Origin of the sequence: Variovorax sp. IB41, assembly GCF_016405905.1 — a bacterium.
Classification (GTDB): domain Bacteria; phylum Pseudomonadota; class Gammaproteobacteria; order Burkholderiales; family Burkholderiaceae_C; genus Variovorax.
On sequence record NZ_JAEFCB010000015.1, the window covers coordinates 55,929 to 111,706 of the forward strand.

Consider the following 55,778-nt stretch of genomic DNA (forward strand, 5'->3'; position numbering starts at 1 on the left):
TTGTCGGGTCGGAAAGGTCGCGCATCTGCAGGATCTGGTGCGACAGCTCGTAGAGCGCGTTCACGCCCAGCTCCGGCGCGGAGCCCGCGTGCGAGGCCTTGCCGGTGACGTGCAGCGTGACCGAGGCGATGCCCGCGGTGGCCAGCGAGAGCTTGTCGTCCTTGATGGAGGCGCCCTCGAACGACATCACCGCATCGTGCTCGCCGCCCATGCGCGTGATGAGCGCACGTGCGCCGGGCGAGCTGATTTCCTCGTCGCCGTTGATGAGCACGGTGAGCGTGCCGTACTCCTTGAACTTGAGCGCCTGCAGCATCGCGACGGTGTGCGTGATGACCGCCACGCCCTGCTTGTCGTCGGCGATGCCCAGGCCGTAGGCCTTGTCGCCCTCGACGCGGAATGGCTGCTTGTTGAGCATGCCCACGGTGTAGACCGTGTCCATGTGCGCGATGAGCAAAATTTTCTTCTTGCCCGTGCCCTTGAAGGTGGCGCGCACCACGCGGCCGATTTTCTCGGGCGTGTCTTCCATGCGGTAGGCCTCGGCGCTCGGATCGATCAGTTCGACCTCGCCGCCCAGGGCCTTGAACTTCGCGGCAATGAGGTCGGAGATCTTCTCCAGGCCTTCGAGGTCGCGGCTGCCCGATTCGATGGAGACCAGCTCTTTCAACGTATCGAGCAGCGCGGGCTTTTCTTTGGCGGCGAGCGCGGCGACGCGGGCATCGGGGGCGGCGAAGGCGGTGCCGAGAAAGGCGGCGCAAACGGCGGCGAGCAGGAATTGGCGGGGCTGGATTTTCATGGGCGTGATTTTTCTTTCGTTCGTTGTCTCTTGTCGATGACGCGGGGGATCAATGGGCGCTCGGTGCGCCCTCAATGCGCTTTGTCCCAATTGGGACCGATGCCGATCTCGGCGAGCAGCGGCACCTTCAGCGCCGCCACGCCGGCCATCAGGCGCGGGATTTCGGTGCGCACCCATTCGACCTCGGCCTCGGGCACTTCGAACACCAGTTCGTCGTGCACCTGCATGATCATCTTGGTGGCGCGCTTCTCTTCGTCAAGCACGTTCTGTACCTTGACCATGCTCAGCTTGATGAGGTCGGCCGCCGTACCCTGCATCGGCGCGTTGATGGCTTGTCGTTCCGCTGCCTTCTTGCGAGGGCCATTCCCACCATTGATTTCACTGAGATAGAGGCGCCGGCCGAACACGGTTTCAACGTAGCCATGCTCACGCGCAAACTCCACCGTCTCATCCATGTACACCTTCACGCCTGGATAGCGCGCGAAGTAGCGTTCGATGTAAGCGGCCGCGGCCTTGGTCTCGATGCCCAGGTTCTTCGCGAGGCCGAAGCTGCTCATGCCGTAGATGAGGCCGAAGTTGATGACCTTCGCATAGCGGCGCTGCTCGCTGGAGACCTGGTCGGGCGTGGACCCGAACACCTCGGCGGCGGTCGCGCGGTGCACGTCGATGCCTTCGGTGAAGGCGCGCAGCAGCGTCTCGTCGCCGCTGATGTGGGCCATGATGCGCAGCTCGATCTGCGAGTAGTCGGCGCTCGCGATCACGCTGCCCGCCGGTGCCACGAATGCCTCGCGAACGCGGCGGCCTTCGGGCGTTCGGATCGGGATGTTCTGCAGGTTCGGGTCGTTGCTGCTCAGGCGCCCCGTGACGGCCACGGCCTGCGCGTAGTGCGTGTGGACGCGGCCGGTGCGCGGGTTGGCCAGCTGGCCGAGCTTGTCGGTGTAGGTGCCCTTGAGTTTGGAGAGGCCGCGGTGCTCCAGGATCTTGGCGGGGAGCGGATAGTCCTCCGCCAGTTTCTCCAGCACTTCTTCGTCGGTGCTGGGCGCGCCGCTCGGCGTTTTCTTGACCACCGGCAGGCCCAGCTTGGTGAAGAAGATCTCGCCGATCTGCTTGGGCGAACCGAGGTTGAACGGCTGCCCCGCGATCTCGTAGGCCTCCTGCTCCAGCGCCATGATGCGCGTGCCCAGTTCGTGGCTCTGCGCGGCGAGCGTGGCGCTGTCGATCATCACGCCGTTGCGCTCCACGCGGTAGAGCGCCTCGCTCGAATCCATCTCGAGCTGGTAGACGTAGCGCAGCTTCTCGTTGGCTTCGAGCTGGGGCCACAGGGTGCGATGCACGTCCAGGGTCTGGTCGCTGTCCTCGCACGAGTATTCGGCGGCCTTGGCGATATCGACCTGGCTGAAGGAAATCTGGTGCGCGCCCTTGCCGCAGAGGTCTTCATACGAGATGCCGCTGCGCCCCAGGTGGCGCTCGGCCAGGCTCGCGAGGCCGTGCGGCTTGTGCACCTCGAGCACGTAGCTCTGCAGCATGGTGTCGTGCGCGTAGCCCTCAACCTCGATGCCGTGGTTGGCGAACACATGGCGGTCGTACTTGATGTGCTGGCCGAGCTTTTTCTTCTCGGCGTTCTCGAGCCAGGGCTTGAGCTTGGCGAGCACCTCGTCAATGGGCAACTGCGCGGGCGCGTCGGGGTAGTTGTGCGTGAGCGGGATGTAGGCGGCCTCGCCCGGCTCGACGCTGAAGCTCACGCCGACGATCTGCGCGACCATTTCGTCGAGCGAGGTGGTCTCGGTGTCGATGGCCGCGAGCTCGGCGGCTTCGAGCCGCGCGAGCCAGCCGTCGAACTGTTCCCAGGTGGTGATCGTGTCGTACTTGAGGTTGCTCGCGGGCGCGGCGGCATCGAGCGCGCTCAGGTCCGAAGGCTCGTCGAACAGGCCGCCTTGATCGGTGTTGGCCTTGGCGGCCTTCTTCTTGATGTTTTCCTCGATCAGCTCGGGCGGCACTTCCTGCGCTTCGAGCGACTTGACGAGGCTCTTGAAGCCGAACTTCTCGTAGAAGGGCTTGAGCTCGCCGGTCTGCGGCGCGCCGACGGGCAGGCCTTCGAGGGATGGCAGCCCCACGACATGGCCGTCGAGGTCGCAGTCGGTGCGGATGGTGACGAGCCTGCGGCTCAGCGGCAGCTTGTCCAGCGCCTTGCGCAGGTTCTCGCCGGCGGCGCCCTTCACTTCGGCGGCGCGTTCGACCAGCGCATCGAGCGAGCCGTATTCGAGCAGCCATTTGGCGGCGGTCTTCGGGCCGACCTTCTCGACGCCGGGCACGTTGTCGACCGTATCGCCGACCAGCGTCTGGTAGTCGACCATGAGGTTCGGCGGCACGCCGAACTCGGCCGTCACGCCGGCCACGTCGCGCTTCTTGCCGTTCATCGTGTCGATGATGGTGATGTGCTCGTCCACCAGCTGGCTCAGGTCCTTGTCGCCGCTGGAGACGATCACCTCGACGCCCTGGGCGGCGGCGATCTTGGCGAGCGTGCCGATCACGTCGTCGGCCTCCACGTCGGGCACGCTGAGCACCGGCCAGCCCAGGAGCTTCACCACTTCGTGGATGGGGTCGATCTGGCTGCGGAGGTCGTCCGGCATCGGCGAGCGGTTGGCCTTGTACTCGGGGTACCAGTCGTCGCGAAAGGTCTTGCCGGGCGCATCGAAGATGCAGGCCGCGTAGTCGGCGCGCACCTCGCGGCGCAGCGCCGTCATCATGTTGATCATTCCCCGGATGGCGCCGGTGGCGGGGCTCTTCGAATCGCCGGGCACGGCGCGCAGGTCAGGCATGGCGTGGAAGGCCCGGTACAGGTAGCTCGAGCCATCGACGAGCAGCAGCGTTTTCTTGTCGGTCATCGGGCCATTTTGCCGTGCCCGGACCGGCGCGCAGAACCACGACGCCATGCGCTGCGCGCCGACACCCCTGGCGCGAGGGCGCGCCTACAATCAAGGCATGCCTAGCTCCACACTCCTGATCGCCCGCCGCATCCTGCTGGCGCTGGCCTTTGCAGCCCCCTTCGCCGCCGTGCACGCGCAAACCGCGCCCGCTGCCACCCCGGCCCCGGCGGAGCCGCTACAAAATCAGGAGCAGGCCGACGGCCGGCGCAACCAGAAGGTCGAGCACATCCACACCGAAGACAGCGGCGCCTCGGTCGACGAGGTGCGCTATGGCGGCCGCACGCAGAGCATCAACGTCAAGCCCAAGTCGAACATGCCGGGCTACGAAGTGCTGCCCAACGACGCCGGCACCGCCCGCGGGAACGACACGAACTCCACCGGCACCGGCGCCCGCGTGTGGAACGTGATGAAGTTCTGACCGTGCCGCAGCCGCTCCCGTCCACCGCATTCCCGGCTCGTCGCTGAGCACCCCCTCATGGCAGTTTTTACCGAAGTGCAATTCGGCGAGGCAGACGCGCTCGTCCAGCGCCTTGGCATGGGCGCGCTGCGCGACCTGCGCGGCATCGAGGGCGGCATCGAGAACACCAACTACTTCGCGACCACCGAGTCCGGCGAGTTCGTGCTCACGCTGTTCGAGCGTCTGAACGCCGAGCAGCTGCCTTACTACCTTTGCCTCATGAAGCACCTGGCCGCCCGCGGCCTGCCGGTGCCCGAGCCCGTGGCCGACCCGGCCGTGCAAGCCCCCAAGGGCCATGCGCTGACGGTTCCCGCCAATGCGCCCTGCGAGCTGCTGCACATCGTGGCGGGCAAGCCGGCGGCGCTGGTGCAGCGCCTGTCGGGCCACAGCGAGCTCGCACCGACCGCGGCGCACTGCGCCGAACTGGGCGAGATGCTGGCGCGCATGCACATCGCCGCGCGCGACTTCCCGCGCATCCAGCCGAACCTGCGCGGCCTCGCATGGTGGAACGAGACCGTGCCGGTGGTGCTGCCCTACATCGACGAGCCGCAGGCCGCGCTCTTGCGCGCCGAGCTCGCCTACCAGAACCACATCGCCGAATCGTCGGCCTACGCGGCGCTGCCGCGCGGGCCGGTGCATGCCGACATGTTCCGCGACAACGTGATGTTCGCGACCGGCGACGAAGCGGGTTCCGCACCGCGCCTGACCGGCGTGTTCGACTTCTACTTCGCCGGCACCGACACCTGGCTCTTCGACCTCTCGGTGTGCCTGAACGACTGGGCCATCGACCTGGCCACCGGCGTGCACCACGCCGAACGTGCCGATGCCCTGCTCTCGGCCTACGAAACCGTGCGCCCGCTGAACGCCTCCGAGCGCGCCCTGCTGCCCGCGATGCTGCGCGCCGCGGCGCTGCGCTTCTGGATCTCGCGCCTGTGGGACTTCCACCTGCCGCGCGAGGCCAGCATGCTCAAGCCCCACGACCCCACGCACTTCGAGCGCGTGCTGCGCGAGCGCGCCACCCATCCGCATGCCATGGCGCAGGCCCTCGAGCCGCTCATGGCCGCATGATCCGCAACCCATGAAACTCAACCTCGTGCCGGCGCGAACCGGCGCCGCCTGGGTCCGCTCCGGACTCAAGACCTTCTGGCGGCAGCCGCTCGCCTTCATCTCGCTGTTCTTCCTGCTGATGGCGGTGATCTCGACGGTGTCGGTGCTGCCGCTCATCGGCAGCATCGTCGCGCCGGTGTTCCTGCCCTTCATGACGCTGGGCCTGATGGTGGCGACCTCGGTGGCCTACGACGACAACGCCGACGGCGTCGGCAATGCCGGCACCCTGGGCGATGCGCAGCGGCCCACGGGCTCCGCGATGTTCGTGGCCGTGTTCGGCGCCATGCGCGCGGAGTGGCGCTCGCTGGTGGTGCTGGGCGTGATCTCGGCCATCTATTTCGTGTTCGCGGTGATGGTCACCGCGCTGGTCGACGGCGGGCAGCTCATGCGCGCCTACCTGCTGGACGACGCGATCACACCCGAGGTGATGGCCAGCAGCGATTTCCAGCTCGCCCGCGTGCTCCTGATGTGCCTGAACCTGCCGCTGTCGCTGGCCATGTGGCATGCGCCGGCACTGGTGCACTGGCACCGCGTGGAGCCGGTCAAGAGCATCTTCTTCAGCATCGTCGCGCTGTTCCGCAACTTCGGCGCCTACGCGCTCTTCGTGCTCTCGTGGTTCGGTGTGTTCCTCTTGGCCGGCATCGCGATGGGCCTGGTCGCCACCGTGCTGGTGGGCGTCGGCGCGCTGGGCGCGGGCGGCGCGGCCGTGGCGGTCGGCAACATCCTGATGATCGGCACGGCGCTGGTGCTGGCAGCCATGTCGCTGAGCTCGACCTGGTTCACCTTCCGCGACAGCTTCGATCCGAACTGACCGCGGTCAGCCGGCCCGGTCCGTTGCAGCGCTGTCCTTGCGCAGGCTTGCGAACAGCGACCACGCCATGCCTGCGAGCAGCAGCAGGCCGACACCCAAAGCCCCCCAGAGCCACCACTTGCGCGACGGATCGTGCGGCGCCGTTTCGGGAACGGGCGCGAGCGCGGCGGCTGCGACAGCGGCATCGACCGCAGCCACCGGCAGCGTGACCGAGGCGCCGTCCGCCGCGACGGGCTTGTCCGCGGCGTAACCCGGAATCAGCGTCGACAGCGCGAGCGGCGCACCCGGCACCGCCCCCTGCACAGCGCCCGTGTCGGGTGCCGCGCGCCACGCGAGCGAGAACGGCGCGCTGCCCTGCGCCAGAAACACCAGCGTGCGCGGCGTGGCCCCCACGGCGATCGTCGGCGGTGTCGCGCCGAGCACGCTCACCGGGCCAGCGGTGCGCAGCCGCAGGCGCGAATACACCGCGCCGTCGAGCGCCAGCACCGGCGAGCGCGCCTCGCCGCCGGCTTGCGCGAGGCGGTACACCACCGCATCGAGCAGCGGCGCCTCGCCCGGGCCCGTGGGCAGCGCGGTCGCTCGGCGCTGCTGGTGCCGCAACGCGTAGAGCGGATTGCGCGGCACGAACTGCGGCGGCGTCGCCGAAGCCGGCGCGGCGTCGACGAGGCCCGACACGCCGACCTGAGCCAGCGTGTTGATGTCCGCGAGGTCGATGCGCAGGCTCTGCACCGGCAGGCCGTGCGGCAGCAGGTAGTCGCAGTGGTCCTCGGCGCAGCGCTCGGGCTTGAGCGCGCCGGACCATTCGATCGGCGCCACCGGCTCGACCTCCTGCACGCTGTCGATCTCCACCTTGGCGAGCGGCGCGCCGTGCTGCGGATCGCTCCAGCGCAGGCGCAGGAAGCGCGTGCGCAGGTTGCCCAGCTCGACCGCCATGCGCTCGATGGTCTGGCCGCCGTGGGCCAGGCGCACCAGTTGCTCATCGCCGCCGACCGGGCGCCATTGCCGCAAGTCCTCGCTGGCCTCCAACCGGAAAGTGAACAGGCCGCGTGCATCGGGCGCGACCTCGAAGCGCGCCTGCAGCAGGCTGCCCTTGACCTGGCTCACGTCGATGAGCCATTGGGTCGCGTCGTTCGCCTTGGCGGCGGTCTTGCTGTCGAGCGCCAGGGAGCCGTCGGCACGCACGGTGAAAGCGAGCGCGGTGTCTGCCGATGCGGTGTTGCCGGGCAACGCGAAGATCGGCACCGCTTGAGAGGCCGTGCGCGGCGCCGCCGCCTCGTTGCGGAGCCACGCGTAGGGCACGGCATGGCCAGCAGCGTTGTGAACCCGCAGATCGCTTAGGTCACCGTAGGCAGCGCGACCGTAGATGGCGAGCGGCAGCGTGAGCCGGTGGTATGGCCCAGCGCCCTGCAGCGCGATGGGTGCCGAGGTGACCGGCTGCGCCTGAGCGGCGCCCGCCACCGCCATCAGCGCGGCGGCGACAACATGAATCGAACGGCCGCTCATACCGCACCTCCTTCGGCCGGCGCCATCTTCGGCTCCGCCTCTTCCTTCTTCGGCGGCACCGGCGCGAAGTACCCCACCAGCAGCAGCAAGGCGCCGACGGCAATGAACGACACGATGCGGAACAGCCCGCCGCGGTCCGCCAGCTCGACGAAGAAGAGCTTGAGCACCACCACGCCGAGCAGCGCGGCGCCCGCGATCCACAGCGTGCGCACCCGGCGCCCATGGCCCAGCACCATCGCGACCACGCCGCAGATCGCCCAGGTGATCGACAGCGCCGCCTGCGTGAGCCACGAGGCGTAGAGCGCATCGAAGCGCCACTCCACGCCCGCGTAGTGATGGCAGGCGCGCAGCACCATGCCGGTCAGCAGCGCGAGGCCGGTGAAGCCGACCGCGCCCTTGGCGACCATCGGCTGCACGCGCGCGAAGGAGCCTTCTGGCAGCGCGCGCCACCAGAGCACCATCGCGAACAGCACGAGCCATTGCGCGAGTTCCAGTGGATTGAGCAGCGGCACATAAGGCAGCGGCGCCGCATCGCCGGGGCTCACGGCGTTGGTCACCCACACCCATGCCAGCAGGTACACCGCCACCGGCGTCGCGGCGAACTCCAGGTAGGCGCTGCGGTATTCATTGAGCGGCCAGCGCTGCAGCAGCACGCGCGAGCGCAGCGCCCACAGCACGAGCGCCGGCACGATGGCCCAGCCCAGCAGTTGCCAGCTCGACCATTCGGCGCCGATGCGGCCGAGCTGCCACTGGCATTCGCGCGCCGCGAGCAGCAGGAAGAGCCAGAAGCCCGCGACGTGGAACGGCGTCAGCACCGAGGCGTCGAGCCAGCGCTTCTGCGCACGCAGCAGGCGCAGATGCCACACGAGCGCCAGCGGCCACGCGATCCAGCCGAGCGCGCTCGACGGCACGTAGAACGGCGTCGGGCCGCCCGCGATGCCGTAGGCGGCGATCAGCCCGAAGCCGGGCAGCGTGGCCAGCGTCGCCCGGCCGAGCTGTGGCCAGTCGCGCCGGTGCGCCACGAGCGCGGACAGCACGGAGGTCACGAGCACCACCGCCATGGCGGCTGCGGGCACGTGGCTCGCCAACGCGTGGAGATTCAGCGTCCGGACGCTTTCGTCCAGCATGCCGAAGAGCCACCAGCCCAGGCCCCAGACCACCGGCGTCCACAGCACCGCAGGCAGGGCGCACCACGCATTGACCCAGCGCTTGCGCGCCGTGCCGACGGCCCCGGTTTCGCGCGGCCGCGCCTCGTCGCGCAGCCAGTCGCCGGCCAGCAGTGCCGTGAGGCCCAGCACCACCGGCGTCCAGAAGCCCAGATGCCCGAACGCGGGGCGCAGCACGCGCATGTCGCCGCCCATCTCCGCGAGCACGATGAAGAGGACCGCCGAGACCGCGTGCAGCACGCCCGCGAACACCGCGAGCGGCAGGTGCGCCATGCGCAGCGCCACCCACAGCACGACGGTGGCGGTCAGCGGCCACAGCAGCGCGGCCTGGGTGAGGCTGATCTGGAACAGCATCGCCAGGTGCAGCAGGCCCACGCCCGCGATCACGCCCACCACATTGCCGACCGACCACACGGGCTGCACGCCGCGCGCCAGTGCCGCGCGGTGCGCCTGCCGCATCGACCAGGCGGCGCTGCCGAGCACGCTGAGCGCGATCAGGCACGCGGCCGCGGCGCCCTGCCAGCCGCTTTCGAGCGCCTGCGTGGCATCGAGCCCATCGCCCGCGCGATGCAGCGTGGCGACGAAACCCGCCACCGCCAGCGCCTGCATGCCGAAGCTCACGGAGGTGAGCGGCAGCAGCGCAAAGCGCACGGCGACCGCGAAGGTGACCGATGCGAGCACGGCCGTCGCCGCCGCGGCCCAGGGCGGCGTGAACCATTGCCACAGCAGCAGCGTGAGCGCGGCCATGCCGAGCCACGGCAAGGCGCTGCCGACGATGGCTTCGAGGCTGTCGCCCTCGTCGAGCTTCGCGCGGCGGTGCATGGCCCACATCGCGAAGGCGCTCGCCGCGACCAGCAGCGGGCCGATCACCGAGCCCTGCAGCAGCGGGTGCCCCGCGGCCCCATCGACCTGCGTGGCTTCGAGCAGCTTCCACACGGCGCCCGCGAACACCAGGAACGAGAAGGCGCGCGCATAGACGCGCCCTTGTCGCGCGCCCAGCCAGTACATGCCGGCGGCCTCGACCGCCCACGCCGCACCGGTCCACTGCCCTTCGAGGCCGAGCGGAATGGCGAGCGTGCCGAAGATCACGCCGACGATGGCGTAGGCCTCCGCCAGCAGCGCGAGGCCCTTGGGCTGCGTGGCGAACACCAGCCGGCCCATCACGAGATAGAACGCCGCGAGCGCCATCGCCGAGAACGCGGCGCCGTATTCCCACGGATGCATCAGCAGGTACTGCATGCCGAAGGCGACCATCGGCGTGCCGAAGACGAGCGAGCTGTCGACCCGGCCGGCGCGTCGCAGCGTGTCGAGCGCGCGCGTGGCGAGCGGCTGCGCGGGCTGCACCGGCGCGTCGAACAGCGTGCGACGCGCGAAGAACAGGCCGATCGCGGTGAAGAGCAGGAAGAACACGACGAGGAACGGCTGCACGATGCCGTACTGGTCGTCGGTGTAGTACTTGTGCGCCCAGCCGGCCGCAAGCGTGAAGGTGCCCACGAAGCCGATCAGGTTGAGCACGCGCCAGGCCTTGAACCACGCGATCAGCACGATGCCCACGTCGAGCACCAGCAGGTAGGTGAAGAGGCCCACCGGCTGGTTGGAGCCGGTCGATGCCAGCACCGGTGCGGCAAAGCCTTCGAGTGCGGCGACGATGGCGAGCAAGGGTGCGTTTTGTAGCACCGCGAGCGCGGCGCTGAGCACCGCCACGCCGAACAGGAACGCGAAGCCCACGCTGGCCGGCAGCAGGCCGCTGAGCTTCATGGCTGCGAGCGTCGTGAGATAGAAGACGCCGATGCCCGCGCCCTGCAATATCAGCGCATAGCCCGCGCGCTTGTGGCGCAGCAGCCAGCCCAGCACCAGGAGACCCGCGCCGACCAGCGCGACCGCGGCGTAGCGCAGCTCGATCGGCACCGTGACGCGTTCCGCCGTGTAGCGCAACAGGAAGGCCAAGCCGAGGAACAGGATCAGCACGCCGAGTTTCACCAGCATGTTGCCGCCGAAGATCAGGTTGGCGATCGGTGCGGGCAGGCGGTCGCGCAGCGGGACCGGTGGTGGCGCAGGCGGCGGTGGCGGGCGGCGCACCAGCGGCGGCACCGCGACCGGCGCGGGTGCGGGGACGGTTTCAGGCGGGCGCGGTGCGACAGGTTTGTCGATGACGGGAGTAGCAGGTGCCGCGGCCAGCGACTCTGGAATGGCCTCCTTGGCGACGGCAGCAGGCGGCGGAACCTGCATGGTCACGATGCGCCGCCGCGTCATCTCGGCGGCGCGTGCAGTCGCTGGTTCGCCCAACGGCAGCGAAGGCGCCTCTGCGACGGGCTTGCCGCCCATGGACGTGGCGAGATCGGCGGCCGGCGCGATGACCGGTACGGGTGCGGGTGCGGCGATCGCCTCGCCCGCGCCCTGCGCGAGCCGGCGTTCCAGCTGGTTCACCCGCTCTTCGAGCTCGGTGACCCGCTGCTGCAGCTTCAGCACGCCACCCGCGGGCGCCCCTGCGGCCGGCGTGCCGACGGCGCGCCCTTCCGGCAGGCCGCCTTCAGCTTCGGTGCGCTGCGGCGCGTCTTTTTTCTTCTTGCCGAACAGCTTCGAAAACGCGAACGCGCCGACGAGTGCGAGAACCAGCGCCACGGGCACCGATTCGAAGATCGCCCCAATGAACAGGCCGGCAATCATGCCTATGAACCACATCCCTGACTCCCCATGTTTTGGCGAGTCCGGAGTGTACGGCTGATCCCGGCGAAAACCGCCGTGATGCCCGTCCTGCCTATGCCGTCAGCTATAGCTTTGGTAGCAGCTTCAGACGGGTGCGAGTCTGACCGGTGCGAGTCAGACCGGCGTGAGCTTGGCCACCGAGAGCGCCAGCCACTTCACGCCATGGCGCGTGAACTTGACCTGCGCGCGCGCGTCGTCGCCCGTGCCTTCGAGCGCCACCACCGTGCCCTCGCCGAACTTGTTGTGGAACACCTGCATGCCAGAGCGCAGGCCGTGCGACGGCGCGGTCTTCTGCGGGGGCACCGGCGGGCTGGCGAAGGTGTCCTTGCTGCCGCCGTAGCTGCTGCTTGCGCCGCTGTAGCCGCCACTGCCGCCGCGCGTGCTCCCGTAGCCGCCGCCGTAGCCAAAGGCCGACGGCGTGAAGCCCTGGTTCTTGGGCGTGAGCCACTTGAGCGCGCCCTCGGGCAGCTCGTCGAAGAAGCGGCTCTTGACGTTGTAGCGCGTCTGGCCGTGCAGCATGCGCGTCTGCGAATGGCTCAGGTACAGGCGCTTGCGCGCGCGGGTGATCGCCACGTACATCAGGCGGCGCTCTTCTTCGAGGCTCTCGAAGTCGCTCATCGAGTTCTCGTGCGGAAAGAGCCCCTCCTCCATGCCGGTGATGAACACGCAGTCGAACTCCAGGCCCTTGGCGGCATGCACCGTCATGAGCTGCACCGCGTCCTGCCCGGCCTGCGCCTGGTTGTCGCCCGATTCGAGCGCGGCATGCGTGAGGAACGCGGCCAGCGGGCTCAGCGTTTCGCCGGTTTCGGCGTCGGGGGCGAGCGGCTCGTCGAGCACCGGGCGGGTCGGGTCGATGCCCTGGCTCGCGGGCGACTGGCGCAGTTCGTCGACCGGCAGCGCCACCGCGTCGCGGCCGAAGCCTTCCTGCGTGACGAAGCTCTCGGCCGCATTCACCAGTTCGTCCAGATTCTCCAGGCGGTCGGCGCCTTCGCGGTCGGCCTTGTAGTGCTCGACGAGGCCGCTGTGGTCGAGCACCAGCTCGATGATCTCGCGCAGGCTCACGCCCTGGGTTTGCTCCCGCAGCACGTCGATCTTGGCGACGAAGCCCGTGAGGTTCGCGCCCGCCTTGCCGCCCACGACGCTGACCGCGTCGTGCAGCGAACGACCGGCCGCGCGCGCCGCGTCCTGCAGGGTTTCGAGCGTGCGCGCGCCGATGCCGCGCGGCGGGAAGTTGACGACGCGCAGGAAGCTCGTGTCGTCGTCCTTGTTTTCCAAGAGGCGCAGGTAGGCCAGCGCATGCTTGATTTCGGCGCGCTCGAAGAAGCGCAGGCCCCCGTACACGCGGTACGGCACCGAGGCATTGAAGAGCGCCGTCTCGATCACCCGGCTCTGCGCATTGCTGCGGTAGAGCACGGCCATCTCCTTGCGGTCGAAGCCGTCGCGCACGAGCTGGCGCATTTCCTCGACCATCCACTGCGCCTCGGCAAGATCGGTGGGCGACTCGTACACGCGCACCGGCTCGCCCGGGCCTTGGTCGGTGCGCAGGTTCTTGCCCAGGCGCTTCTTGTTGTGGCTGATGAGCTCGTTGGCCGAGTCGAGGATGTTGCTGTAGCTGCGGTAGTTCTGCTCCAGCTTGATCTGGTGCTGCACGTCGAACTCGCGCACGAAGTCGGCCATGTTGCCCACGCGCGCGCCGCGGAAGGCGTAGATGCTCTGGTCGTCGTCGCCCACGGCGATCACGCTGTTGTTGGGGTTCGGCGTGAACTGTCCGCCGGCGGTGTTGCCCGAGAGCATCTTGATCCACGCGTACTGCAGGCGGTTGGTGTCCTGGAACTCGTCGATCAGGATGTGGCGAAAGCGCCGCTGGTAGTGCTCGCGCACCGGGTCGTTGTCGCGCAGCAGTTCGTAGCTGCGCAGCATGAGCTCGCCGAAGTCGACCACGCCTTCGCGCTGGCACTGCTCTTCGTAGAGCTGGTAGAGCTCGACCTTCTTGCGGTCGTCGTCGCTGCGGATCTCCACGTCCTTCGGGCGCAGGCCGTCTTCCTTGGCGCCGGCGATGAACCACTGGGTCTGCTTGGCGGGAAAGCGCTCGTCGTCGACGTTGAACTGCTTCATCAGGCGCTTGATGGCCGAGAGCTGGTCTTGCGTATCGAGGATCTGGAAGGTCGAAGGCAGGTTGGCCAGCTTCCAGTGCGCGCGCAGGAGGCGGTTGCACAGGCCGTGGAAGGTGCCGATCCACATGCCGCGCACGTTGACCGGAAGGATCGCGGTCAGCCGCGTCATCATTTCCTTGGCGGCCTTGTTGGTGAAGGTCACGGCCAGGATGCCGCCGGGGGAGACCTGGCCGGTCTGCAGCAGCCAGGCGATGCGGGTGGTGAGCACCCGCGTCTTGCCGGAGCCGGCGCCCGCCAGGATCAGCGCATTACCCTGCGGCAAGGTGACCGCAGCGCGCTGCTCCGGGTTCAGGTTCTGCAACAGCGGCAGTTCCGGGGGGTTGGCATCAGCCGCGAGATCGTTAAACAACATCCACCGATTGTAGAAACCACCGCGTATGCGGGTTATACGAAGAACTGGAAGACCCGCCCTTGCGACACCGCGTAAAATCAATCACCGGGCCCAAGATTCTTGCGCCCGGTTTTTTGTGGGCGTTTCCTTTATGGAATGCCCCATGAAGACCGGCCGGACCAAGCGCTCATTCGTTTTTTTCAACGATTCCTTTCAGGAGCCTTGGTCATGCAGATTTTCGATTACGACAACATCCTTTTGCTCCCGCGCAAGTGCCGCGTGGAGAGCCGCTCGGAGTGCGATGCCAGCGTCACGCTGGGCGAGCGCACGTTCCGCCTGCCGGTGGTGCCGGCCAACATGAAGACGGTGGTCGACGAGTCGATCTGCCTGTGGCTTGCGCAGAACGGCTACTTCTACGTGATGCACCGCTTCGACCTGGACAACGTGAAGTTCGTCAAGGACATGCAGGGCAAGGGCGTGTTCGCCTCCATCTCGCTGGGCGTGAAGAAGCCCGACTACGAGACCGTCGACCAGTTGGTGGCAGAGGGCCTCGTGCCCGAATACATCACGATCGACATCGCGCACGGCCATGCCGACAGCGTGAAGAACATGATCGGCTACCTGAAGGAAAAGCTGCCTAAGGCCTTCGTGATCGCCGGCAACGTCGGCACGCCCGAAGCGGTGATCGACCTGGAGAACTGGGGCGCGGACGCGACCAAGGTGGGCATCGGCCCGGGCAAGGTCTGCATCACCAAGCTCAAGACCGGCTTCGGCACGGGCGGCTGGCAGCTGTCGGCGCTCAAGTGGTGCGCGCGCGTGGCGACCAAGCCGATCATTGCGGACGGCGGCATCCGCGACCATGGCGACATCGCCAAGAGCGTGCGCTTCGGCGCCTCGATGGTGATGATCGGCTCGCTGTTCGCGGGCCATGAAGAATCGCCGGGCAAGACGGTGGACGTGGATGGCACGCTCTTCAAGGAGTACTACGGCTCGGCCAGCGACTTCAACAAGGGCGAATACAAGCACGTCGAGGGCAAGCGCATCCTGGAGCCGATCAAGGGCAAACTGGCGAACACGCTGGTGGAGATGGAGCAGGACGTGCAGAGCTCGATCAGCTACGCGGGCGGCCGCACGCTGATGGACATCCGCAAGGTCAACTACGTCACGCTGGGCGGCGACAACGCGGGCGAACACCTGCTGATGTAAGCGCCCTGCCCCGGGCTGTGCCGGTCAGGCTTCTAGCAATTGCACCGCGTGGCGGTGCAGCGCGTGGGCCGGATCGGCAAATGCGTCGACCACGCCGAAGTGGTCCAGGCCCGGCAGCACCTCGCACACCGGCACGGCGTTGCGGCCCCAGGCGTCGCGGATCATCGTGTTGTGGCGGAGGAATTCGGGGCTCTCATTCCCACCGGCGGCTGCATAGAGCTGGCCGCGCGGCGGCGCGGGCCAGAGCGCGGGGCTCGCACGGTGCGCGTCCGCATCGGTCAGCCTCAGCGTGTGCTCCAGGAACGGCGTGCGCTGCAGCGGCCGCAGGTCGTAGAGGCCCGAGATCGAGAGTGCGTTGCGCACCAGCCGTGCGGGCAGATCGGGCGCGACCGCTTTCCAATCGCAAGACAGCAAGGCCGCCGCCATGTGGCCACCGGCCGAGTGACCCGCGACGGTGATGCGCGACGGATCGCCGCCATAGGTCGCGACGTGGCGCCAGGTCCATTCGAGCGCACGCACCATCTGCATGAGGATGCCCGGCACGGTGACAGGCGCCTCGACCGTCCCCGGACACAGCGCGTAGTTGGGCACGACGACGCAGATGCCGCGGTCGTTGAACGTCGGCGCGATGAAGGAATGCTGGCTCTTGTCCATCGCACGCCAGTAGCCGCCGTGGATGAAGACCAGCACCGGCGCGTCGGGGATCGGCGCGGGGAAGATGTCGAGCGTCTCGTTCGGGCCGTCGCCATAGCGCAGGTCGATCCGGCCGGGCAAGGCATCGCGCACCGCGGCCGATTCGCGCGTCCAGCGCTCGAAGTACGCCGGGTGATCTTTCACCCGCGCGAGGTTGTTGTACATGCCTTCCAGCCAGGCGGGGTCGTACGAGGCCATGCGGTTGCTGCTCTTGGTTTTTAGGAGGCGCGAATCTTGGCACGACAACGTGCGCGGGGACGGGAGTCTGGTTAGAATTTGCGCTGTGTTGGGGGGGTAGCTCAGCTGGGAGAGCGCCGCGTTCGCAATGCGGAGGTCGTGAGTTCGATCCTCATCCTCTCCACCAACCGATTTGAAAAAGGCCTTGGCAACCCGCCAAGGCCTTTTCTTTTGGGTGGCTCAGGTATCGAGCGACAGATGCTGGCCATGCAACGCCGCCGCCGCGGGCGATGCGAGGAAGCCGATGGTCTGCGCCGCGACCGACGTCGACACCCACTCGGCCGGATTGGCATCGGGCATGGCCTGGCGATTCGCCGGTGTGTCCAGCACGCTCGGCGCCACGCTGTTCACGCTGACGCCGTGCGGCGCGGCCTCGGCGGCCATCGCTTCCACCAGGCGCTGCAATGCGCTCTTCGATGCGATGTACGCGGCCATCGCCGGCACGCCGCGCGCCGCGACCTTCGCCGTCACGGCGACGATGCGGCCGGCCTTGCGTTCGATCATCGAAGGCAGCACGGCCTGCGTCACCGCGACGAACGACCATGCGTTGAGATTCATCATCCGGTCCCAGCTCGCGCGCGAGAGCGCATGCGTGGCCTCGCCCATTTCGAAACCGCCTGCGATGTGCACGAGCGCGTCGACGCGGCCAAAGGCCTTGAGCGCCTGCCCGGTCAGCTCGGCCATCTCGGGCGCCGAGGTCACGTCGCCTGCGAGCAGCAGGTGCTGCGAGTTGTCGAGCCCCGGAAAGACTTCGGCCAGGCGGCCCGCATGATGGTCGACCAGCGCAAGGCGCGCGCCCTGGTCGAGGAAGTGCTGCGCCACCGCGCGACCCAGTGCGCCCGCGGCACCGGTGATCACGACGTGGGGCGTGGTGTTTGCATCGCTCATGAAAATGCTCCTGTTTGAGGAGGGGCGAGGCCCCGTCGGTGGCGCATCCTAACGCCGCGGTTCACAATTTTTTTGGACACCGGAAAATTCTGGGATATACTCGTGGTCTTGCCTGAAAACGCTAGTCGTTTACAGCGCTGGGGCTCTTAGCTCAGTTGGTAGAGCAGCGGACTCTTAATCCGTAGGTCGAGTGTTCGAGTCACTCAGGGCCCACCACCAACATGGCGGAAACGCTGAAAAAGCCTGCTACCTCACCGGTAGCAGGCTTTTTTATTTGCTCGCCGACATCACGGCGAACTCGCCCCGTCCTGCCGCGTGGCCCAGTCGTCCACGAATCTCGCGAGCACCTCGCGCTTCTCGCCGATCTCGGCCATCAGATATTGGCGCGCATGCTCCTGGGCCAATTCGTTCGACAGGAACCACTGCTCCCGCGCGGGGCCGCCTTGCGGCGGCGGCGTGCCCCAGGTGGCAACGCTCTTTCCAAGAAATGCTTCGGTGACTGGCAACCGCCCATCAGTCTTGCCGATGTCCGACAGCGCATTGCGCGGACCGCCGAGCGCGACGCGCACCTGGACGACGTCGCTCTCCGCATGAACAGATGCGCCCAGCCCACCCGCCTGGTGCACCTGCCAGAGCTGCGCCGCGGACGCATTGCGAACCCAGCTTTCGAGTGCGCGCGTCAAACTCTCGAGGATGATTTCTTTGTTCATATATGCACTATTTCACATTTAGGACTGCCAATCCCGGTCTTCGATCACGCAAATCTACAAAGTCCAACGCATGACATGGCATCTTGTACCTGCTGTCACGCATCACAACAATCAGGATTCCAGGGACATCCCACTTCGAAGCAAACAGCTCGTTCGACCCGCTTCGGCGGGTTATTTTTTGCCCTCCCGCATCCAGGCCGAACGGCGACGTTCGGCGACAACACAATCCATGGTTCCGGCGAAGTGATTGCTGGCCTGCGCTATATTTCTCCCATGGAAAAGGCGTCCGACATAGGCAAACCCACCGTCCCCATCGACCTGATCGGGCCGGAACACTGGGGCCGCTCCAGGCGCGGCAATGGTCGGGTCACCAAAGTGCTCTGCATCATCGTGGGCGGCCTCGCGGCTGCGGGGGTGATCGCCTACCGCGTGTTCGGCGTCGGGCGCTGAGCGTTCCGTCCGCACAAGAAAAGGCCCGCTGTCCGACGACAGCGGGCCTTTTGCATGAGGGTCGAGCCGATGCACAGCAGCACCCTCTCACTGAAGCCGAGAGCCCTTGGGCAGCCGCCTGGCCAGCCACTCGTGCACGTCCGCGCGAATGTTGCGGCCTTCGAGCAGGAAGTTCTCGAAGCGGCTCGGCACATACGGCAGGTAGACCAGCGGCATGCCGGCTTCCTCCGGCGTGCGCGCGGCCTTCCTGTTGTTGCAGACTGCGCACGCACTCACCAGGTTGGTCCAGGTCCACGGACCGCCGCGCGACTCGGGCAACACGTGCTCGCATTGAAGATCGCGTTCGGCGAACACACCCGCGCAGTACGCGCAGGTGTGGCGGTCGCGGCGCACCAGCTTGCTCTTGGTGACGCCGGGCACCACGTCGAACAAGTTGATCTTCGACGCGCCGCGCAGCGCGATGATGGGCGCCACCTCGATGCGCGACTGCACACCGCGCGCGACGTTGAAACCGCCACGCAACGTGGCCAGCGGCAGGTCGCCGTCTTCCCAAGCGACCGATCCGGTGGCGTAGTGCAGCACCGCCTGCTCCAGCGAAATCCAGGCTTGCGGCGTGCCCTGAATATCGAGTTGCAGGACGTGAGGTTGCATGATGGCTCGCCTCCTTTTGCGGCGATGGTCGAATGAGTGAAGAAAAAAAGAGATGGGGTACACGAACGGAATCGAACCGTCGTCAGCGGGACCACAACCCGCGGCTCTGCCATTGAGCTACGCGCACCATGAAGAGAAGAATGCCGATCGGCCCGCTACCACTCGCCCACTTCGCGCACGCGCTGGTCGAGATCGAGGCACTCGCGCAGTCGCGAATGGCCCAGTGAAGCGGACGAATTCCCCGCTGCACGCCGCGCACCAGTACCGATGCCGAAGCGGCGAAGAAAGGCGAGCACCATGCGGCTGCGCGGCTGGGCCGGGCGCACGGTGATCATCCGGATCGGGGTGTTGCGCTTGCGCATGGTGACTCCTTGGTTGTGACAGCAAACAAAAAAACTGGCCCCACGTGCACGACTCGAACGTGCAACCCCTTGCTTCGTAGGCAAGTGCTCTGATCCATTGAGCTAACGCGGGATGAAAAACAAAAAGTGTCCGGTTACGAGTTCCGGCGCCGCCCCATCTTTGCGGCCGGTTTCCGCGGAAGGACCATCTGCAATGGCCCGGTCCCGCTCGGGTTCGGTGCGAAAAAACGAATGACCGCTTTTCCATTTCGGTTGTGCCCTCACGCGACGGACAGCGCGCTGGGCGCTGTCCCGTACGACGTCGCTGCACAGGAGGGATCAGTTCCTGCACATCCCGCCAGACCGTCGACGCGGTGGGTCCTGGCGGTGTGGTGAAGGCACACCCGAAATGACAAAGCACGACAAACAAAGCAAAAACAAAACAAAAAGGCCCGGAAACCTTTCGGTGTCCGGGCCTCTGCTGGAGAGAGCTTGGAAGGTCTGCGCCTATGCGCAACCTCCGCCCGGTAGCACCTGATCCTCGAACTTGCCAACGCGCAGGCGCGCTGCGGTTTGCGTGGCATGCACGTAGCTCTGGTGCAGATTCGATTTCGACGACGGCATGCCGAACCCACCGCCACACGACCACACGCGCACGAACGCCCGGCCCGATGCGGGTCGAATGTTGGTGAGGGTCAGTGCGGTGTTCACGATGGGTCCTGGTCAAAAATTGCCGCTGTCGGCTGTTGAGGGTTGGAAAAAGGGGACGGCTTGCGCCGCGAATGAGGGCAACTGTAAATAGTGTTTACTGCAACGTCAACAACCGGGACAATCTTTTCTTGTCTTGTTGTTGTTTTTGAACAGAGTGCCCAATACCACCGTCGCGCGCCGTCGCAATGTCCTTGCGCTGCATCGCCGCTTTCTCGAGGGCGCCATTGCCGCCGGCCTGCCAGCCAAGGGGCTGGACCAGTCCTTCGCGAAGAAGATCGAAATCTCCCCCAGCATGTGGAGCCAGATCAAGAGCGCCCGGCCCATCGGCGACAACCTCGCGCGCCAGATCGAGCGGCATTGCGAGGTGGAGGCCGGCTGGCTCGACAAGGAGGACCGGCCCTCCGAGGTGCCGGACGCGGCGGAAGAGCGCTTCGTCGCGGCCGCACGCGAGGCGTGGCGCGCGGCCAATGCCAAAGGGAAAAGAGAGCTCAGCGGTTGGCTGAAGAAACACGCGCAAGACGCCGAGCCGGCGCCCTGAAGCTCAAGCCAGACCAGGCGCCTCGCGAAGGATCGCCGCGCGCATGTCGTCCGGAATCGCGACCGCGCGATGCGTCTCGAGCGATGTCGTCACGATCACCTGCGCCATCTGCATCCGCACTTCGCCACTTTCGGCACCGAAGCAGCGCACCGCCAGCGTCATCGAGCGCGAGCCCAGCCGCTCCACGACGAGCCCGAGCGTCACTCGATCGCCCATCCGGCTCACCGCACGAAAGTCCACCTCGAGCTTCACGGTCGGCAGCCCGATGCGGCGCTCGGCCACGAGCCCGTGATAGCTGAGCCCCAAGCCTTCGTTCACCCAGTCTTCGACGAGCCCGTTGAGCATCACGAAGTACTGCGGATAGAACACGATGCCCGCCGGATCGCAGTCCGAAAACCGGATCAGCCGCGGCCGCCGGAACTCCGCACTCGCCGCCGCGAGGTCGACATGCGTAGCCTCGCTCATGCTCAACCCTCCTCGCCCCCGGCCTCGCCGCGCATCACGTGCACGCGCAGCAGCCCGAGCTGGCTGTGCATCTGCTTGACCGTCTTCATGTCCAGGCCCGAGAACATCTCGAGGATCCATTGCTCGTGCTCGCTCGCCATCGTCTCGAAGGTGCGCCGCCCGGCGGGCGTGAGGCTCACGATCCATGCGCGGCGATCGTCGGGGCTGGGCGCGCGCGCCACCATGCCTTCGCGTTCGAGTTCGTCGGTCAGGCCGGTCACATTGCCGCCGGTCACCATCAGGTAGCGCGAGAGCACGCGCATCTTGAGCCCGTCCTTGTAGCGGTGCAGCTGCGCCATGTAGTCGAAGCGCGCCAGCGAGATGCCGAAGCGCTCGCGCAGCCGGCGGCGGATCTCGGCCTCGATCTGCGTGGTGCTCGCGAGCATGCGCAGCCACAGCTTGAGCATCGCGTGGTCCTCGTGGCCGGCGCGGCCCTCGTGGCCGAGTTCTTCGGCGTCGCTGAGCGCGGCGTGCGAGGCATCGTTGCGTGTCATGTCACTTCTCCTCCCGAAACCGAAATCGACTGGCCGGTGACCGACGCAGCGCCCTCCCCGCACAGCCATCGCACGGCATCGGCCACCTCGGCCGGCTGCACGATGCGTTTCTGCGGGTTCACACTGGAGAACTCCGCGAGCGCATCGGCCTCGCTGCGCCCGGTCTTGCCGACCACATTCGCGACGCTGTTGCGCAGGATGTCGGTGTCGGTATAGCCAGGGCACACGGCATTCACCGTGATGCCCTTGCGCGCCACTTCGAGCGCGAGCGATCGCGTGAGGCCGATCACGCCGTGCTTGGCCGCGGTGTAGGCCGAGACGTAGGCATAGCCCTTCTGCCCCGCCGTGCTCGCGATGTTGACGATGCGGCCCCAGCCCGCTTCGAGCATGTCGGGCAACGCGGCCTGCGCGCACAGGAAGCTGCCGGTGAGGTTCACCGACAGCATCCGCTGCCACAGCTCGACCGAGGTCTTGAGGAACGGCGCACTCTCTGCAGCGCCGGCGTTGTTGACGAGGATGACGATCGGGCCCCGCGCCGCACGGGCCTGCGCGAAGGCCGCCTGCACGCCCTCCGGATCGGCCACATCGGCCGTCGCCACGCCATGCCCGCTACCGGCAAGCGTATCGGCCACGCGCTGAAGCGCTTCGCGGTCACGCCCCAGCAAGGTCAGCACAGCGCCTTCGGACGCCAGGGTGCGGGCGATCTCGGCGCCGATGCCGCGCGCCGCGCCGGTGACGAGAGCGTGACGGCCAGTGAGTAAATTTGATTGCATACCTGAATGGTTTAGTTCTGAATCATTTTAGCGATGTCCGATGGACCGGACTGTCACCGCATGAAACGCCCTACGACCGCGCGGGCCGGCCGTCCCAGGTCTGCGGCCCCACCCCGCGCTCGCGCAGCTTGAACTTCTGCACCTTGCCGTTCTCGGTGCGCGGCAGGTCGGCCAGCACGTCGATGTAGCGCGGCACCGCGAAGTAAGGCAGGCGGCCCTCGCAGAAGCGCGCAAGTTCGACCGGGTCGATGTGGGCACCTTCGCGGGCCACCAGCGCGGCCATCACCTCGTCCTCGGCGAGCTCGGAGCGCACCGGGTACACCGCGCACGAAGCCACGGCCGCATGGCTCAGCAGCACCTGCTCGACCTCGAACGAAGAGATGTTTTCGCCACGCCGGCGGATCGCATCCTTGATGCGGTCCACGAAGCGGAACGCGCCGTCCGCATCGCGCACCACGCGGTCGCCCGTGTGGAACCACAGGTTGCGCCATGCCTCGACCGTCTTCTCCGGCATGTTGAAGTAGCCGCTCGCAAAAGCGTAGGGCTCGTCCGCACGCAGCAGCAGTTCGCCGGCTTCGCCGGACGGCAGCGCCACGTCGTCCTCATCGGCCACGCAGGCCTGGAAGCCCGGCCGCAGCCAACCCATGACGCCGCCGCGTGGCGAATCGGGTGCGGTGGCGATCGCGAAGTTCGTTTCCGTCGAGCCGTAGCCCTCGAGCAGCGACACGCCTGTGCGCGTCTTGAACGCCTGCCCCGCCGCCGCTGGCACGCCCGGCCCGAGTCCGATGCGCACGCGGTGATCGCGCTCGCCTTCGCCCTCGGGCTGCGCGAGCAGGATCGGCACCATCGCGCCGAGCAGGTAGACCACGGTCGCGCCGCTCGCGCGCATCGAAGGCCAGAAGCCGGACGCCGAGAAGCGCGATTCGAAAACCACCTCGGCCCCGGTCAGCGCGGCCTGCGCGAAGGTGTTGAGCGCGTTGATGTGAAAGAGCGGCAGCGTCGTGCACAGCACGTCGTCGCGCCCGACACCGAGCACTTCGGCGCTGTTCACGCCCCACCAGAAATACTGCGCATGCGGGCAGATCACGCCCTTGGCCGGGCCGGTCGTGCCCGAGGTGTAGAGGATGGCGAGCGGATCGCCCGGCTGCACCGCGGCAGGCGCGATGGCCTCCGAGCCTTCCGGATAGTGCGAGACGCGCACGCCTGCGGGCGGCTCCCACGATGCAGCGTCCTCACCCACCACCCACACTTCGCGCAACGCGGTGCGCCCGAGATCGGCCGTCTTCAACCGCTCGAGAAAACCCGCTTCGATCACCAGCAATTTCGCCGCGCTGTTGGCCAGGAAGTATTCGATCTGCGGCCCCATCGACGCCGTGTTGACCGGCACCACCGACGCGCCCATCCATCCCGCGCCGAGAAAGGTCTCCAGAAACTCGATGCGGTTGCCGCACATCACCGCGATGCGATCGCCGCGCGCCACACCGGCCTGCGCCAGCGCACCGGCACGCACGGCTGCCGCCTCCGCTGCATCGCCGTGCGTCCACTGCCGCCCCGCGATGCGCAGCAGCGGGCGCGCGCCGAACTGCGCCGCCTGCCGCTGCAGCATCGCGGGCAGCGTGCGCTGCGCGGGCGGCAGTGCGCGCACCTCACTCGTCATCGTGCGTGCCTCCGCCGAGATAGGTCGCCTGCACGCGCGGATCGCTCGCCAGTTCGGCCGAGGCGCCCGAAAGCGCGATCTCGCCCGTCTCCAGCACATAGCCCTCGTCCGAGCTCTCAAGCGCAGCACGAGCGTTCTGCTCCACCAGCAGGATCGACACGCCGTCTTCGCGGAGCTTGCGCACGATGGTCAGGATGTCCCGCACGATCAGCGGCGCGAGGCCCAGGCTCGGCTCGTCGAGCATCAGGAGGCGCGGCGCCGACATCAGCGCGCGCCCCACCGCCAGCATCTGCCGCTCGCCGCCCGAGAGCGTATCGGCGCGCTGCGCACGGCGCTCGGCCAGCCGCGGGAAGCGGCCGTACACCGACTGCAGCTGCCGCTTCATTGCATCGCCGCGCAGCCGCTTGGCATAAGCGCCCAGCTGCAGGTTGTCGAGCACGGTGAGCTCGCCGAACAGCTCGCGCTTCTCGGGCACGAGGCACAGGCCCCGCTCCACGCGCGCCTCCACGTCGAGCCCTTGCAGGTCCTCGCCCTCGAAGCGCAGCGTGCCCTTGCATGGCAGCAAGCCCATGGCGGCGGCCAGCAGCGTGGTCTTGCCCGCGCCGTTCGGACCGATCACCGAGATGATCTGCCCAGGCTGCAAGTCGAGCGACACACCGCGCACCGCCTCGACCTGCCCGTACGACACATGCAGGTCACCGATCTCCAGCATCGCAGTCATACAACGCTCCCCAGGTACGCCGCCTGCACACGCTCGTCGGCGCGCACTGCCGACGGCACGCCCTCCACGAGCTTGGAGCCGAAGTTCATCACCACCAGACGGTCCACCAGTTTCATCACGAAGTCCATGTCGTGTTCGACGATCAGGATGGTCACGCCCTCCTCGCGGAGCTTGCGCAGCAGGTCGCCGAGCGCCATCTTTTCCTTGCGACGCAGGCCCGCCGCGGGCTCGTCGAGCACCAGCAGCACCGGGTCGGCGGCCAGCGCGCGCGCGATTTCCAGGATGCGCTGCGTGCCCAGCGGCAGGCTGCCCGCGAGCTCGTGCGCGCGGTCGCCCAGGCCAATGCGGTCGAGCTGGCGCTGCGCCTCCTGCAGGATCTGCATCTCCTCCTTGCGATCGAGCCTGAGGCCCGCCTTCAGGATGCCCGAGCGCGTGCGCGAATGCGCGCCCAGCGCCACGTTGTCCAGGAGGCTCATGCGCGGCCTGAGCTTCACGTGCTGGAAGGTGCGCGCCAGGCCCAGCCGCGCCACCTGCCGCTGCGGCATGCCGGCGATGTCGTGATCGAGAAAGCGCACCTGCCCCGAGGTCATCGGCAGCGTGCAGGTCAGCAGGTTGAACATGGTCGACTTGCCCGCGCCGTTGGGCCCGATCAGCCCGACGATCTCGCCGGCCTTCACGTCGAAGCTCACGTCATTCACCGCCACGAGACCGCCGAAGCGCTTGACCGCGCCATTCACCGACAGCACCTGCGTGCCGCGCGCCGGCAGTTGCCGGTGCGACAGCGGCTCGACCGCTGGGGCATCGTGGCGAGACACACCCTGCGTGCCGCCGTGCCGACGCGTCCAGCGCCGCAGCAAGCCCATCAACCCGCCGCGCGCGAAGTGCAGCAGCAGGATGAAGAGCGCGGCGAAGGCCACGGCCTCCAGCTGGCCCGCGCGCTGCGTGAGCATCGGCAGCACGTCCTGCAGGCCGTTCTTGAGCACCAGCACCAGCGCAGCGCCCACCAGCGCACCGGCCAATTGGCCCAGCCCGCCGGCCACGGCCATCAGCAGGTACTCGATGCTCGCGCGCACGTCGAAGGGCGATGGGCTCACGAAGCGGTTCATGTGCGCATAGAGCCAGCCGGCCAGCCCCGCGAAGAGCGCGGCCGTCACGAACAGCGTGAGCCGCACGCGGTACGCATCCGCCCCCACGCTCGCCAGCAGCGTCGCGCCGCCGCGCAGCCCGCGGATCGCGCGCCCCGGCCGCGACTGCAGCAGGTTGTGGCTGAAGAGGCACGCCAGCCCGACCACCAGCCAGATCAGGTAGTACATCGACCGCGGATCGGCCAGCGACCACCCCCCGACCTGCAGCGCCGGAATGTTCGACAGGCCCGTGTGCCGGCCGAGCGCATCGACGTTGCCGAACAGCATCGCGATCGACAGGCCCCACGCAATGGTGCTCAGCGGCAGGAAGTGCCCGCCGAGCCGCAGCGTGAGCATGCCGATGGCCAGCGCCGAAATGCCGGTGAGCAGCAACGCGAACAGGAGCCCGATCCACGGCGACATGCCTTGCGCCGTCGTGAGCCATGCCGTCGCGTAGGCCGCGATGCCCACGAAGGCCGCCTGCCCGAAGGAGGTTGCGCCACCCACGCCGGTGAGCAGCACCAGCCCGAGCGCCACCAGCGCACCGATGCCGATGTCGTTGAGGAGGGATACCGTGAAGCTGCCCGCCACCGCCGGCACGAGGGCCAGCACGACGACCACCACGGCGATCCACATCAAGCGTTTGCGGTTGCCGTTCATTGGTCCACCTCGTCTTCTTCCTCTTCCGAATGGGTCACCATGAACGACCGCAGCATCAGCACCGGGATGAGCAGGCTGAACACGATCACGTCTTTCAGCGCGCCGCTCCAGAAAGAGGCGAAGCTCTCCACCACGCCGACCGCGAGCGCGCCCACGGCCGTCATCGGGTAGCTCACGAGCCCGCCGATGATCGCGGCCACGAAGGCCTTCAGGCCGATGATGAAACCCGAGTCGTAGTACATGGTCGTCACCGGCGCGATCAGCACCCCGATGAGCCCGGCCAGCAGCGACGCGCAGCCATACGCCAGCAGCGCCGTGCGCACCGGCCGGATGCCCACCAGCCGCGCCCCGACGCGGTTCACCGCCGTCGCGCGCAGCGCCTTGCCAGCCACCGTGCGCTCGAACACGAGAAAGAACAGCCCGCTCAACACGATCGCCGCGCCCACCATCAGCACCACCTGGCCGCTGACCGTGAACCCGTCGCCGAGTGTGAACACCGCGCTCGTGAGCGGCGTGGTGCGCGAACCTTCAGGACCGAAGAACAAGAGGCCCAGGCCCGAGAGCAGGAAGTGCAGCGCGAGCGACACGATCAGCAGCACCAGCACCGACGCATCGGCGATCGGCTGGAACACCACGCGTGCGAGCAGCGGCGCGATCGGCACCACCAGAAGCACCGCCACTGCGATATGCACCGCCACCGGCACGCCCGGCCGCGCCGCGAGCCATGCGAGCACGCACGGAATCGCGGGCAGCACGCCCCACATCAGCACCGCCTTCGGAATGCGCGCGCCCTCGCCGCGCCGCAGCAGGCTGCCGATTTCCGTCGCCAGCGCCAGCACCGCGAGCACCGCCACCATGCCGATGGTCGCCGGCACGCGGCCGGTTTCGAAGGCCGCGAGCGACAGCGCCGCGAAGGCCGCGATGTCGCCGAACGGCACGAACACCACGCGCGTCACGGAAAAGATCAGCACCAGCCCGAGCCCGGCCAGCAAATAGACGGCACCGTTGGCCAGGCCATCGGTGATGAGGATCAGCGCGACGTCCCACGTCATAGGAAAACCTCAGGCATTGCTTTCATCTTTTGTCATCTCTTTTTCTTGTCTTCGTCGGGAACGAGGCGTCGATCAAGGTGCGAGCTTCCATTGGCCGTTGTCCAGCTTGACGATCACGCGGGCGCGCTCGTCCACGCCGTAGAGGCTGCCGGGCTTGAAGCTGTAGACGCCGTGCGTGCCCACCACTTCCTTGGTGCTGAAGATGGCATCGCGCAGCGCGACACGGAACTCGGCCGTTCCCGGCTCGGCCTTCTTCATGGCGCGCGAGGCGGCATCGGCGAACACCAGCCAGCCGTCAAAGGAATAGGCCGAGAAGGCATCGCTGGTCGGCGCGTTGTTGACCTTCTGGAACACCGCGCGGAACTCGGTCGCGATCTTCTTGGTCGGGTAGCTGTCGGGCAGTTGCTCGGCGACGATCACCGGGCCGGTGGGCATCAGCGCGTTCTGGCCCGCGGTGCCGACCACGCGCACGAAGTCGGGGTTGATCAGCCCGTGCTGGCCGTACACGCCGCCCTTGTAGCCGCGCTCCTGCAGCGCGAGGAAGGGCAGCGCGCCCGGCGTGCCGGCGCCGCCGGTCATCACCGCGTCGGGGCGCAGCGCCACGATCTTGAGCACCTGGCCGGTCACCGAGGCATCGGCGCGCGCATAGCGCTCGTTGCTCACCACCTTGATGCCCGCGCCGGGCGCGGCCTTCATGAGCGCGTCGTACACCAGGTCGCCCCACGCGTCGGTGAAGCCGATGTAGCCCACGGTCTTCACGTTGTTGCGCTTCATGCGCTCGACCACCGCGTCGATCATCAGCTGCGTGGGCTGGGCCACCGTCATGACCCACGGGTTCTCGTTCGGGTCGAGCAGGATGGGCGTCAAGCCGATCATCGGCGTCTTCGCATCGCGGCCGACCTGCGCCATCGCGATGGCCGCCGGCACGCCCGAAGTGCCCATGAGCACATCGACCTTCTCCTCCTCGACGAGCTTGCGCGCATTGCGCCCGGCGGTCGTCGGGTCGGAGCCGTCGTCCAGCACGATGAGCTGCACCTTGCGGCCGTTGATCTCGGGCTTGTAGGCGAGCGCCGCCTGCATGCCCTTCGCATAAGGCACGCCCAGCGAGGAGTTCGGCCCCGAGAGCGACACGCTCAGCCCGACCTTCAGGTCGGCCGCGAAAACGCTCGCAACGCCACAGGCGGTGAGCGCCGCGGCGAGGGCACCGCGCGTCAAGGTCAGCATCAGGCTCTTCATGTCGTAGCTCCAGTGAGGATGGTTGGAATGAACAGGTAACTCAGATGAACAACTGGATCGCCGGCAATGCGCGCCCGGCGTTGAGCAGGTCGATGCGCTTCTGGCGGATCGACCAGCCCGAGGGTGTAGCTGGCGAACGCACGAGGTGGTGGCGGGCCGTGCCGCTCAGAAGAATTTGCGATTCGCCACGCGCCTCGACGTAGAGGAACGGCGTACGCAGCCGCACCTCGTCGCCCGTCTCTTCCTCGATGCGCGACGGCTGCAGCACATGCTGGCTGTAGCTCGCGGGATGCTGCGAATGCGCGCGCGGGTTCTTCAGGCGATCGACGCGCAGCTGCAGCAGCAGCCGGTCTTCGTAGGCCAGCGAGTTGTGCGAGAACGGATCGGCCTGCGCCGCGCCGAGCAGCGGCACCCAGTAGTAGCCGTCATCGGCAAAGAGCGCGAGCCACTCGTCCAGGCGCCGCTCGTCGAGCAGCGCGGCCTCGTGGGCGATGAAGTCGCGGGGGTCGTTCATGCCGCGCCCTCCGATGCCATCGCCTTCGCCCAGGCGCGGAACTGGTTGCGCATGAGCAGTTCGTTAGTGCCGTTGGTGGTGATGGTCGATTGCGCGAGCTCGGCCGCATCGAAGTTGCGGTGCAGGCTCACCCATTCGTTGCCGCCGGCGCGCAGGCCCTGCTGGATGCTCTCGAAGAGGTGCACGTCGTCGTGCGCCACCACCGACATCGGCGAGAACACGAGCCGGTTGTAGCTCATCGCGCGCTCGAACAGCAGCGCGGGCGCACCGGCCGCGCGGAAGCTCCAGGCCTCGATCAGCGTGCGGTCAGCCGCGAGGGGGCGGATCACGCGAATGGCCTGCGGCGAGCCCTTCACCGACAGGCTCGGATACAAGACCGAGTTCTGCGGCGATCGCTGCAGGATGTCGGCCGCGCGCTCGGCGCCGTGCGCTGCCTGCATCGCGGCCTCGTATTCGGGCAGCTGCGCATAGTTGGAGTGGATGCTGAAGTTCACCCCGAGCACGCTGTGCCCGTTGGCGAAGACCCGCCCGCCCATCTTGTCGAAGAACTCGTAGCCCGAGCCGAAGGGCAGGATCTGCTCCATCGCCATCGGCTTGGGATCGGTGGGCGCGTGCCCCTCCCACAGCGCCTCGGCCGCCTTGGTGGCCGACTCGTGCGTGGACATCGGATGCACCGTGTCGTTGATGTTCTCCAGGTACATCTTCCAGTTGCAGTGGACGATGTTGCGCAGCACGCCGCCGCCCACGGTGAGCTTGCCTTGGGGCGAGCGATCGACCATGTTGTCGATGGCACCGAGCACCTCGCCGAAGTAGTCCTCGAACGCGGGGCCGGTGTCGGCCAGGCGCACGAACACGAAGTCGCGGTACACCTTCACATGCTTCACCACGGAAAGGCCCTGGCCCGATTCGCAGGCCTTGAGCTGCGTGCCCTCGTAGCCGTTCTTCAACGGCAGGCCCAGCGGCGCGCCGTCCAGCTTGTAGGTCCACGCGTGGTACGGGCAGCGAAAGAAGCGGCCGGTGTTGCCGCTCTCGTCGGTCACCAGCTGGGTGCCCTTGTGGGCGCAGCGGTTGTACATCACGTGCACCGCCCCGTCGGGCTGCCGCACCATCAGCAGCGGCCGACCCGCGACCTCCTGCGTCACGAAATCGCCAGCCTCGGGCACCTGGCTCGCATGGCCGAGGAAGACCCAGGTGTTGGCGAACAGGCGCTCCTGCTCGAGCGCGAAGATCTCTTCGCTCAGGTACAGGTCGCGGTGCACGCGGTCGTCCTGCACCAGGGCGGCGATGCGGTCGGGATGATGGCGGTAGCTGGTCATCGGCGGGCGCTCAGCTTCTTAAGGAACGAGCTTCCACTGGCCCTTGTTCATCTGCACGATCACCACGCCGCGCTGGTCGGAGCCGTAGCGGTCGTCGGGCTTGAAGGTGTAGATGCCGTGCGTGCCCACCAATTCCTTGGTGCTCACGATGGCGTCGCGCAGTGCCGTGCGGTATTGCGGTGTGCCCGGCTCGCCCTTGGTGCGCGAGGCGGCGTCGGCCAGCAGCAGGTAGGCGTCGTAGGTGTACGAGGAGAAGGCATCGGTGGGCACCGCGCCGTTCACCTTCTGGTACGCATTGCGAAAGCCCATCGACACCTTCTTGATGGGGTTGCTGTCAGGCAACTGGTCGGCCACGAGCACCGGGCCGCTCGGCACCTGCAGGCCCTCGATGGAGGCGCCGCCCACGCGCACGAAATCGGCGTTGATGAGCCCGTGCGTGCCGTAGATCTTGCCCTTGTAGCCGCGCTCGGCGAGCGCGATGTAGGGCAGCGCGCCGGGCGTTCCGGAGTTGCCCGCGAACACCGCATCGGGCCGGGCCGCGACGATCTTCAGGATCTGCCCCGCCACCGACGAATCGCTGCGCGCATAGCGCTCGTTCGCCACCACCTTGATGCCGGCCGTGGCCGCGCTCTTGACCAGCGAGTCGTAGGCCAGGTCGCCCAGCGCGTCGGAAAAACCGATGAAGGCCACCGTCTTCACGCCGGACTTCTGCATGCGGTCCACCACGCCCGCGACCATGAGCGGAAAGGGCTGCGACACCGTCACCGTCCACGCGCCCTCGGGGCCGGCGATGGTCACCGGCGTGGGCGAGATCAGCGGCGTGTTCAGCTCGCGCGCCACCGAGGCGATGGCCATCGCGCCCGGCACGCCCGAGGTGCCGATGAGCACATCGACCTTGTCTTCGGTCACCAGCTTGCGGGCGTTGCGGCCGGCGGTCGTGGGATCGGAGGCATCGTCGAGCACGATCAGCTGGACCTTGCGCCCGTCGATTTCCGGATGCTCGGCGATGGCTGCGCGAATGCCCTTTTCGTAGGGCACGCCCAGTGCGGCGACCGGGCCCGACAGCGAGCTGATGAAGCCGATCTTCAGGTCGGCCGCCATGGCCTGTGCAGTTGCCAGTGCGACGGCGGTGAGGCCGAGGATGCGGGCCAGTTTCTTTTTCATTGAGGGTGCTCCAGCGTGTGGCGTGTGTTGTTTGGGTTGTGGGCTCTGCATCAGGGGACCAGCTTCCACTGCCCCTTTTCCAGCTTCACGACCACGCGCGAGCGTTCGTCCGATCCGTAGCGATCGGTCGGCTTGAAGTTGTAGACGCTGTGCGTGCCCACCAGCTCCTTGGTGCTGACGATCGCGTCGCGCAGCGCAAGGCGGAACTGCGGCGTGCCGGGTTCGGCCTTGGTGGCGAGCGCGCGCTGGGCGGCATCCAGGTACAGCAGCCAGGCATCGAAGGTGTAGGCCGAGAAGGCATCGGTCGGGGGCGCGCCGTTGGCCTTCTGGTAGGCCGCGCGGAAGTCCATCGACACCTTGCGGATCGGGTTGTCATTGGGCAGCTGCTCGGCCACGATCACCGGGCCGGTGGGCGCGAGCAGCCCTTCGACAGCGGCACCGCCCACGCGCACGAAGTCGGGGTTGATGAGTGCGTGCATGCCGTAGATCTGGCCCTTGTAGCCGCGCTCCGCGAGCGCCAGGTACGGCAGCGCGCCGGGGGTGCCCGAGGTGCCGGTGATCACCGCATCGGGGCGCAGCGCCACGATCTTGAGCACCTGTCCGGTCACCGACGAATCGGCGCGCGCATAGCGCTCGTTCGACACGATCTTGATGCCCGCGGGCTCCGCGCTCTTTTGCAGCGCGTCGTACACCAGGTCGCCCCAGGCGTCGGAGAAGCCGATGTAGCCCACCGTCTTCACGCCCGACTTCTTCATGCGCTCGACCACCGCGCTCACCATGAGCGGCGCGGGCTGCGGCAGCGTGACCATCCATGCGCCCTCTTCGCCCGGCAGGTTCGCGTTGGCGATGGAGATGAGCGGCGTCTTCGTCTCGCGCGCCACGCCGGCGATGGCCAGCGCGCCAGGCGATCCCGCCGTGCCGATGATGACGTCGACCTTGTCCTCGTCGATCATCTTGCGGGCGTTGCGCGCGGCCGTGGTCGGGTCCGAGGCGTCGTCCAGCTGCACCAGCTGGATCTTGCGGCCGCCCAGGTCCGCCTTGTAGGCGAGCGCGGCCTTCATGCCCTTCTCGTAGGGAATGCCCAGCGACGACACCGGCCCCGAGAGCGACGTGATGAAGCCGACCTTGAGGTCGGCGGCCCAGGCGCCAGCGACGGCGCTCAGGGCGCCCAGGCCCACGGCGATGCCCGCGAGGGCACGGAATCGGTTCAGGACTTTCATGGCGATGCTCCAGAGGTTGTCAAAGGGACGATGAAAAGGAAAACGAGGCTGCTGCACCACTTCGAGGAACACCGCGGAACCGGCTTTGCCGGGCCGCAGGTGTTGCCCCCTGGAAGGGGGTTGGCGCAGCGACACGAAGTGCGCGAAGACTGGGGGTCATTTCAAAGCACCAGGCTGCCGACGCTCGTGCCGCCGCACACGTAGAGCACTTGGCCGGTGACGAAGCTGTTGTCCGCGTCGGCGAAGAAACGCACGGCGCGTGCCACGTCGGCCGATTCGCCCAGGCGCTTGACGGGCACGGAGGCCGCGAGCGCGCGTTCCTTCTCGCTGCCGGCTTCGACGACGTCGTAGAACATGTCGGTGCGAATGGGGCCGGGTGCGACCACGTTCACCGTGATGCCGTCCGCCGCCAGTTCCAGCGCCCAGGTGCGCGCCATGCCCAGCATGCCGGCCTTGGTCGCGGAATAGCTGGTGCGGGTCGCCAGGCCGAGCGCCGCGCGCGACGACAGCAGCACCACGCGGCCGAAGCGCTGCGCGCGCATCGCGGGCAACGCGCCCTGCACGAGCTGGATCGCGCAACCCAGGTGCAGGTCGACCAGCGCATCGAGGTCGTCGAGCTTCACCTCGGGCAACAAGGCGGCGCGGATGACGCCCGCGTTGTGAACGATGGTGGTCGGCGCAAAGCGTTCGACCAGTTCGCGCACCGCCTCGCCCGTGGCCGCGCGGTCGCTCAGATCGACCTCCAGGCTGTGCAGCTTCGGGTGATCGATCTCGGCCTTGCGGCGCGCGAGCGACACCACCTCGTAGCCCTGCGCGAGCAGGTCTTCGCAGATCGCCTTGCCGATGCCGGCGCTGCCGCCGGTGACGGCCGCGACCTTCGGCGTCATGCCTGCGCTCCCACGAGGGCGAGCACGCGCAGCGGGCTGCCGCTGCCCTTCTCGATCTTGAGCGGCGGGCAGATCAGCACCGCGCCCGCGGGCGGCAGCAGGTCGAGGTTGCTCAGGCACTGCAGGCCATAGCGCCCCGCGCCGTGCATGTAGTAGTGGCACGGATACGGCGGCCGCAGGTGATAGCCCTGCCCCGCATCGGTACCGATGGCCTCCGAGCCGAAGCCCAGCACGTCGCGCTGCTCCACCAGGAAGCGCACGGCCTCGGTGCTCGGGCCGGGCGTGTGCTGGCCGGTCTCGTCGAAGTTCTGGTAGGCCTCGGGGTCGCTGCGCTTGGACCAGTCGGTGCGCATCAGCACCCACGCGCCCTTCGGGATGCGGCCATGCGCGGCTTCGTAGCGCTCGATGTCGGCCACGCTCAGCAGGTAGTCGTCGTTGCCCTGCACATCGGCCGAGCAGTCGATCACGCAGGCCGGTGCCACGAAGTTCTGCACGGGGATGGTGTCCACCGAGTTGTTCGGCAGGTCGCGTCCGGAGATCCAGTGGATCGGCGCGTCGAAGTGCGTGCCGGTGTGCTCGCCGCAGGAGAAGTTGTTCCAGTACCAGCCCGGACCGCGCTCGTCGTACTTGGACACTTCCTCGATGCGGAAGGGCCAGCACTGCCCCATCTCGGGCGGCAGCGCGATCTGCGGGAATTCGGGCGTGAGCGTCTGCGTGAGGTCGATCACGCGGATGCGGCCGCTCGCCATGGCGGTCACGAGGCCGCCCAGGATGTCGGCGGCGGATAGGAGTTCTGTGGTTGTCGTCATCGTGTGGCTCCTGTTCTCAGCCGCCTGCGGCCAGCTCGCGTTCGAGCACCTTGGGGTTGTCGCGCCAGCGCTCCAGCCACTCCTGCGCGACGTCGCCCGGGTAGACGTCTTCGACGCCATCGCGCAGCGCCTTCACGATGGCGTTGGCCAGCGCAGTGGGTGCCAGCTTGGGCGGCGGCGTGTGCTGGTTCCATTCGTCGTCGATGGGTCCGGGGAACACATTGATCACGCGAATGCCCGCAGGCCGCATCTCCGCACGCAGGCACTGCGCGAGCGAATGCGCCGCCGCCTTCGAGGCGCTGAAGGTGCCGTGCGGCGGAAAGTTGCTCAGCGCATAGATCGACAGCAGGTTGACCCACGCCGTCGCGCCCGTCGCGCCATCGGCCGAGCGGCCCTTGAGCGCGGGGCCGAACTCTTGCGCGAGACGCAGCAGGCCGAAGTAGTTGATGTCCATCTCGGCCTTGGCGACATCGGTGCCGCGCCGCGCGCCGATGCCGAAGGTGCGGTGCACCTCGGCGTTGTTGATCACGATATCGACCTTGCCGCCGATGGAGCCCGCGAGCTCGGTCACCTGGCGGCCGTTGGTGAGGTCAAGAGGAACGAGCGTCACCTGCGGCAGCGCCGAGATGTCGTCCAGCCCGTCGCCCATCTTCTTCCAGGGCTCGGCATGGCCGACCCAGACGATGTCGGCGCCGGCCTTCACCAGCGCGCGCACGATGGCCTGGCCGGTCTCGGTCTTGCCGTCGGTCACCAGCGCCTTGCGGAACTTGGGGTCGCTGGTCATTTCACGCAGCATCTTGTCGTCGGCCATGTGGGCACTCCCTTCATTCGGAAAACCAATGAGAACGGCCTGGCCCGCGCGGTCGAGGCGGGCACCTACGCGAACTCGGGTGGGCGCATCGCCCACTTCGCCGTGCAGGTGGACCATGAGCGTCGGGCCGGCATCCAGGTGCACCAGGCCCAGCCGCCAGGGCAGCCGCTCGCGAAAGAACAGGTCGTTGCTGTGGTGCAGCGTGGTGCTGCCGAGCAGCTCGCCCTCGCCGCTCTGCGTGCGCCAGCGCAGCGCGGCCGAGAGGCACTTGTGGCAGACCTCGCGCGGCGGGTACTGCACGGTGCCGCAGTCCTCGCAGGTCTGCAGCTCGAAGCGGCCCTCGGCGGCGGCGGCCGTGAGGCCGAGCGCGACGCGGCCGCGCGCGCCGGGCGGCAGGTTCATCTGCCGGGTGCGCAGCACCGGGTTCTTGCGCGGGGGGCGCATCAGGGGCATGGTCATGCGGCTCTCCCGAGGATGACGGCGCCTGTGCAGAGACACCGGTCGTAGGTCACCATGCCGAAGCCGGCGACGAGACCGAGTTGCGCGCCGGGCACCGCGCGCGCGCCGGCTTCGTCTGTCAGCTGGCGGATCGCCTCGACCATGCCGAGGAAGCCGCCCGCGGCGCCGGCCTGCCCGGCCGAGAGCTGGCCGCCGCTCGTGTTGTTCGGAAAACTGCCGTCGAAGGTCATGGTGTGCGACTGCACGAAGGCCGAGCCCTCGCCCTTCTCGCAGAAGCCCAGGTCCTCGAACTGCATCATCACGATGACGGGGTAGTCGTCGTAGGTCTGCACGAAGTCGAGCGCGGCGGGCTGCACGCCGGCCTGTGCGTAGAGGTCGTCGCGGTCCTTGCGCCAGCCGCCCTGCACCATCACCGGGTCTTCGGCGTAGGCGTTGTGGCGCTCGATGGCGCCGCGGATCACGGCGTGCGGCAAGCCCAGGTCGCGGGCGCGCTCCTCGCTCATCACGAGGAAGGCGTCGGCGCCCGCGCAGGGCATCACGCAGTCGAAGAGATGGATCGGGTCGGAGATGGGCCGCGCGGCCATGTACTCCTCGAGCGTCAAGCCCTTCTTGAACATCGCGTTCGGGTTGCCGAGCGCGTTGGTGCGCTGGTCCACGCAGATGCGGCCGAAGTCCTCGCGCTTCGCGCCGTAGGTGCGCATGTAGTTGGCGGTGATGAACGCGAAGATCGAGTTCGGCCCGCCCGAGCCGTAGGGGTAGCTCGCGTCGCGCGCGAAGTTGCTGAAGCTGCCGAGCGTCTGGCGGAAGGAGTCGACGTGGTTGGTGTCGGCGCCCACGCAGGCGACGATGTCGGCATCGCCCGCCTGCACGGCGCGCGCGGCGCGGCGCAGGCACATCACGCCCGAGGCGCCGCCGGTGGGCACGTGGTCGAGCCAGCGCGGCGACATGCCCAGATGCTGCGTCACGCCCACGGCCGTGTCGGGTGCGAGCGAGAAGCTGCTCAGGCACAGGCCGTCGATCTCTTCCTTCGGCACGCCGCTGGCTTCGACCAGTGCCTGCACGGCCTGGCCGATGAACCAGTGCGCGGTGTGCGTGGAGTAGCGCACGTAGGGCACCGTGATGGGCACGGCGACCGCGACGCCTTCGTAGGAAAACCGGTTGCGGCTCATGCTTGCCTCTTCTTCATCGACCGGGTGTCGATGCAATGGTCCTGCCCCGGCAGCGACTGCGCCATCTCGCGCAGCTGACCGCGCTGGATCTTCTGCGAGGGCGTGAGCGGCAGCGCATCGACGAAGGCGACGTAGCCCGGCGCCTTGTAGTAAGCGAGTTGATCGAGCGCGTGCTGCACGATGCTCGCGGCGATCTGCTCGCGCTGCGATGCATCGGCGTCCTCGCGCATCACGATGCAGGCCAGCACCTCGTCACCGCGCACCGCGTCCGGCGTGGCGGCCACGGCCGAGGTCTTCACGGCCGGGTGCTGGTTGAGCACGCTCTCGACCTCGACGGCCGAGATGTTCTCGCCGCTGCGGCGGATCACGTTCTTCTTGCGATCGACGAAGAAGAAGTTGCCCTCGGCGTCGCGGCGCACGAGGTCGCCGGTGTGGAACCAGCCGTCGGCCCAGGCTTCGCGCGTGGCTTCGTCGTCTTTCAGGTAGCCGGAGAAGAAGTAGCGCTTCGGGTCGTTGCCGGCCGAACGCACGAGCAGTTCGCCCGGTGCATCGACCCCCACATCACCGCCGTCTTCGCCCACGAGGCGGATCTGCACGAAGTCTTCCTGCCGGCCGAAGCAGCTCGTGCCCACGAGGCGCGGCTCGCGGTTGGCCATGATGCAGGCGGCCGCGCCGGTCTCGGTCATGGCCCAGGCCTCGACCAGCGGGAAGCCGAAGCGTTCTTCGAAAGGTGTGTGGTTCTTGCGGTCCACGCCGGCGCCGAAGCCCCAGCGGATCGCGTGGTCGCGGTCGGCGGCCGACGCGGGTGCGGAGAGCAGCATCGCCGGCATCACGCCGAGGTAGTGAACGATGGTCGCGCCGCTTTCGCGCGCGCTCGCCAGCCAGGTCTTCGGATGGAAGCGGTCAAGCTGCACGAGGCAACCGCCTGCGACCAACACCACCATGGTGGAGAACGCCATCGCGTTCATGTGGTTGAGCGGCAGCGGCGTGATGACGCGCTCGGTGTCGGGGCGGATGCTGCACACGCCGTCGAGCGCGGCGTACCACTCGCCCGCGCGCAGGAAGTAGGCGTTGCTCAGGATGCAGCCCTTGGGCCGCCCGGTGGTGCCCGAGGTGTAGAGCAGGCCGCATTCGGTGTCGATGCCGACGGGCTCGTGGGCGCGCGGCGCTGCTGTCTTCGCGCTGGGCACCGCGTCGTCGGGCCCCATCGTCTCGAAGACCACGCCAGCCTGCGCAGCGGCGGCGCGCAGGTCGTTCGCGCGCTCGGGCAGTGTCACGGCGAGGCCGATTTCGCTGTGGCCGATCAGGTAGACCAGCTCGGCCGAGCGCATCTCGGCGTTGATCGGCACCACGCTGACGCCCAGTGCGTTGAGCGCGAACCAGTGAAAGAGGAACGCAGGCCGGTTCTCCAGCAGCAGCCCGACGCGGTGGCCGTGCCCGTAGCCAGCTTGTGCATAGGCCGTGCGCAGTCGCTCGACCTCGGCTGCAGCCTCGTCCCAGCGAATGGCACCGGCCGCGATGCCGTAGGCCACAGCGGTCACCGATTCGGTGAACAGGAACTCGGCCTCCGGCGTGCGCGCTGCAGTCGCCGAGAAAACCTGATGGACGGTGGCGTGTTGCATCGCGTCCTTAGATGAAAAGCTGCACGGCCGGGAGCGCCGCGTCGCAGTTGAGCAGGTTCACGCGCTTGAGCGTCATGCGCAGCGCGCCGTCCTGCAGCGTGAGGTGATGGAAGAAGGTGCCGACATAGAACTGCAGTTCGTCGCCCTGCGATTCGGTGTAGTGGAAGCCGGTGCGCACCACGAAGCGATTGCCCTCGGCATCGAAAGTCTCGACGACCGGCACCTGCAGCAGGTGATGGCAGCGGCTCGGCGGCTGTTGCGAAAACGCGCGCGGGCTCTTCAGGCGCTCGATGCGCAGGTCGCGCAGCAGCTTGTCTTCGTAGAGGTGCGATGTGTGGTTCAGGCCGTCTTCCTGGTCGGGCACGAGCGGCACCCAGTAGAAGGCGTCGTCGGTGAAGAGTGCGTTCCATTCTTCGTAGCGGCGCGTGTCGAGCAGGTGCGCTTCGTTCACGACGAAGTCGATCAGGTCCTGGCGCGTGACTTGGGTCTCGGTGTCGGTGCCGGCCATCACATCGTCTCCGTCATGCGTTCGACCCAGCTGCGGTACTGGTTGCGCATCGGCAGCTCGTTGGTGCCGCCGGTGGTGATCTCGCCGCCCTTCAGTTCCGACGCGTCGTAGTCGCGGTGCAGGCTCACCCACTCGTTGCCGCTCGCGTGCAGGCCCGCCTGCATGCCGCGGTACGCCTGCAGGTCGTCGTGCCCCACCACCGAGAACGGCGAGTTGATGAGCCGGTTGTACATGGTGGTGCGCTGCAGCAGCTCGGGCGGCGCGCCTTTCAGGCGAAAGGTCCAGCTCTCGATCAGCGTCTTGTCGGCCGAGATGGGCTTGACCACGCGGATCGCCTGGATCGCGCCCTTGATCGTGAGGTTCGGGTAGTACACGGTGTTGTGCCGCGCCATGCCCAGGATCTGCGCGGTCTTCTCTTCGCCGTAGCGCGCCTTCATCGCGTCGTCGTATTCGGGGATCGCCTTGTACTTGCTGTGGATGCTGAAGTGCACGCCCGTGAAGCTGTGGCCGTGGTCGTAGGTGCGGATGCCCATGTCCTCGAAGAACTTGTAGTCGGACATGAAAGGCACGAACTGCTCGACCGCCATGGGCTTGGGCGCGTCGGCGGGCTGGTCGGCCCACATGCGCTTGGCGGTGCCGGCCGAGGACTCGTGCGCCACCATCGGGTGCATGGTGTCGTTCAGGTTCTCCACGAACATCTTCCAGTTGCACTGGTGCACGAAGCGCAGGCACCCGCCGGCGATTTCGAGTTCGCCCTCGGGCGAGCGGTCGGCCATGTTGTCGATGGAGCTGAGCGAATCGCCGAAGTACGCCTCGAAGTCGGGGCCCGCGTCGTTGATCTTCACGAAGATGAAGCCGCGGTGGCTGCGCACGTGCTTGAGCGTCGTCAGGCCCTTGGCCGATTCGCACTCGTGCAGCGCGGTGTTCTCGTAGCCGGTCTTCAGCGGAATCGCCAGCAGCGAGCCGTCGGTCTTGAAGGTCCACGCGTGGTAGGGGCAGCGGAAAAACTTGCCGGTGTTGCCGCAGGGAGCGCTCACCAGGCGCGAGCCCTTGTGGGCGCAGCGGTTCATCATCGCGCGCACGCTCCCGTCGGTGTGGCGCACCACGATCAGCGGGCGGCCGGCGATCTCGTTGCTGATCCAGTCGCCGGGCTTGGGCAGCTGGCTCTCGTGGCCGACGTAGTTCCAGGTGTTGGCGAAGAAGTGTTGCTGCTCCAGCTCGAACAGTTCCTGGCTGGTGTAGAGGTCGCGGTGCACGCGATCGTTCTGCACGAGCGCGCGCACTGCTTCTGGGTTGTCTCTGTACGAAGGCATGGTTCTCGTGGCTCCTTGCTTCAGATGTCGAGCACCAGGCGCGCACCCTTGGCGCGCGAGATGCAGATCTGCATGACGTTGCCCTCGGCCTTCTCGCGGGCGGTGAGCACGTAGTCGCGGTGATCGATCTCGCCTTCGAGCACGGGCACGGCGCACACGCCGCATTCGCCGCGCTTGCAGTCGAACATCGGGTCGCAGCCGTTGTCGATGAGGCAGTCCAGGATGCTCTGGTCGGCCGCGACGGTGAAGCGCTGGCCCGATTGGGCGAGTTCCACCTCGAAGGGCCGGTCGCCCGCTTCGGCGACCGGTTCGGTGAAAAGCTCGAAGTGCACGCGGTCGTGCTCCCAGCCGCGGGCCTGGGTGCGGGCGAGCACCGCGTCGAGCATGACCTTGGGGCCGCAGACGTAGAGGCGGTCGCCGGCCGGTACATCGTCGAGCAGCGCGTCGATGTCGAGCGGCGCGCCGACTTCGGCATCCGTGTGCACGCGCAGGTCGTCGCCCAGCAGCGCCTGCAGCTCGGGCAGGAAGGCCATCAGCTCGCGGCTGCGGCCGGCGTAGTGCATGCGCACCGGCGCCTCTTCGGCGCGGCGGCGCGCGGCCATGCTGGCGAGCGGCGTGACGCCGATGCCGCCCGCGACCAGCACCGAGCCGCCGGGGCCGGTGTGCAGCGGAAAGTCGTTCTTCGGCGCTTCGATGGCGAGCGTGTCGCCCTCCTTCAGCCTTTCGTGCATGAAGCGCGAGCCGCCGCGGCCTTCGGCCTCCTTGCGCACGGCGATAACGTACTCGGTCGGTGCGTTCGTCGCGTTGCGCGCGGTCGCGAAATTGATCAGCGAGTAGTGGCGCCAGTCGGTCTTGCCGTCGGGCAGCGACACCTGCACGCGGATGTGCGCGCCGGCCGCGAAGCCCGGCAGCGGACGGCCGTCTTCGGCGCGCAGGCGCAGCATGCGGATCAGCGGATTGAGTTCGCGCGCTTCGGCGACGCGAAGTTCGAGCGTGGCGGTGGGAGCGGTCATCGTGCGTCCGTTGTCTCTTCAGGCCAGCGCGTGCTGCGCCAGGGCAGCCTGCAGCTTGTGGCCGTGTTCGTCGGCGAGCGCCGCATCGCGCAGTTCGCGCAAGGTGGCGGGCGCGAGCTGCGCGCCCGCGCGCTCGACCGCGCGCATCACCGTGTCGTAGTTGCGGATGCCGCGCTCGTGCGTGTCGCTGTAGCCCTTGACCAGGCGCTGGCACTGCGCGAGCTCCACCGCCAGCTCGGGGTTGCGCTGCGCGGTGGCGGCGATGCGATGCAGCCACTCTTCGATGCGGCGGTTTTCTTCGGCGTAGCGCATGGTCGAGCGGCGCCAGCGCTTCATCGCGGCCACGGCGCGCAGCATGAGGTAGCCGCGCAGCGAGCTGGTCCGGATCACGCGGCCTTTCTGCGTGAAGCGCTCGACGATCTTCTTGGGCGTCGAGGAGTTTATGAGCCAGCGGCCGATGCCGCCGGGCAGCGTCTCGCAGATTTCCTGCAGGCGCGGGTGCATGTATTCGTTGATGGCGAGCACCTGGCCGGGCTGCACGCGGGTCTCGCCGCGCACGCGCTCGAAGCGGGTGGCGCGGGTCTTGAGCGCGGCCACGCGGGCGGTGTCTTCGTAGGACATCCAGAGGGCGAGGTGGCGTGCGGTCTCGCGCAGCAGGCGGTGGTCGCCGGTGCCCGGCAGGGCGGCGATGACGGCCATACGGTCCAGGTACAGGCCGGCGTAGGCCAGGTCCTGGTAGTCGATGAGGCGGCGCACGCCTTCGAGCAGGAAGTCTTGCGCGGCAAGGGGAAAGTCGTGCTGCACGCGTTCGACCAGCACGCGCACGGCCGGGTGACGGGGCTGTGGCGTTGGCGTGGCCGCCGCGGCTTCCGGCGGTGTCTCGCCATCGTCGCCGGCCTGCGCGCGAGCGAATGCGCCGCCGAAGGCCTTCAGGCTGGGTTTCACGCCCACGCCGCCGCGTTCGATGGTCGCTTCGAACTGCGCGCGACTGAAAGGCAGCACGCCAGAGCCCGCCAGCGCGCCGAAGAGCACGGCACTGATCACGCTGCCCGAGGCTTCGGCGGCTTGCGCCATGTCGAAGCGGATGAAGCGCTTGGCGGCCTTGGCCGTGTGCGCGAGCAGTTGCGCGCTGTCGACACGGCCGTCACCGAGCGCGCTCTTCTCCGCGATGGAGAACACGCGGTGCGTCGACGCGATGAGCGTGGTGCGGTCGTTGGTGACCAGGCCGCGCTGCACGGCACGGCCGGCTTCCATGAGTTCGGAGGCGAGCACCACATCGACGTCGCCGGGCAATGGCATCAGCGCCAGCACAGGCCGGCCGCGATCCACTTCTGCCTGCGCCGTCGGATAGAGCTCGACGTAGTAGATCGTCGCGCCCGTGCGCTGCGCCACGCCGGGAACCGAGGTGGTCTGGGCCACGTAGCCATTGGCCTCGCCCATGTCCACGATCCAGTCGGCCAGCACGCCGCCGCCCTCCCCGCCCATGGCGAGGATCGCGATCTTGATCGGTTGGGCCTTGGTGTTCGTCATCGCTTCAGAAGGCATAGGTTTCGCGCCGGCGCGCTTCGCCGCGCTGCAGCCAGCCGATGACGGCGCTGCGCACGCGCTCGCGCAGCTTGTCCCAGCCGGTCGGGTTGCTCACGATCTGCGCCTTGTAGAACGAGGGGCACAGCACCGCGGCATGCGAGACCTCGCCGCACACGCCGCAGCCCACGCAGCTGTCGAGCACGGCCGCGACCGGGTCGGTGCGCAGCGGATCGGGGTTGGGCTTGATGGAGAGCGAGGGGCAGCCCGACAGGCGGATGCACGAGTGGTCGCCGGTGCAGGTGTCCGAATCGACGCCGAACTTCTCGCGCACCATGCGCTTGCCGTCGGCGATGGCCTTGCGCACCAGCGGCTTCTCGCGGCGCTGCTTGTTGAGCATGCACTCCGACTGCGCGATCAGGACCTTGGGGCCCTTCTTCGTGGTGGTGAGCGCTTCTTTCAGTGCATCGCGCATGCCGGCCACGTCGTAGGTGCGGCGCAGCGTCTTCACCCATTCCACGCCGACGCCGCGCACGGCACGCTCGATTTCGTGTCCGGTGCTGCGCGTCTTGTTGACGGCGTTCGACGAGAGGATGTCCTGCCCGCCGGTGGCCGAGGTGTAGTTGTTGTCGACGACGATGGTGAGGTTGTCGCTCTTGTTGAAGACCGAGTTCGCCACGCCGCTGGTGAGGCCGTTGTGCCAGAAGCCGCCGTCGCCCATCATCGAGATCGCGCGCTTGCCGGCCGGCGCATTGAGCGCCGAGGCGCCCGCGCCGCCCAGGCCGTAGCCCATGGTGGTGTTGCCGATGTTGAAGGGCGGCAGGATCGAGAACAGGTGGCAGCCGATGTCGGCGCTCACGTGGTGTGCGCCGAGTTCACGCTCGACCAGCTTCATCGCGCTGAAGATCGGGCGCTCGGGGCAGCCGGTGCAAAAACCCGGCGGACGTGCGTGCACGACATCGCCGAGTGCGGTGGATGGCATCGCTGGTTCGGGCGCGGCATCGACGCCGATGGCGGCCACTTCCTTCAGCGGAATCACCTTGCGCACCGGTACGGGCACTGGCAGCGGCGCGAGGCGTTCGTAGCGCTCGCAGAAAGTGCGCGCGCCCTTGAGCAGTTCGGAGGATGTGTACTCGCCGGCGACCGGCAGCATGTCCTTGCCGTGCAGCGCGGTCGTGGAGCCCGCCTGGCGCAGGATGGTCGCGAGGTTCTGCTCGACGAAGTTGGGCTGGCCCTCTTCCACGATCAGCACCGCGCGCTTGCCTTCGCAGAAGCGGATGACTTCGCTCTCGATGACCGGATAGGCCACGTTCATCACATAGAGCGGCACCTTGGTGTTGCCGTACACGTCGGCGAGGTCCAGCCGCTCCAGCGCGCGCAGCAGCGTGTTGTAGCTGCCGCCCTGCACGATGATGCCGATGTCGTCGGCGTCTTCGGAAAAGAACTCGTTGAGTTGCCGCTCTTCGATGAAGCGCACCGCGGCGGGCCAGCGGTCCTTCACCTTTTCCTGTTCGTGCACGAAGCTCGCGGGCGGCAGCACGATGCGGCTGACGTCGCGCTGCGGGTTCTCCAGCGCCTCCTGCAGCGTGAACTTCGCGCGCTTGTTATCGCCGGCGATGAAGTGGCCGTGCACGTGGCAGGCGCGGATGCGCAGCTGCAGCATCACGGGCGTGTTGCTGGCTTCGGAGAGATCGAAGCCCGTCTTCACCGCATCGACGATGCTGGGCAGGTTGGGACGCGGATCGAGCAGCCAGATCTGCGACTTCATCGCGAACGCGTGGCTGCGCTCCTGCATGATCGACGAGCCTTCGCCGTAGTCCTCGCCCACGATGATGAGCGCGCCGCCGGTCACGCCGCCCGAGGCGAGGTTGGCCAGCGCGTCGGAGGCGACGTTGGTGCCCACGGTGGCCTTGAAGGTGACGGCGCCGCGCAGCGGGTAGTTGACCGAGGCGGCGAGCGTGGCGGCGGCGGTGGCTTCGCTCGCGCTGTTTTCGAAGCGGATGCCCTGTTCCGCGAGGATGTCCTGTGCATCGGCCAGCACGTCCATCAGGTGCGAGATGGGCGCTCCCTGGTAGCCCGCGACGTAGGAAACGCCTGACTCCAGCAAGGCCTTGGTGACCGCCAGAATGCCTTCTCCGCGAAATACATCGCCACCCGAAAGCCGCAGCTTCTTGACTTCCTCGACGAACGAACGCTCAGCCATGTGGGTCCTTTTTCTTTCTCGTGGGAGGATGCGCTTCAGGTGCCACATCACGCTTTCTATAATGTTGACAAATGAATGTATCCACAATCATGAATTACCCTAGACATGCAAGCAGCGTGCCCGAAGCTGGTTTGGCGTGCCGGGCTGTGAGGTGCCTTCATGGCTGAGCAGGACCCGCCCGCCGAATCGCATCGCTTCGTCGACGACTACCTGCCGGCGCTGCTCGCGCAGGCGAGCCAGTTGATCTCTTCGGAGTTCCACGAGGTGGCGCGCCAGCAGGGCTTCTCGGTGTCGGAGTGGCGCGTGATGGCGTCCCTCGCGGGCAGCGAGCCGATCAGCATCGGCCAGCTCGCGCAGGTGACCGTGACCAAGCAGCCGACGGTGACGCGCCTCCTGGACCGCATGGAGTCGCGTGGACAGGTGGAGCGCCTGCCCCACGAGAGTGACCGCCGCATCACGCTGGTGCGCATCACGCGCAAGGGCCTGAAGGCCGTCGAGCACCTGATGGAACTGGCGCGCGAGCACGAGCGCCGCGTGCTCGAGCCCTTCGGCCTGCGGCGGGCCGAAGAACTCAAGGAGACGCTGCGAAGAATGATCGAACTGCACGTGCATGTGCCGCTCGAGGAGCCGGAGCCCGAAGAAGACTGAAAGACCGAATCCGGTCTACGGCACGAGCACTGCGCGGCCGCGATGGCCGCGTTGCGCGATCCAGTCGAGTGCCTTGGCGGCATCGGCCAGCGCGAAGGCCTGCACGTCGAGATGCAGGCGGCCATTGGCCAATCGCGCGAGCAACTCGGGCGCGGCGGCACGGCCCGCGGCCTCCCGCCTGAACATGTTGAGCGGCAGCAGCGCAACGTCGCGCTGCAGGAAGTGCGCGATGTCCAGTTGCAGCATGGGACCGGCGGTGTAGCCGATCAGCACGGCGCGTCCGCCGGGGCGCACGGCAGGAAGAGACGCTGCGAGGACGTTGCCGCCGACCGTGTCGATGAGCAGGTCGGCGGTGGCAACGGAGGGTGCGGTGTTCGGATCGACCGGCGTCACCGTGCACCCTGCATCGCGCGCAAGTTGCATCACGAGGGAGCCCACCGCGCCGCTCGCGCCAGTCACCAGAACTTGCTCGCCCGCTTGCAGCTTCGCGACGTCATGCAGCGCCACCCATGCCGACGTGGTGGGAGAGAAGAACGCGGCGCCGAGCGTCATCGGCAATGCATCGGGCAGGAGGCCGAGCGCTTCGTCGGGCGCATCGATCAGCTCGCACCAGGTGCCGTCGAACAGGGTACCCAGGCCGCTGCCGCGCAGCCACACGCGTTGGCCAACCTCGTAGCGTTCGCTCGCGACGACGATGCCGGCGGCTTCCACACCCGGCGTGTAGGGCAACGGCGGATGCCGCAGGAAGCTGCCGCGCCACACGGTGCGGTCGATGTGGCCGACCGTGGCGGCCTGCATGCGGACGATGGTGCGGCCGGGGCGCGCGACGGGATCGGCCACCTCTTCCAGCGCGGGCACTGCATCGAAACCGTGGATGCGGACGGCTTTCATGGCAGCGTCGAAAGAAAGTCGATCACGGCCTGCGCGAAGGCTTCGGGCATCTGGTCCGGCAGGGGCACCATGCCGCCTTCGATGTCGACGATGCGCGCGTGCGGCAGGTGGTGCTGCAGCTCGACCGCATGCGGTGCGGCGAACGGATCGTCGGTGGCGCGGATGATGAGCGTCGGTTGCGTCACGCGGCCGATGCGGTCTTCCATGCGGTAGGACGCGACGGCGCGATGGCCCTCTTCCACGCGGTGGCCGACCTTCAATGCATCGAGCACGAAGGCTTCGAGCAATTCGGGGCGTCCTGTCGGATAGAAGCCCTGGCGTTTTTGCCACAGCGCGGCGAGATGGCTGCCGTCTTCGCTCGGCGCCACCTCGTCGATGGGCGGCCGCTGGGCGCGTGCGATGCGAAAAGGTTCGTCGGTGTACGGCGTGGACGACAGCACGAGGCCGCGCACGCGGTCCGGAAAGGCGGCCGCCAGTTCGATCGCGACGACGCCGCCCGTGTGATGGCCCACGACATCGGCCTGCCGGACGCCCAGCGCATCGAGCAGCTCGCACGCCACGTGCGCCCATTGCTCGATGCTCGCGGGCACACCGCCATCCGCGGAATCGCCGAAGCCCGCGGTGTCCATCGCGATGGCGCGATAGCGCACGCCGAGCAGCGGCAGCACCTCGCGGTATTCGGCCCAGCTGCGCGGCGACTGGTGCAGCAGCAGCACGGCGGGCGCACTCGCATCGCCGCACGTCGCGTAGTGCACCTGTCCCACCGACAGGTCGGCAAAGGCGCGGCGGATCGTCATGACAGCGTCTCGCCGGCGGGCGCGCGCCAGAGGCCCGCGTGCTTGAGCTCGCCGAGCGTGCGCGAGAGCACGTCGCGCCGGTACGCGGCGATGTCGCGGCCTTCGTAGTCGTAGAAGCCGCTGCCGCTCTTGAGGCCGAGGCGCCCCTCGGCGACCATGCGATCGACGATGGCGGGCGCGGTGTAGCGGCCCTTGTCGATCGAGGCGGACATCTCGCGGCTCGCGTGGTGCAGGATGTCGCAGCCGCCGAAGTCGATGAACTCGACGACGCCGAGCGCGGCGAAGCGCAGGCCGAGGCCGTAGCGCGTGGCCTTGTCGATTTCCTCGGCGGTGGCAGCGCCCTCCTCGATCATGCGGGCCGCCTCGTTCATCACCAGCGCCTGCAGGCGCGGCACGATGTAGCCGGGCGATGCGCCGCAGACCACGGGCAGCTTGCCGATCGCCTCCATCAGCGCCTTGGTGCGTGCGAGCACGCCAGCGTCGGTGCCCGGATGGCAACTGAGTTCCACCACGGGGATCACATACGCCGGGTTGAGCCAGTGCATGTTGAGAAAGCGTTCGGGCAGCCGCACCAGCGCCGCGAGCTGCGTCACGAGGATGCTGCTGGTGGTCGAGGTGAGGATCGCGTCGTCGCGGCAATGGCGGTTCAGGTGCTCGAAGGCCTCGCGCTTGGCCTCCATGGTTTCGGGGACGCCTTCGAACACGAGCTCGGCGGCGGCGAGCGCCTGCGGAGCGGCCGCGGCATTCACGAAGTCCACGCGCGCGGCGATGGGCTGGATCTGCGCCGCATCGATCACGCCGAGCTGCGCGAGGCCTGCGAGGCTGGCCTCGATCTCCGCCTTCGCTTCGCCCTGCAGGCGCTGCCAGGCCTCGTCGTTGCGCGGACGCAGGTCGATCAGCGAGATGCGGTGGCCGGCGTATGCGAACGCGATCGCGATGCCGCGCCCCATGCGGCCGGCGCCGACGGCGGCGAAGCGGGGCAACGCGCGCTCATTGGCCATCGTGCAGCCTCTCCTTGAGTTGTGCCGCGCTCAGGTCGGCGAGGCCCAGGCTTTCGAAAGTGCGCGGGCCGTGGCGCAGGTCGCGGCCGAGAAAGCCGCCGACGATGGCCAGCAGGCCGTGCGCGATGGGCGCGTCCACGCCCGCATGGCGCGCGGCCGAAGCCAGGAAGGCCAGGCCCAACTCGGTGTCTTCGGTGATGTAGCGGTGCGTGTGCAGGTCGATGTTCTCGCGCCAGTCACCCGACTTGACGAGCTGCTTGTGCGCGTCGCCGTACATCCACTGGTCGTTGTTGTAGTGGTCGGCCAGCGGATAGTGCGGCGCGCCTTGGCCGAAGGCCTCGCGCACGGCCATGCGTTCGCGGTCGAGCCGGTCGGTCACGTCGCGCACCGCGCGTTGCGTGCCTTCGTTGTGGATGTCCCAGCGCTCGAAGTGCTGCAGCGGCGCGGCGTTCATCACCATCAGCGGCGGGTGGATGACGGGGCCTGCGTTCATCAGCGCACCCGAGAGCGCGTCGCCGCAGCCGTGCACGGCCGGGTAGGCCTTGCGGATCACCGCGATCGCCTCGGCCTCCTTGCGCGCGGGGTAGACGCCGGTCGGCAGGCGGATGGCGCGGATGGTGACGTTCACTTCGCGCTCGCCGTGCTTGCGCGCGAGGTACGGCAGGGTGCCGGTCTCGGCCCAGGCCACGTCGGCGCGGTTGCCGGCCTCTTTCACCGTGCGCGCCATCACGTAGCTGCCGAAGGTGCCGGGCGGCAGGAAAACGACCTGGCCGTCGACCAGGTGCGGGGCCATGGCGAGCGCGATGTCGTGCTGGGCGATGGCGGGCGTCGGGATGACGATCAGCTCCGCATCTTTCAGCGCCGCGGCGATGTCGGCGGTGGCAAGCGCGAGCGGCACCTCGCGTGCGCCATCGGCATCCTTCAGCGTGATCGCGCCGGCTTGCACGACTGGCTCGAGCGCCGCAGCATCGCGACGCCACAGGCGCACCTCGTGGCCGGCTTCGGACAGGTCCGCGGCGGCTGCGTAGGCGCCGTGACCACCGCCAAGAATCGCAATTTTCATGTTCGGAATTTGAAAAGCAGATGTCGATGAACCGGCAGCCGCGGCGCGGACCGGGGAGCAATGCGCCATTACATTACTTTTCATCGATTCATAAGTCAATCAAATATCGCTTCCAAAGCCCCCTCGGAAACCCGCAATGAAAAAGCCCGCGCTTCTTGCGAAGCGCGGGCTTTCTTTTTGGGCAAAGCGGCGGGTCGGCCGCTCTGGAATGGATCAGCGCGAGGGCTTGAACGCACGCTTTTGTGCGTCGCGGGGCACGAACACCTTGCCCGGGCCGCCATGGCCTGCGCCATTGCCGCGCGGTGCGAAACCTTCGCGGGGAGCGAAGCCTTCACGGGGCGCGAAGCCGCCGTCGCCGCGGCCACCGCCGTGGTGACCCTGGCCGTGGCCGCCGCGCGGAGCGCTGTCGCCCCAGCCGGGCTTGCGGCCATAGCCTGCGCCACCGCCGTTGTTGCCGCCGTCGTCACGACCGCCGCCGAAGCCGGCGTTGTTGCCGCCCTGGAAGCCGCGCGGGCCCTGGTGGCCTTGGCTCGGTGCCGGGCCGCGTGCATTGCGGTCGTTGAAGCCGCTGGCGCCGGCATAGCCGCCGCCGTTGTTGCCGCGGTAGCCACCGCCGCCGCCTGCACCGCCATTGCCGAACTTGCGGTCGCGCGACTGGTTGTCGCCGCGGCCACCGCGGTACTCGCCCATCGGGGGGCGCGATTGCGGCATGCGCTGTTGCGGCTCGAGGCCGGCAACCACTTCAGCCTTGAACTGCTGGCGGCTGTATTGCTCGATGTCCATGATCTTGCGGCGATCGCGGAATTCGGCAAACGTGATCGCCAGGCCATCGCGGCCGGCACGGCCGGTGCGACCGATGCGGTGGGTGTAGTCCTCGGCCTTCATCGGCAGGCCGAAGTTGAAGACGTGGGTGATGGTCGGCACGTCGATGCCGCGGGCGGCAACGTCGGTGGCCACCAGGATCTGCACCTGGCCCTGGCGCAGCGCCATCAGGCGGCGGTTGCGCAGGCCCTGGCTCAGGGCGCCGTGCAGCGCCACGGCGCTGAAGCCTTCTTGCTGCAGGTCGTTGGCGAGGCCGTCGCACTCGACTTGCGTGCTGGCGAACACGATCGCCTGGTTGATGCTCGTGTCGCGCAGCCAGTGGTCCAGGAGCTTGCGCTTGTGCTGGCTGTTGTCGGCCCAGTACAGCGATTGCTTGATGTTGGCGTGCTTTTCCTGCGGGCTGTCGATGGTCACGCGCTGCGGCTCGCGCATCACGCGCTGGGCCAACTGCTGGATGCGCGGCGCGAAGGTGGCGCTGAACATCATCGTTTGCTGACGCTCGATGGTGAGCTGGTTGACTTCGGCCAGGTCGTCGGAGAAGCCCAGGTCGAGCATGCGGTCGGCTTCGTCGACCACCAGGAACTTGACCTGGTCCAGCTTGAGTTGCTGCGAGCGTTGCAGGTCGAGCAGGCGGCCGGGCGTGGCAACCACGAGGTCGGCGTTCTGCAGCTTGGCGATCTGCAACTGGTAAGGCATGCCGCCCACCACGTTGGCGATGCGAAGACCGCGGCAATGGCGAACGAGTTCGATGGCGTCGTGCGCGACTTGCTGCGCGAGTTCGCGCGTCGGGCACAGGATCAGGGCGCCGGGGGTGGCGGCCTTGAAGTGGCGGGCGTTGGTCGGGTCCTTGCGCTTGGGCTTCTTCGGCGCGACTTCGCCGCGGGCGACGGCTTCGGCGGCCAGGCGCTGGAACTCGGCCTTGGCTTCGGCTTCGGCTTCGGCCTGGCGCTTGAGCAGCGTGTGCAGCACGGGCAGCAGGAAGGCTGCGGTCTTGCCCGAACCGGTCTGGCTGGAGACCATCAGGTCGACAAAACGGGCCTTGCCGTCCTGGCCGGCTTCGCCGCCCATGGCGAGCGGGATCACCTTGTCTTGCACGGTGGTCGGCTGGGTGAAGCCCAGGTCGGCCACGGCGGCGATCAGTTCGGGTGCGAGGCCCAGGCGGATGAAGCCGTTGGGCAGGCTCGGTTCCTGTTCCACCGCGGCGGCCTCGGGGGCGGCTGCATCGAGCGCCTCGAGGATCGGCGCTTCGGACACAGTGTCCACAGCGGCGGTGAATTCGTTGTTGGTAGCGGATTGCACAGGCGCGAACTCGCCCTGCGCTTCAAAAGCGTCGGTCATGTAGATATCAATCTCAAACGCGAGCGCTGCCGTAGGCGGCGCCCCGTTGGTGGTTAAAAACATCAACCATCCAACGACATTCAGCTTCCGGCTAACGCCTGAGGCTGTGGCCCTTTTTGATCAGCGAATGCGATCGGGCGCGGTGTGCAAGATAGGGAGATGCAAGAGACGCTGATCTGTGTCCTTTGACAATTGCAAATCAGCGAAGCCTGCGATTATGGCACGGCTTCGGGTTTTTACCTAATCTCTTGTCGATGGACCTCAATCGGTCAGGCGCAGGAAGGTCTCCCGGTAATGGGCGAGCTCCTCGATGGACTCGTGCACATCGGCCAAGGCAGTGTGCGCCTGCTGCTTCTTGAAGGCGCTGTAGGCCGAGGGCTTCCAGCGCTTGGCCAGTTCCTTCAAGGTGCTGACGTCCAGGTTGCGGTAGTGGAAGTACGCCTCCAGCTTGGGCATGAACTTGACCAGGAACCGCCGGTCCTGCCCGATGGTGTTGCCGCACATTGGCGAGCCGCTGCGGGGGATGTACTTGGCGATGAATTCCAGCAGTTGCTGCTCGGCCGCGGCCTCGTCGAGCGTGGAGGCCTTCACCTTGTCGATCAGGCCGCTGCGGCCATGGGTGCCCTTGTTCCAGGCGTCCATGGCGTCGAGCACGGCGTCGCTCTGATGGATGACGAGCACGGGGCCGTCGATGCGGGGCGTGAGGTCGGGGCCGGTGACGACCACGGCGATCTCGAGCAGGAACTCTTTCTCGGGGTCCAGGCCGCTCATCTCGCAGTCCAGCCAGACCAGGTTCTGGTCGCTTCTCTTCAAAGTGGGCACGGCTGCGGGGGGCGTCGGGTCTAGGGATTCGGGCATCGAAGGATTGTCGCCCAAGGCCTGCGCCCCGAATTACCGGGGACTAAACTCGCCGCTCCATGTCCTATTCGCTCATCTTCACCATCGCCTTCGCGGCCGCGCTCGTTGCAGGCCTCGCTGTGAAGTTCTGGCTCGCTTCGCGGCAGGTGCGCCATGTGGCGCAGCACCGCGGCACGGTGCCGGAAGCCTTCGCGCAAACCATCACGCTCGCAGCCCACCAGAAGGCGGCCGACTACACGATCGCCAAGGCCCGCTTTGGCCTGATAGAGATGGCCTGGAGCGCGGCGCTGCTGCTGGGCTGGACGCTGCTCGGCGGGCTCGACGTGCTGAACAAGCTGCTGCTGGTGGCGCTCGGCGGCGGCATGGTGCAGCAACTGGTGCTGCTGGCCGCCTTCGCTGCCATCGGCGGCCTGCTCGAGCTGCCGTTCACGCTGTGGCAGACCTTCAGGCTCGAAGAGCGCTTCGGCTTCAACAAGATGACCTGGAAGCTCTGGCTGGCCGACACCGTCAAGTCGACGCTGCTCGGCGCGTTGATTGGACTGCCGATCGCGGCGCTGATCCTCTGGCTCATGGGCGCGGCCGGCACGCTCTGGTGGCTCTGGGCCTGGGCCGCGTGGATGGGGTTCAACCTGCTCCTGATGCTGATCTACCCGACCTTCATCGCGCCGCTGTTCAACAAGTTCAAGCCGCTGGACGACCCCACGCTGAAAGCGCGAGTCACCGCATTGATGAAGCGCTGCGGCTTCGCGGCCAAGGGCCTGTTCGTGATGGATGGCAGCACCCGCAGCGCGCACGCGAATGCGTACTTCACCGGCTTCGGCGCGAGCAAGCGCGTGGTGTTCTACGACACGCTGCTGCGCCAGTTGAATGCCGGCGAAGTGGAGGCCGTGCTCGCGCACGAGCTCGGCCACTTCAAGCATCGCCACATCGTGAAGCGGCTGGTCGCGATGTTCGCGCTGAGCCTTGCCGGTTTTGCACTCCTGGGCTGGGTCTCGACGCAGGTCTGGTTCTATGCAGGCCTGGGCGTGCAGCCGAACATGTCGCCGACCGCGCCCAACAGCGCGCTGGCCCTGCTGCTGTTCATGCTCGCGGTGCCGGTGTTCGGCTTCTTCGTGGCACCGCTGCCGGCACGTCTTTCGCGCAAGCACGAGTTCGAGGCCGATGCCTACGCCATCGCGCAGACCAGCGGCGCCGACCTCTCCGCCGCCCTGCTCAAGCTCTACCAGGACAACGCATCCACGCTCACGCCCGATCCGGTGTTCGTCAAGTTCTACTACTCCCATCCGCCTGCGTCCGAGCGCCTCGCGCGCATGACCGCGGCGTGATCCACCACCTCACCTTTCAGCAGAGCCCCTCATGAGCAGCATGTTCAAACCCAAGGACTGGAAGAACCTCCCGGCCCGCCACGCACTGAGCGCCACCGAGATCGTCTCCGGCCTCGCCAAGCTCGAGGGCTGGAAGCTCACCGGCGACGGCGCCGATGTCGCGATCGAGAAGACCTTCGCCTTCTCCAACTACTTCGAGACCATCGCCTTCGTGAATGCGCTGGCGATGGTGGCGCACACGCAGGACCACCACCCCGACCTGTCGGTGCACTACAACCGCTGCGTGGTGCGCTTCAACACGCACGACGTGAAGGGCCTCTCGGTCACCGATTTCGATTGCGCACGGCAGGCCGACGCGCTGGTTGCGAGCCCCGCCGCATGAGGAAACACGCCTGTGGCTAAGCCGGGCCGCGCCGCCTTCACCCCTGCTGCACACAACACGGGGAAGGCGCACCACGACGGCCTCGTCGTCGCCAGCCACGGGCGTCACTGCCTCGTCGAAACGCCCACCGGCGAGCGGCTGATCTGCCACCCGCGCGGCAAGAAGAGCCAGGCCGTGGTCGGCGACCGCGTGCGCTGGCAGGCCACCGAGGACGAAGGCACCATCGAAGAGGTGCTGCCGCGGCGCAACCTCTTCTACCGGCAGGACGAGATCCGCACGAAGTCTTTTGCGGCGAACCTGGACCATGTGCTGATCCTGATCGCGGCCGAGCCGGAATTTTCGGAGCACCAGTTGGCGCGCGCGCTGATCGCGGCGGAGGCGCAGCGCATCACGCCGATCATCGCGCTCAACAAGAGCGACTTGGTCGAGCCCTTCGAGCGCGCCTGGACCAAGCTCGCGCCCTATCGCCGCATGCACCACGGCGTGCTGCCGCTCTCGCTCAAGGCGTCGGGCGAGGCGGACTACGCATCGCTGATGAAGCTGCTGTCCGGCAAGTCCACGCTGGTGCTCGGCCCTTCCGGCTCGGGCAAGAGCACGCTGACCAATCTGCTGGTGCCGGGCGCGACCGTGCTGACCCAGGAGATTTCGCAGGCGCTGAATTCGGGCAAGCACACGACCACCAGCACCACCTGGTACTGGATCGACGAAGCCCGCACCACCGGCCTGATCGACTCGCCGGGCTTCCAGGAATTCGGCCTGAACCACATCGAGCCGATGCAGCTCGCGGGGTTGATGCCCGACATCGCCGAGCACACGGGGGACTGCAAGTTCTACAACTGCACCCACCTGCACGAACCGGGCTGCGGCGTGATCTCGAACGTCGAGACGCCGACGCATGCGGGGCCGATCAGCGCGTCGCGCTACAGGATCTACGGCGAACTGTTCGCCGAGCTGAGCCAGACGCGCTACTGAGCGTCCAGGATGGCCTGCAGCGCCTGCACCAGCGCGCTGCATTGCTCGCGCGTGCCGATGCTGATGCGCAGGTACTGCGCGATGCGCGGCTGCTTGAAATGCCGCACCAGCACCGCGCGCTCGCGCAGCAATGCGGCCAGCTCGGCCGCATCACGCTGCGGATGGCGCGCGAACACGAAGTTGGTCTGCGAGGGCAGCACCTCGAAGCCCAGGTCTTCGAGCTGCAGATGCAGCCCTTCGCGGGTGTCGACGATCTTGTCGCGCGTGATGGCGAACCAGGCCTCGTCTTCCAGCGCCGCGACCGCACCCGCCGAGGCGAGCCGGTCGAGCGGGTAGGAGTTGAAGCTGTCCTTCACGCGCACCAAGGCGTCGATCAGGTGTTGCTGACCGCAGGCAAAGCCGACGCGCAGGCCCGCGAGCGAACGCGACTTGGAGAGGGTCTGCACCAAGAGCAGGTTCGGATACCTGCCGATGAGCGGCAGCGCGCTCTCGCCGCCGAAATCGACATACGCCTCGTCCACCAGCACC

The 55,778-nt window shown here is 67.7% G+C and carries 50 protein-coding genes and 4 tRNA genes (2 of these 54 cut by a window edge); 12 read left to right on the plus strand and 42 right to left on the minus strand.

Annotated features, from left to right (window positions below; translation table 11 throughout):
• Together JC881_RS23430 and polA are read right to left on the minus strand one after the other, a co-directional pair.
• A protein-coding gene (locus JC881_RS23430) for a M20/M25/M40 family metallo-hydrolase (RefSeq protein ID WP_198788118.1) crosses the window boundary here: on the minus strand, positions 1-793 show its 5' portion. It extends 491 nt beyond the left edge of the window; 793 of the gene's 1,284 nt are visible here — the first part of the coding sequence; the start codon lies at positions 791-793; its stop codon lies beyond the left edge, outside the window.
• Positions 794-864: 71 nt separating this feature from the next.
• Positions 865-3,678: a DNA polymerase I gene (gene polA, locus JC881_RS23435; protein WP_198788120.1), complete on the minus strand. Its 2,814-nt coding sequence runs from the start codon at positions 3,676-3,678 to the stop codon at positions 865-867.
• A 97-nt stretch (positions 3,679-3,775) separates the two neighbouring features.
• Between polA and JC881_RS23440 the strand changes: the two genes are divergently transcribed.
• From JC881_RS23440 to JC881_RS23450, 3 genes are read left to right on the plus strand one after another with little or no spacing between them, the layout of a single operon-like run.
• A complete protein-coding gene (locus tag JC881_RS23440; protein ID WP_198788122.1) occupies positions 3,776-4,138 on the plus strand; it encodes a hypothetical protein in 363 nt (120 codons plus the stop codon).
• Positions 4,139-4,195: 57 nt separating this feature from the next.
• The gene (locus JC881_RS23445) at positions 4,196-5,245 is read left to right on the plus strand and encodes a homoserine kinase (RefSeq protein WP_198788124.1); all 1,050 of its coding nucleotides are present in this window, start codon (positions 4,196-4,198) and stop codon (positions 5,243-5,245) included.
• A 10-nt stretch (positions 5,246-5,255) separates the two neighbouring features.
• Positions 5,256-6,095: a BPSS1780 family membrane protein gene (locus tag JC881_RS23450; protein ID WP_198788126.1), complete on the plus strand. Its 840-nt coding sequence runs from the start codon at positions 5,256-5,258 to the stop codon at positions 6,093-6,095.
• 6 nt (positions 6,096-6,101) lie between these two features.
• Here the strand turns inward: JC881_RS23450 and JC881_RS23455 are convergent, their stop codons facing one another.
• The 3 genes from JC881_RS23455 to JC881_RS23465 all read right to left on the minus strand — a co-directional run bounded on the left by JC881_RS23455 (position 6,102) and on the right by JC881_RS23465 (position 13,996).
• Positions 6,102-7,598 carry a DUF3999 domain-containing protein gene (locus JC881_RS23455; protein ID WP_198788128.1) on the minus strand — a complete coding sequence of 499 codons (1,497 nt, stop codon included), beginning with the start codon at positions 7,596-7,598 and terminating at the stop codon, positions 6,102-6,104.
• Positions 7,595-11,431 (minus strand): DUF2339 domain-containing protein, encoded by a 3,837-nt coding sequence (locus tag JC881_RS23460; protein WP_233101995.1) that lies wholly within the window; start codon positions 11,429-11,431, stop codon positions 7,595-7,597. Before JC881_RS23460 ends, JC881_RS23455 begins: the two co-directional genes overlap by 4 nt.
• Before the next feature lie 153 nt (positions 11,432-11,584).
• Positions 11,585-13,996, minus strand: a complete 2,412-nt coding sequence (locus JC881_RS23465; RefSeq protein WP_198788131.1) for a UvrD-helicase domain-containing protein — start codon at positions 13,994-13,996, stop codon at positions 11,585-11,587.
• Positions 13,997-14,203: 207 nt separating this feature from the next.
• Here JC881_RS23465 and JC881_RS23470 point away from each other — a divergent pair, with 207 nt between their 5' ends.
• Positions 14,204-15,181, plus strand: a complete 978-nt coding sequence (locus JC881_RS23470; protein WP_198788133.1) for a GMP reductase — start codon at positions 14,204-14,206, stop codon at positions 15,179-15,181.
• 24 nt (positions 15,182-15,205) lie between these two features.
• Here JC881_RS23470 and JC881_RS23475 read toward each other — a convergent pair whose 3' ends face one another.
• Positions 15,206-16,072: an alpha/beta hydrolase gene (locus JC881_RS23475; RefSeq protein ID WP_198788134.1), complete on the minus strand. Its 867-nt coding sequence runs from the start codon at positions 16,070-16,072 to the stop codon at positions 15,206-15,208.
• A gap of 90 nt (positions 16,073-16,162) precedes the next feature.
• Between JC881_RS23475 and JC881_RS23480 the strand changes: the two genes are divergently transcribed.
• Positions 16,163-16,238: transfer RNA gene (locus JC881_RS23480), tRNA-Ala, on the plus strand.
• Positions 16,239-16,291: 53 nt separating this feature from the next.
• Here the strand turns inward: JC881_RS23480 and JC881_RS23485 are convergent.
• Positions 16,292-16,999 (minus strand): SDR family NAD(P)-dependent oxidoreductase, encoded by a 708-nt coding sequence (locus tag JC881_RS23485; protein WP_198788135.1) that lies wholly within the window; start codon positions 16,997-16,999, stop codon positions 16,292-16,294.
• Positions 17,000-17,139: 140 nt separating this feature from the next.
• Here JC881_RS23485 and JC881_RS23490 point away from each other — a divergent pair.
• Positions 17,140-17,215 (plus strand) — tRNA-Lys (locus JC881_RS23490).
• Between the two features lie 71 nt (positions 17,216-17,286).
• Here JC881_RS23490 and JC881_RS23495 read toward each other — a convergent pair.
• Positions 17,287-17,709, minus strand: a complete 423-nt coding sequence (locus JC881_RS23495) for a hypothetical protein (RefSeq protein WP_198788136.1) — start codon at positions 17,707-17,709, stop codon at positions 17,287-17,289.
• Positions 17,710-17,982: 273 nt separating this feature from the next.
• On the opposite strand from JC881_RS23495, the gene JC881_RS23500 reads away from it, so the two are divergent.
• Positions 17,983-18,159, plus strand: coding sequence for a hypothetical protein (locus JC881_RS23500; RefSeq protein ID WP_198788137.1), 177 nt, complete (start codon positions 17,983-17,985; stop codon positions 18,157-18,159).
• A gap of 87 nt (positions 18,160-18,246) precedes the next feature.
• On the opposite strand, the gene JC881_RS23505 is transcribed toward JC881_RS23500, so the two are convergent.
• The 5 genes from JC881_RS23505 to JC881_RS23525 all read right to left on the minus strand — a co-directional run bounded on the left by JC881_RS23505 (position 18,247) and on the right by JC881_RS23525 (position 19,862).
• Positions 18,247-18,810, minus strand: a complete 564-nt coding sequence (locus tag JC881_RS23505) for an HNH endonuclease (protein WP_198788138.1) — start codon at positions 18,808-18,810, stop codon at positions 18,247-18,249.
• A 53-nt stretch (positions 18,811-18,863) separates the two neighbouring features.
• Positions 18,864-18,937: transfer RNA gene (locus JC881_RS23510), tRNA-His, on the minus strand.
• 28 nt (positions 18,938-18,965) lie between these two features.
• Entirely contained in the window at positions 18,966-19,172 is a 207-nt protein-coding gene (locus JC881_RS23515) for a short-chain dehydrogenase (RefSeq protein WP_198788139.1), read from the minus strand.
• A gap of 35 nt (positions 19,173-19,207) precedes the next feature.
• Positions 19,208-19,284, minus strand: a tRNA-Arg gene (locus tag JC881_RS23520).
• Positions 19,285-19,658: 374 nt separating this feature from the next.
• Positions 19,659-19,862, minus strand: a complete 204-nt coding sequence (locus JC881_RS23525) for a hypothetical protein (protein ID WP_198788140.1) — start codon at positions 19,860-19,862, stop codon at positions 19,659-19,661.
• A gap of 154 nt (positions 19,863-20,016) precedes the next feature.
• Here JC881_RS23525 and JC881_RS23530 point away from each other — a divergent pair, with 154 nt between their 5' ends.
• Positions 20,017-20,400, plus strand: a complete 384-nt coding sequence (locus tag JC881_RS23530; RefSeq protein ID WP_198788141.1) for a hypothetical protein — start codon at positions 20,017-20,019, stop codon at positions 20,398-20,400.
• Between the two features lie 3 nt (positions 20,401-20,403).
• Here JC881_RS23530 and JC881_RS23535 read toward each other — a convergent pair whose 3' ends face one another.
• From JC881_RS23535 to JC881_RS23640, 22 genes are all read right to left on the minus strand, one after another.
• Positions 20,404-20,865, minus strand: coding sequence for an acyl-CoA thioesterase (locus tag JC881_RS23535; protein WP_198788142.1), 462 nt, complete (start codon positions 20,863-20,865; stop codon positions 20,404-20,406).
• Positions 20,866-20,867: 2 nt separating this feature from the next.
• Positions 20,868-21,398 carry a MarR family winged helix-turn-helix transcriptional regulator gene (locus JC881_RS23540; protein ID WP_198788143.1) on the minus strand — a complete coding sequence of 177 codons (531 nt, stop codon included), beginning with the start codon at positions 21,396-21,398 and terminating at the stop codon, positions 20,868-20,870.
• Positions 21,395-22,171 carry an SDR family NAD(P)-dependent oxidoreductase gene (locus tag JC881_RS23545; protein ID WP_198788144.1) on the minus strand — a complete coding sequence of 259 codons (777 nt, stop codon included), beginning with the start codon at positions 22,169-22,171 and terminating at the stop codon, positions 21,395-21,397. The genes JC881_RS23540 and JC881_RS23545 overlap by 4 nt, the downstream gene beginning before the upstream one ends.
• Before the next feature lie 70 nt (positions 22,172-22,241).
• Positions 22,242-23,828 carry an ATP-dependent acyl-CoA ligase gene (locus tag JC881_RS23550; RefSeq protein ID WP_198788145.1) on the minus strand — a complete coding sequence of 529 codons (1,587 nt, stop codon included), beginning with the start codon at positions 23,826-23,828 and terminating at the stop codon, positions 22,242-22,244.
• Positions 23,818-24,549 carry an ABC transporter ATP-binding protein gene (locus JC881_RS23555; protein ID WP_198788146.1) on the minus strand — a complete coding sequence of 244 codons (732 nt, stop codon included), beginning with the start codon at positions 24,547-24,549 and terminating at the stop codon, positions 23,818-23,820. Before JC881_RS23555 ends, JC881_RS23550 begins: the two co-directional genes overlap by 11 nt.
• The gene (locus tag JC881_RS23560; protein WP_198788147.1) at positions 24,546-26,333 is read right to left on the minus strand and encodes a branched-chain amino acid ABC transporter ATP-binding protein/permease; all 1,788 of its coding nucleotides are present in this window, start codon (positions 26,331-26,333) and stop codon (positions 24,546-24,548) included. Before JC881_RS23560 ends, JC881_RS23555 begins: the two co-directional genes overlap by 4 nt.
• On the minus strand, positions 26,330-27,385 hold the full coding sequence (locus JC881_RS23565; protein WP_198788148.1) for a branched-chain amino acid ABC transporter permease: 1,056 nt from the start codon (positions 27,383-27,385) through the stop codon (positions 26,330-26,332). Before JC881_RS23565 ends, JC881_RS23560 begins: the two co-directional genes overlap by 4 nt.
• Before the next feature lie 72 nt (positions 27,386-27,457).
• Entirely contained in the window at positions 27,458-28,621 is a 1,164-nt protein-coding gene (locus JC881_RS23570) for an ABC transporter substrate-binding protein (protein ID WP_198788149.1), read from the minus strand.
• 40 nt (positions 28,622-28,661) lie between these two features.
• Complete coding sequence (locus tag JC881_RS23575; RefSeq protein WP_198788150.1) at positions 28,662-29,135, minus strand: aromatic-ring-hydroxylating dioxygenase subunit beta; 474 nt, start codon at positions 29,133-29,135, stop codon at positions 28,662-28,664.
• Positions 29,132-30,451 (minus strand): aromatic ring-hydroxylating dioxygenase subunit alpha, encoded by a 1,320-nt coding sequence (locus JC881_RS23580; protein WP_198788151.1) that lies wholly within the window; start codon positions 30,449-30,451, stop codon positions 29,132-29,134. The genes JC881_RS23575 and JC881_RS23580 overlap by 4 nt, the downstream gene beginning before the upstream one ends.
• Positions 30,452-30,469: 18 nt before the next feature.
• Complete coding sequence (locus tag JC881_RS23585) at positions 30,470-31,615, minus strand: ABC transporter substrate-binding protein (RefSeq protein ID WP_198788152.1); 1,146 nt, start codon at positions 31,613-31,615, stop codon at positions 30,470-30,472.
• 50 nt (positions 31,616-31,665) lie between these two features.
• Positions 31,666-32,835: an ABC transporter substrate-binding protein gene (locus tag JC881_RS23590; protein WP_198788153.1), complete on the minus strand. Its 1,170-nt coding sequence runs from the start codon at positions 32,833-32,835 to the stop codon at positions 31,666-31,668.
• Positions 32,836-32,996: 161 nt separating this feature from the next.
• On the minus strand, positions 32,997-33,722 hold the full coding sequence (locus JC881_RS23595; protein WP_198788154.1) for an SDR family oxidoreductase: 726 nt from the start codon (positions 33,720-33,722) through the stop codon (positions 32,997-32,999).
• Entirely contained in the window at positions 33,719-34,531 is an 813-nt protein-coding gene (locus JC881_RS23600; RefSeq protein ID WP_198788155.1) for a cyclase family protein, read from the minus strand. The genes JC881_RS23595 and JC881_RS23600 overlap by 4 nt, the downstream gene beginning before the upstream one ends.
• A 16-nt stretch (positions 34,532-34,547) precedes the next feature.
• On the minus strand, positions 34,548-35,801 hold the full coding sequence (locus tag JC881_RS23605; RefSeq protein WP_198788156.1) for an SDR family NAD(P)-dependent oxidoreductase: 1,254 nt from the start codon (positions 35,799-35,801) through the stop codon (positions 34,548-34,550).
• A complete protein-coding gene (locus tag JC881_RS23610; RefSeq protein WP_198788157.1) occupies positions 35,798-36,970 on the minus strand; it encodes a thiolase family protein in 1,173 nt (390 codons plus the stop codon). The genes JC881_RS23605 and JC881_RS23610 overlap by 4 nt, the downstream gene beginning before the upstream one ends.
• Positions 36,967-38,592, minus strand: a complete 1,626-nt coding sequence (locus JC881_RS23615) for an AMP-binding protein (protein ID WP_198788158.1) — start codon at positions 38,590-38,592, stop codon at positions 36,967-36,969. Before JC881_RS23615 ends, JC881_RS23610 begins: the two co-directional genes overlap by 4 nt.
• Positions 38,593-38,599: 7 nt before the next feature.
• A complete protein-coding gene (locus tag JC881_RS23620; RefSeq protein ID WP_198788159.1) occupies positions 38,600-39,100 on the minus strand; it encodes an aromatic-ring-hydroxylating dioxygenase subunit beta in 501 nt (166 codons plus the stop codon).
• Positions 39,100-40,413, minus strand: coding sequence for an aromatic ring-hydroxylating dioxygenase subunit alpha (locus JC881_RS23625; RefSeq protein WP_198788160.1), 1,314 nt, complete (start codon positions 40,411-40,413; stop codon positions 39,100-39,102). The genes JC881_RS23620 and JC881_RS23625 overlap by 1 nt, the downstream gene beginning before the upstream one ends.
• 20 nt (positions 40,414-40,433) lie before the next feature.
• Positions 40,434-41,426, minus strand: coding sequence for a PDR/VanB family oxidoreductase (locus JC881_RS23630; protein WP_198788161.1), 993 nt, complete (start codon positions 41,424-41,426; stop codon positions 40,434-40,436).
• An 18-nt stretch (positions 41,427-41,444) separates the two neighbouring features.
• On the minus strand, positions 41,445-42,956 hold the full coding sequence (locus tag JC881_RS23635) for an indolepyruvate oxidoreductase subunit beta family protein (protein ID WP_198788162.1): 1,512 nt from the start codon (positions 42,954-42,956) through the stop codon (positions 41,445-41,447).
• Between the two features lie 4 nt (positions 42,957-42,960).
• Positions 42,961-45,153, minus strand: coding sequence for a thiamine pyrophosphate-dependent enzyme (locus tag JC881_RS23640; RefSeq protein ID WP_198788163.1), 2,193 nt, complete (start codon positions 45,151-45,153; stop codon positions 42,961-42,963).
• A gap of 159 nt (positions 45,154-45,312) precedes the next feature.
• Here JC881_RS23640 and JC881_RS23645 point away from each other — a divergent pair, with 159 nt between their 5' ends.
• Complete coding sequence (locus JC881_RS23645) at positions 45,313-45,801, plus strand: MarR family winged helix-turn-helix transcriptional regulator (RefSeq protein WP_198788164.1); 489 nt, start codon at positions 45,313-45,315, stop codon at positions 45,799-45,801.
• Between the two features lie 15 nt (positions 45,802-45,816).
• Here the strand turns inward: JC881_RS23645 and JC881_RS23650 are convergent, their stop codons facing one another.
• From JC881_RS23650 to orn, 6 genes are all read right to left on the minus strand, one after another.
• Positions 45,817-46,692, minus strand: coding sequence for a quinone oxidoreductase family protein (locus JC881_RS23650; protein ID WP_198788165.1), 876 nt, complete (start codon positions 46,690-46,692; stop codon positions 45,817-45,819).
• Positions 46,689-47,489: an alpha/beta fold hydrolase gene (locus JC881_RS23655; protein WP_198788166.1), complete on the minus strand. Its 801-nt coding sequence runs from the start codon at positions 47,487-47,489 to the stop codon at positions 46,689-46,691. The genes JC881_RS23650 and JC881_RS23655 overlap by 4 nt, the downstream gene beginning before the upstream one ends.
• Positions 47,486-48,490, minus strand: coding sequence for a 3-hydroxybutyryl-CoA dehydrogenase (locus JC881_RS23660; RefSeq protein ID WP_198788167.1), 1,005 nt, complete (start codon positions 48,488-48,490; stop codon positions 47,486-47,488). Before JC881_RS23660 ends, JC881_RS23655 begins: the two co-directional genes overlap by 4 nt.
• The gene (locus tag JC881_RS23665) at positions 48,480-49,553 is read right to left on the minus strand and encodes an NAD/NADP octopine/nopaline dehydrogenase family protein (protein WP_198788168.1); all 1,074 of its coding nucleotides are present in this window, start codon (positions 49,551-49,553) and stop codon (positions 48,480-48,482) included. The genes JC881_RS23660 and JC881_RS23665 overlap by 11 nt, the downstream gene beginning before the upstream one ends.
• 213 nt (positions 49,554-49,766) lie before the next feature.
• Positions 49,767-51,713 carry a DEAD/DEAH box helicase gene (locus tag JC881_RS23670; RefSeq protein WP_198788169.1) on the minus strand — a complete coding sequence of 649 codons (1,947 nt, stop codon included), beginning with the start codon at positions 51,711-51,713 and terminating at the stop codon, positions 49,767-49,769.
• A gap of 261 nt (positions 51,714-51,974) precedes the next feature.
• Positions 51,975-52,571, minus strand: a complete 597-nt coding sequence (gene orn, locus JC881_RS23675; protein ID WP_198788170.1) for an oligoribonuclease — start codon at positions 52,569-52,571, stop codon at positions 51,975-51,977.
• Between the two features lie 59 nt (positions 52,572-52,630).
• Between orn and JC881_RS23680 the strand changes: the two genes are divergently transcribed.
• Genes JC881_RS23680 through rsgA form a run of 3 tightly spaced genes read left to right on the plus strand, consistent with a single transcriptional unit; the run spans position 52,631 to position 55,250 of the window.
• A complete protein-coding gene (locus tag JC881_RS23680; protein WP_198788171.1) occupies positions 52,631-53,896 on the plus strand; it encodes a M48 family metallopeptidase in 1,266 nt (421 codons plus the stop codon).
• 31 nt (positions 53,897-53,927) lie between these two features.
• Positions 53,928-54,278: a 4a-hydroxytetrahydrobiopterin dehydratase gene (locus JC881_RS23685; protein ID WP_198788172.1), complete on the plus strand. Its 351-nt coding sequence runs from the start codon at positions 53,928-53,930 to the stop codon at positions 54,276-54,278.
• Positions 54,279-54,290: 12 nt separating this feature from the next.
• A complete protein-coding gene (rsgA, locus tag JC881_RS23690) occupies positions 54,291-55,250 on the plus strand; it encodes a ribosome small subunit-dependent GTPase A (protein WP_198788173.1) in 960 nt (319 codons plus the stop codon).
• Here rsgA and hisC read toward each other — a convergent pair.
• Positions 55,244-55,778: the 3' portion of a histidinol-phosphate transaminase gene (gene hisC, locus JC881_RS23695; protein ID WP_198788174.1), read on the minus strand. It continues 551 nt past the right edge of the window; only the last 535 of its 1,086 coding nucleotides appear in the window; its start codon lies off the right edge, out of view; it ends in the stop codon at positions 55,244-55,246. The genes rsgA and hisC overlap by 7 nt on opposite strands.

Bases quoted from the DNA above. Each gene is read 5' to 3' on its own strand.
- JC881_RS23455 (WP_198788128.1), bottom strand. From the start codon at position 7,598: ATGAGCGGCCGTTCGATTCATGTTGTCGCCGCCGCGCTGATGGCGGTG.
- JC881_RS23605 (WP_198788156.1), bottom strand. From the start codon at position 35,801: ATGACCATGCCCCTGATGCGCCCCCCGCGCAAGAACCCGGTGCTGCGC.
- JC881_RS23445 (WP_198788124.1), top strand. From the start codon at position 4,196: ATGGCAGTTTTTACCGAAGTGCAATTCGGCGAGGCAGACGCGCTCGTC.
- JC881_RS23685 (WP_198788172.1), top strand. From the start codon at position 53,928: ATGAGCAGCATGTTCAAACCCAAGGACTGGAAGAACCTCCCGGCCCGC.
- JC881_RS23580 (WP_198788151.1), bottom strand. From the start codon at position 30,451: ATGACCAGCTACCGCCATCATCCCGACCGCATCGCCGCCCTGGTGCAG.
- JC881_RS23450 (WP_198788126.1), top strand. From the start codon at position 5,256: ATGAAACTCAACCTCGTGCCGGCGCGAACCGGCGCCGCCTGGGTCCGC.
- JC881_RS23500 (WP_198788137.1), top strand. From the start codon at position 17,983: ATGGAAAAGGCGTCCGACATAGGCAAACCCACCGTCCCCATCGACCTG.
- JC881_RS23635 (WP_198788162.1), bottom strand. From the start codon at position 42,956: ATGACGAACACCAAGGCCCAACCGATCAAGATCGCGATCCTCGCCATG.
- JC881_RS23475 (WP_198788134.1), bottom strand. From the start codon at position 16,072: ATGGCCTCGTACGACCCCGCCTGGCTGGAAGGCATGTACAACAACCTC.
- JC881_RS23440 (WP_198788122.1), top strand. From the start codon at position 3,776: ATGCCTAGCTCCACACTCCTGATCGCCCGCCGCATCCTGCTGGCGCTG.
- JC881_RS23665 (WP_198788168.1), bottom strand. From the start codon at position 49,553: ATGAAAATTGCGATTCTTGGCGGTGGTCACGGCGCCTACGCAGCCGCC.
- JC881_RS23470 (WP_198788133.1), top strand. From the start codon at position 14,204: ATGCAGATTTTCGATTACGACAACATCCTTTTGCTCCCGCGCAAGTGC.
- JC881_RS23640 (WP_198788163.1), bottom strand. From the start codon at position 45,153: ATGGCTGAGCGTTCGTTCGTCGAGGAAGTCAAGAAGCTGCGGCTTTCG.
- orn (WP_198788170.1), bottom strand. From the start codon at position 52,571: ATGCCCGAATCCCTAGACCCGACGCCCCCCGCAGCCGTGCCCACTTTG.
- JC881_RS23550 (WP_198788145.1), bottom strand. From the start codon at position 23,828: ATGACGAGTGAGGTGCGCGCACTGCCGCCCGCGCAGCGCACGCTGCCC.
- JC881_RS23615 (WP_198788158.1), bottom strand. From the start codon at position 38,592: ATGCAACACGCCACCGTCCATCAGGTTTTCTCGGCGACTGCAGCGCGC.
- JC881_RS23630 (WP_198788161.1), bottom strand. From the start codon at position 41,426: ATGACCGCTCCCACCGCCACGCTCGAACTTCGCGTCGCCGAAGCGCGC.
- JC881_RS23560 (WP_198788147.1), bottom strand. From the start codon at position 26,333: ATGAACGGCAACCGCAAACGCTTGATGTGGATCGCCGTGGTGGTCGTC.
- JC881_RS23535 (WP_198788142.1), bottom strand. From the start codon at position 20,865: ATGAGCGAGGCTACGCATGTCGACCTCGCGGCGGCGAGTGCGGAGTTC.
- JC881_RS23575 (WP_198788150.1), bottom strand. From the start codon at position 29,135: ATGAACGACCCCCGCGACTTCATCGCCCACGAGGCCGCGCTGCTCGAC.
- JC881_RS23460 (WP_233101995.1), bottom strand. From the start codon at position 11,431: ATGATTGCCGGCCTGTTCATTGGGGCGATCTTCGAATCGGTGCCCGTG.
- JC881_RS23595 (WP_198788154.1), bottom strand. From the start codon at position 33,722: ATGACGCCGAAGGTCGCGGCCGTCACCGGCGGCAGCGCCGGCATCGGC.
- JC881_RS23600 (WP_198788155.1), bottom strand. From the start codon at position 34,531: ATGACGACAACCACAGAACTCCTATCCGCCGCCGACATCCTGGGCGGC.
- JC881_RS23495 (WP_198788136.1), bottom strand. From the start codon at position 17,709: ATGAACAAAGAAATCATCCTCGAGAGTTTGACGCGCGCACTCGAAAGC.
- JC881_RS23585 (WP_198788152.1), bottom strand. From the start codon at position 31,615: ATGAAAAAGAAACTGGCCCGCATCCTCGGCCTCACCGCCGTCGCACTG.
- JC881_RS23680 (WP_198788171.1), top strand. From the start codon at position 52,631: ATGTCCTATTCGCTCATCTTCACCATCGCCTTCGCGGCCGCGCTCGTT.
- JC881_RS23660 (WP_198788167.1), bottom strand. From the start codon at position 48,490: ATGGCCAATGAGCGCGCGTTGCCCCGCTTCGCCGCCGTCGGCGCCGGC.
- polA (WP_198788120.1), bottom strand. From the start codon at position 3,678: ATGACCGACAAGAAAACGCTGCTGCTCGTCGATGGCTCGAGCTACCTG.
- JC881_RS23545 (WP_198788144.1), bottom strand. From the start codon at position 22,171: ATGCAATCAAATTTACTCACTGGCCGTCACGCTCTCGTCACCGGCGCG.
- JC881_RS23655 (WP_198788166.1), bottom strand. From the start codon at position 47,489: ATGACGATCCGCCGCGCCTTTGCCGACCTGTCGGTGGGACAGGTGCAC.
- JC881_RS23590 (WP_198788153.1), bottom strand. From the start codon at position 32,835: ATGAAAGTCCTGAACCGATTCCGTGCCCTCGCGGGCATCGCCGTGGGC.
- JC881_RS23540 (WP_198788143.1), bottom strand. From the start codon at position 21,398: ATGACACGCAACGATGCCTCGCACGCCGCGCTCAGCGACGCCGAAGAA.
- JC881_RS23610 (WP_198788157.1), bottom strand. From the start codon at position 36,970: ATGAGCCGCAACCGGTTTTCCTACGAAGGCGTCGCGGTCGCCGTGCCC.
- JC881_RS23555 (WP_198788146.1), bottom strand. From the start codon at position 24,549: ATGACTGCGATGCTGGAGATCGGTGACCTGCATGTGTCGTACGGGCAG.
- JC881_RS23570 (WP_198788149.1), bottom strand. From the start codon at position 28,621: ATGAAGAGCCTGATGCTGACCTTGACGCGCGGTGCCCTCGCCGCGGCG.
- JC881_RS23650 (WP_198788165.1), bottom strand. From the start codon at position 46,692: ATGAAAGCCGTCCGCATCCACGGTTTCGATGCAGTGCCCGCGCTGGAA.
- JC881_RS23505 (WP_198788138.1), bottom strand. From the start codon at position 18,810: ATGCAACCTCACGTCCTGCAACTCGATATTCAGGGCACGCCGCAAGCC.
- JC881_RS23620 (WP_198788159.1), bottom strand. From the start codon at position 39,100: ATGGCCGGCACCGACACCGAGACCCAAGTCACGCGCCAGGACCTGATC.
- JC881_RS23625 (WP_198788160.1), bottom strand. From the start codon at position 40,413: ATGCCTTCGTACAGAGACAACCCAGAAGCAGTGCGCGCGCTCGTGCAG.
- JC881_RS23565 (WP_198788148.1), bottom strand. From the start codon at position 27,385: ATGACGTGGGACGTCGCGCTGATCCTCATCACCGATGGCCTGGCCAAC.
- JC881_RS23670 (WP_198788169.1), bottom strand. From the start codon at position 51,713: ATGACCGACGCTTTTGAAGCGCAGGGCGAGTTCGCGCCTGTGCAATCC.
- JC881_RS23645 (WP_198788164.1), top strand. From the start codon at position 45,313: ATGGCTGAGCAGGACCCGCCCGCCGAATCGCATCGCTTCGTCGACGAC.
- JC881_RS23465 (WP_198788131.1), bottom strand. From the start codon at position 13,996: ATGTTGTTTAACGATCTCGCGGCTGATGCCAACCCCCCGGAACTGCCG.
- JC881_RS23485 (WP_198788135.1), bottom strand. From the start codon at position 16,999: ATGAGCGATGCAAACACCACGCCCCACGTCGTGATCACCGGTGCCGCG.
- JC881_RS23515 (WP_198788139.1), bottom strand. From the start codon at position 19,172: ATGCGCAAGCGCAACACCCCGATCCGGATGATCACCGTGCGCCCGGCC.